This window comes from uncultured Flavobacterium sp. (assembly GCF_951805225.1).
In the GTDB taxonomy this organism is placed as follows: Bacteria; Bacteroidota; Bacteroidia; order Flavobacteriales; family Flavobacteriaceae; genus Flavobacterium.
Map to the genome: position 1 here is coordinate 2,133,843 of NZ_OX638201.1, position 57,671 is coordinate 2,191,513.

53 protein-coding genes, 1 tRNA gene and 1 pseudogene (1 of these 55 only partly in view) are annotated in these 57,671 nt (G+C 33.7%); 24 read left to right on the plus strand and 31 right to left on the minus strand.

Annotation, left to right across the window (positions count from 1 at the left end):
- The first annotated feature begins 28 nt into the window (after positions 1-28).
- The 7 genes from WN975_RS08780 to WN975_RS08810 all read left to right on the plus strand — a co-directional run bounded on the left by WN975_RS08780 (position 29) and on the right by WN975_RS08810 (position 3,814).
- On the plus strand, positions 29-634 hold the full coding sequence (locus tag WN975_RS08780; RefSeq protein WP_337966207.1) for a Crp/Fnr family transcriptional regulator: 606 nt from the start codon (positions 29-31) through the stop codon (positions 632-634).
- 72 nt (positions 635-706) lie between these two features.
- Entirely contained in the window at positions 707-1,438 is a 732-nt protein-coding gene (locus WN975_RS08785; protein WP_337966208.1) for a GNAT family N-acetyltransferase, read from the plus strand.
- Positions 1,439-1,733: 295 nt separating this feature from the next.
- Positions 1,734-2,114, plus strand: coding sequence for a DoxX family protein (locus WN975_RS08790; protein WP_337966209.1), 381 nt, complete (start codon positions 1,734-1,736; stop codon positions 2,112-2,114).
- A gap of 12 nt (positions 2,115-2,126) precedes the next feature.
- Positions 2,127-2,336 (plus strand): hypothetical protein, encoded by a 210-nt coding sequence (locus WN975_RS08795; protein WP_099708302.1) that lies wholly within the window; start codon positions 2,127-2,129, stop codon positions 2,334-2,336.
- A gap of 88 nt (positions 2,337-2,424) precedes the next feature.
- Entirely contained in the window at positions 2,425-2,802 is a 378-nt protein-coding gene (locus tag WN975_RS08800; RefSeq protein ID WP_337966210.1) for a VOC family protein, read from the plus strand.
- Positions 2,803-2,828: 26 nt separating this feature from the next.
- On the plus strand, positions 2,829-3,338 hold the full coding sequence (locus WN975_RS08805; RefSeq protein ID WP_337966211.1) for a DinB family protein: 510 nt from the start codon (positions 2,829-2,831) through the stop codon (positions 3,336-3,338).
- A gap of 8 nt (positions 3,339-3,346) precedes the next feature.
- Complete coding sequence (locus tag WN975_RS08810) at positions 3,347-3,814, plus strand: DUF1440 domain-containing protein (protein WP_337966212.1); 468 nt, start codon at positions 3,347-3,349, stop codon at positions 3,812-3,814.
- 122 nt (positions 3,815-3,936) lie between these two features.
- Here the strand turns inward: WN975_RS08810 and WN975_RS08815 are convergent, their stop codons facing one another.
- Positions 3,937-4,098, minus strand: a complete 162-nt coding sequence (locus WN975_RS08815) for a DUF1328 family protein (protein WP_099708306.1) — start codon at positions 4,096-4,098, stop codon at positions 3,937-3,939.
- 349 nt (positions 4,099-4,447) lie between these two features.
- Between WN975_RS08815 and WN975_RS08820 the strand changes: the two genes are divergently transcribed.
- The 7 genes from WN975_RS08820 to WN975_RS08850 all read left to right on the plus strand — a co-directional run bounded on the left by WN975_RS08820 (position 4,448) and on the right by WN975_RS08850 (position 14,100).
- Positions 4,448-6,724, plus strand: coding sequence for a glycosyltransferase (locus WN975_RS08820; protein ID WP_337966213.1), 2,277 nt, complete (start codon positions 4,448-4,450; stop codon positions 6,722-6,724).
- A 402-nt stretch (positions 6,725-7,126) separates the two neighbouring features.
- Positions 7,127-7,885: an ABC transporter permease gene (locus WN975_RS08825; RefSeq protein WP_337966214.1), complete on the plus strand. Its 759-nt coding sequence runs from the start codon at positions 7,127-7,129 to the stop codon at positions 7,883-7,885.
- Positions 7,886-7,887: 2 nt separating this feature from the next.
- Positions 7,888-8,667: an ATP-binding cassette domain-containing protein gene (locus WN975_RS08830; protein ID WP_337966215.1), complete on the plus strand. Its 780-nt coding sequence runs from the start codon at positions 7,888-7,890 to the stop codon at positions 8,665-8,667.
- A gap of 22 nt (positions 8,668-8,689) precedes the next feature.
- On the plus strand, positions 8,690-9,538 hold the full coding sequence (locus tag WN975_RS08835) for an MlaD family protein (RefSeq protein ID WP_337966216.1): 849 nt from the start codon (positions 8,690-8,692) through the stop codon (positions 9,536-9,538).
- 51 nt (positions 9,539-9,589) lie between these two features.
- Complete coding sequence (locus WN975_RS08840; protein WP_337966217.1) at positions 9,590-12,409, plus strand: AsmA family protein; 2,820 nt, start codon at positions 9,590-9,592, stop codon at positions 12,407-12,409.
- 6 nt (positions 12,410-12,415) lie between these two features.
- A complete protein-coding gene (locus WN975_RS08845) occupies positions 12,416-12,904 on the plus strand; it encodes a low affinity iron permease family protein (protein ID WP_337966218.1) in 489 nt (162 codons plus the stop codon).
- A complete protein-coding gene (locus WN975_RS08850; protein WP_337966219.1) occupies positions 12,901-14,100 on the plus strand; it encodes an FAD-dependent oxidoreductase in 1,200 nt (399 codons plus the stop codon). Before WN975_RS08845 ends, WN975_RS08850 begins: the two co-directional genes overlap by 4 nt.
- Before the next feature lie 75 nt (positions 14,101-14,175).
- Here the strand turns inward: WN975_RS08850 and WN975_RS08855 are convergent, their stop codons facing one another.
- Together WN975_RS08855 and WN975_RS08860 are read right to left on the minus strand one after the other, a co-directional pair.
- Positions 14,176-15,126, minus strand: a complete 951-nt coding sequence (locus tag WN975_RS08855) for a helix-turn-helix domain-containing GNAT family N-acetyltransferase (RefSeq protein ID WP_337966220.1) — start codon at positions 15,124-15,126, stop codon at positions 14,176-14,178.
- Positions 15,127-15,597: 471 nt separating this feature from the next.
- On the minus strand, positions 15,598-16,623 hold the full coding sequence (locus tag WN975_RS08860) for an AraC family transcriptional regulator (RefSeq protein WP_337966221.1): 1,026 nt from the start codon (positions 16,621-16,623) through the stop codon (positions 15,598-15,600).
- 193 nt (positions 16,624-16,816) lie between these two features.
- Here WN975_RS08860 and WN975_RS08865 point away from each other — a divergent pair, with 193 nt between their 5' ends.
- Both WN975_RS08865 and WN975_RS08870 read left to right on the plus strand, forming a co-directional pair.
- Entirely contained in the window at positions 16,817-17,299 is a 483-nt protein-coding gene (locus WN975_RS08865; protein WP_337966222.1) for a DNA-deoxyinosine glycosylase, read from the plus strand.
- A gap of 282 nt (positions 17,300-17,581) precedes the next feature.
- On the plus strand, positions 17,582-18,016 hold the full coding sequence (locus WN975_RS08870) for a DUF6526 family protein (protein ID WP_337966223.1): 435 nt from the start codon (positions 17,582-17,584) through the stop codon (positions 18,014-18,016).
- Between the two features lie 31 nt (positions 18,017-18,047).
- Here WN975_RS08870 and WN975_RS08875 read toward each other — a convergent pair whose 3' ends face one another.
- The 3 genes from WN975_RS08875 to WN975_RS08885 all read right to left on the minus strand — a co-directional run bounded on the left by WN975_RS08875 (position 18,048) and on the right by WN975_RS08885 (position 21,457).
- Complete coding sequence (locus tag WN975_RS08875) at positions 18,048-19,226, minus strand: hypothetical protein (RefSeq protein ID WP_337966224.1); 1,179 nt, start codon at positions 19,224-19,226, stop codon at positions 18,048-18,050.
- A gap of 160 nt (positions 19,227-19,386) precedes the next feature.
- Positions 19,387-20,805 carry an MATE family efflux transporter gene (locus WN975_RS08880; protein WP_337966225.1) on the minus strand — a complete coding sequence of 473 codons (1,419 nt, stop codon included), beginning with the start codon at positions 20,803-20,805 and terminating at the stop codon, positions 19,387-19,389.
- Positions 20,806-20,992: 187 nt separating this feature from the next.
- Entirely contained in the window at positions 20,993-21,457 is a 465-nt protein-coding gene (locus WN975_RS08885) for a MarR family transcriptional regulator (RefSeq protein ID WP_337966226.1), read from the minus strand.
- A gap of 173 nt (positions 21,458-21,630) precedes the next feature.
- Here WN975_RS08885 and WN975_RS08890 point away from each other — a divergent pair, with 173 nt between their 5' ends.
- Complete coding sequence (locus tag WN975_RS08890; protein ID WP_337966227.1) at positions 21,631-22,548, plus strand: hypothetical protein; 918 nt, start codon at positions 21,631-21,633, stop codon at positions 22,546-22,548.
- Positions 22,549-22,853: 305 nt separating this feature from the next.
- Here WN975_RS08890 and WN975_RS08895 read toward each other — a convergent pair whose 3' ends face one another.
- The 6 genes from WN975_RS08895 to WN975_RS08920 all read right to left on the minus strand — a co-directional run bounded on the left by WN975_RS08895 (position 22,854) and on the right by WN975_RS08920 (position 32,684).
- A complete protein-coding gene (locus tag WN975_RS08895; RefSeq protein WP_337966228.1) occupies positions 22,854-24,878 on the minus strand; it encodes a glycoside hydrolase family 97 protein in 2,025 nt (674 codons plus the stop codon).
- A gap of 25 nt (positions 24,879-24,903) precedes the next feature.
- Positions 24,904-26,148 carry a glycoside hydrolase family 71/99-like protein gene (locus WN975_RS08900; RefSeq protein WP_337966229.1) on the minus strand — a complete coding sequence of 415 codons (1,245 nt, stop codon included), beginning with the start codon at positions 26,146-26,148 and terminating at the stop codon, positions 24,904-24,906.
- A 348-nt stretch (positions 26,149-26,496) separates the two neighbouring features.
- Positions 26,497-28,011, minus strand: coding sequence for a RagB/SusD family nutrient uptake outer membrane protein (locus WN975_RS08905; RefSeq protein WP_337966230.1), 1,515 nt, complete (start codon positions 28,009-28,011; stop codon positions 26,497-26,499).
- A gap of 25 nt (positions 28,012-28,036) precedes the next feature.
- Positions 28,037-31,039 (minus strand): TonB-dependent receptor, encoded by a 3,003-nt coding sequence (locus WN975_RS08910; RefSeq protein ID WP_337966231.1) that lies wholly within the window; start codon positions 31,037-31,039, stop codon positions 28,037-28,039.
- Positions 31,040-31,068: 29 nt separating this feature from the next.
- A complete protein-coding gene (locus WN975_RS08915) occupies positions 31,069-32,151 on the minus strand; it encodes a hypothetical protein (protein ID WP_337966232.1) in 1,083 nt (360 codons plus the stop codon).
- Positions 32,152-32,159: 8 nt separating this feature from the next.
- On the minus strand, positions 32,160-32,684 hold the full coding sequence (locus tag WN975_RS08920) for a DUF5004 domain-containing protein (RefSeq protein WP_099708327.1): 525 nt from the start codon (positions 32,682-32,684) through the stop codon (positions 32,160-32,162).
- Positions 32,685-33,155: 471 nt separating this feature from the next.
- Here WN975_RS08920 and WN975_RS08925 point away from each other — a divergent pair, with 471 nt between their 5' ends.
- Entirely contained in the window at positions 33,156-34,754 is a 1,599-nt protein-coding gene (locus WN975_RS08925; protein WP_099708328.1) for a DUF6377 domain-containing protein, read from the plus strand.
- Between the two features lie 230 nt (positions 34,755-34,984).
- On the opposite strand, the gene WN975_RS08930 is transcribed toward WN975_RS08925, so the two are convergent.
- The 12 genes from WN975_RS08930 to WN975_RS08985 all read right to left on the minus strand — a co-directional run bounded on the left by WN975_RS08930 (position 34,985) and on the right by WN975_RS08985 (position 46,659).
- Complete coding sequence (locus WN975_RS08930) at positions 34,985-36,208, minus strand: sterol desaturase family protein (RefSeq protein WP_337966233.1); 1,224 nt, start codon at positions 36,206-36,208, stop codon at positions 34,985-34,987.
- Positions 36,209-36,540: 332 nt separating this feature from the next.
- Positions 36,541-37,827, minus strand: a complete 1,287-nt coding sequence (locus WN975_RS08935) for a Glu/Leu/Phe/Val dehydrogenase (protein WP_233209633.1) — start codon at positions 37,825-37,827, stop codon at positions 36,541-36,543.
- A 466-nt stretch (positions 37,828-38,293) separates the two neighbouring features.
- Positions 38,294-39,148 (minus strand): EamA family transporter, encoded by an 855-nt coding sequence (locus WN975_RS08940; RefSeq protein ID WP_337966234.1) that lies wholly within the window; start codon positions 39,146-39,148, stop codon positions 38,294-38,296.
- A 30-nt stretch (positions 39,149-39,178) separates the two neighbouring features.
- A complete protein-coding gene (locus tag WN975_RS08945) occupies positions 39,179-40,498 on the minus strand; it encodes a serine hydrolase (protein WP_337966235.1) in 1,320 nt (439 codons plus the stop codon).
- 5 nt (positions 40,499-40,503) lie between these two features.
- Positions 40,504-40,941 (minus strand): MarR family transcriptional regulator, encoded by a 438-nt coding sequence (locus WN975_RS08950; protein WP_337966236.1) that lies wholly within the window; start codon positions 40,939-40,941, stop codon positions 40,504-40,506.
- A gap of 286 nt (positions 40,942-41,227) precedes the next feature.
- Positions 41,228-41,821, minus strand: a complete 594-nt coding sequence (locus tag WN975_RS08955; protein WP_337966237.1) for a 2OG-Fe(II) oxygenase family protein — start codon at positions 41,819-41,821, stop codon at positions 41,228-41,230.
- Positions 41,822-42,062: 241 nt separating this feature from the next.
- Positions 42,063-43,526, minus strand: a complete 1,464-nt coding sequence (locus tag WN975_RS08960; RefSeq protein WP_337966238.1) for an AAA family ATPase — start codon at positions 43,524-43,526, stop codon at positions 42,063-42,065.
- 370 nt (positions 43,527-43,896) lie between these two features.
- Positions 43,897-45,015, minus strand: coding sequence for a VWA domain-containing protein (locus tag WN975_RS08965; protein WP_099708334.1), 1,119 nt, complete (start codon positions 45,013-45,015; stop codon positions 43,897-43,899).
- Positions 45,016-45,121: 106 nt separating this feature from the next.
- The gene (locus WN975_RS08970; protein ID WP_337966239.1) at positions 45,122-45,502 is read right to left on the minus strand and encodes a YchJ family metal-binding protein; all 381 of its coding nucleotides are present in this window, start codon (positions 45,500-45,502) and stop codon (positions 45,122-45,124) included.
- Positions 45,492-45,719 (minus strand): hypothetical protein, encoded by a 228-nt coding sequence (locus WN975_RS08975; RefSeq protein ID WP_055091558.1) that lies wholly within the window; start codon positions 45,717-45,719, stop codon positions 45,492-45,494. The genes WN975_RS08970 and WN975_RS08975 overlap by 11 nt, the downstream gene beginning before the upstream one ends.
- A gap of 248 nt (positions 45,720-45,967) precedes the next feature.
- Positions 45,968-46,117 carry a hypothetical protein gene (locus WN975_RS08980; protein ID WP_099708336.1) on the minus strand — a complete coding sequence of 50 codons (150 nt, stop codon included), beginning with the start codon at positions 46,115-46,117 and terminating at the stop codon, positions 45,968-45,970.
- Positions 46,117-46,659: a hypothetical protein gene (locus tag WN975_RS08985; protein ID WP_337966240.1), complete on the minus strand. Its 543-nt coding sequence runs from the start codon at positions 46,657-46,659 to the stop codon at positions 46,117-46,119. The genes WN975_RS08980 and WN975_RS08985 overlap by 1 nt, the downstream gene beginning before the upstream one ends.
- Positions 46,660-46,746: 87 nt before the next feature.
- Between WN975_RS08985 and WN975_RS08990 the strand changes: the two genes are divergently transcribed.
- The 6 genes and pseudogenes from WN975_RS08990 (at position 46,747) to WN975_RS09015 (ending at position 51,511) form a co-directional block, all read left to right on the plus strand.
- The gene (locus WN975_RS08990) at positions 46,747-46,998 is read left to right on the plus strand and encodes a hypothetical protein (RefSeq protein ID WP_337966241.1); all 252 of its coding nucleotides are present in this window, start codon (positions 46,747-46,749) and stop codon (positions 46,996-46,998) included.
- 398 nt (positions 46,999-47,396) lie between these two features.
- Positions 47,397-47,837, plus strand: coding sequence for a KTSC domain-containing protein (locus WN975_RS08995; RefSeq protein ID WP_099708339.1), 441 nt, complete (start codon positions 47,397-47,399; stop codon positions 47,835-47,837).
- Between the two features lie 258 nt (positions 47,838-48,095).
- Entirely contained in the window at positions 48,096-48,857 is a 762-nt protein-coding gene (locus tag WN975_RS09000; RefSeq protein WP_337966242.1) for a DUF4369 domain-containing protein, read from the plus strand.
- Between the two features lie 18 nt (positions 48,858-48,875).
- Positions 48,876-49,262 (plus strand): annotated as a pseudogene (locus WN975_RS09005) (TlpA disulfide reductase family protein); the annotation flags it as partial.
- 569 nt (positions 49,263-49,831) lie between these two features.
- Positions 49,832-49,912, plus strand: a tRNA-Tyr gene (locus WN975_RS09010).
- Positions 49,913-50,203: 291 nt separating this feature from the next.
- Complete coding sequence (locus WN975_RS09015; RefSeq protein ID WP_337966243.1) at positions 50,204-51,511, plus strand: site-specific integrase; 1,308 nt, start codon at positions 50,204-50,206, stop codon at positions 51,509-51,511.
- A gap of 348 nt (positions 51,512-51,859) precedes the next feature.
- On the opposite strand, the gene WN975_RS09020 is transcribed toward WN975_RS09015, so the two are convergent.
- The 7 genes from WN975_RS09020 to traJ form a co-directional block, all read right to left on the minus strand.
- The gene (locus WN975_RS09020) at positions 51,860-52,135 is read right to left on the minus strand and encodes a DNA-binding protein (protein ID WP_337966244.1); all 276 of its coding nucleotides are present in this window, start codon (positions 52,133-52,135) and stop codon (positions 51,860-51,862) included.
- A 36-nt stretch (positions 52,136-52,171) separates the two neighbouring features.
- The gene (locus WN975_RS09025; protein WP_337966245.1) at positions 52,172-52,474 is read right to left on the minus strand and encodes a hypothetical protein; all 303 of its coding nucleotides are present in this window, start codon (positions 52,472-52,474) and stop codon (positions 52,172-52,174) included.
- A 5-nt stretch (positions 52,475-52,479) separates the two neighbouring features.
- The gene (locus WN975_RS09030) at positions 52,480-53,634 is read right to left on the minus strand and encodes a hypothetical protein (protein WP_337966246.1); all 1,155 of its coding nucleotides are present in this window, start codon (positions 53,632-53,634) and stop codon (positions 52,480-52,482) included.
- A 15-nt stretch (positions 53,635-53,649) separates the two neighbouring features.
- Positions 53,650-54,513 carry a conjugative transposon protein TraN gene (gene traN, locus WN975_RS09035; RefSeq protein ID WP_337966247.1) on the minus strand — a complete coding sequence of 288 codons (864 nt, stop codon included), beginning with the start codon at positions 54,511-54,513 and terminating at the stop codon, positions 53,650-53,652.
- Between the two features lie 12 nt (positions 54,514-54,525).
- Entirely contained in the window at positions 54,526-55,815 is a 1,290-nt protein-coding gene (gene traM, locus WN975_RS09040; RefSeq protein ID WP_337966248.1) for a conjugative transposon protein TraM, read from the minus strand.
- Between the two features lie 262 nt (positions 55,816-56,077).
- Positions 56,078-56,686, minus strand: coding sequence for a conjugative transposon protein TraK (gene traK, locus WN975_RS09045; protein WP_337966249.1), 609 nt, complete (start codon positions 56,684-56,686; stop codon positions 56,078-56,080).
- A 24-nt stretch (positions 56,687-56,710) separates the two neighbouring features.
- Positions 56,711-57,671 carry the 3' portion of a conjugative transposon protein TraJ gene (gene traJ / locus WN975_RS09050; protein ID WP_337966250.1) on the minus strand. It continues 251 nt past the right edge of the window, so only the last 961 of its 1,212 coding nucleotides appear in the window; its start codon lies off the right edge, out of view; the stop codon is at positions 56,711-56,713.

Consider the following 57,671-nt stretch of genomic DNA (forward strand, 5'->3'; position numbering starts at 1 on the left):
TACTTTAGATAAGCCAAACTTCAATAAAATGAAACTCAATCAAGATAAGTATCTCCACGATTTAAAACTAAAATTCGAAAGCTACGCTCCTATTTCTGAACAATCCTGGCAATTGATTGAAAATATTATTGAATTTCAGTCAATAAAAAAAGGAGAAATACTTTTGAGAAACGGACAAATTGCAAAAGAAATTCATTTTATAGCCAAAGGTGCTTTGCGAGCCTTTATCACCGATTCTGCCGGAAATATTTATAACAAAAACATTTTTCTCGAAGGCGATTTTGCAGGTTCAAAAGCTTCTTTATTACAACAAACTCCATCTGAATTTACTATCGAAGCACTTGAAGATTCCACTTTGATAAACCTTAATTACAAAAAATACAGAACATTAATTGACCAAAACGAAGATCTGAAAAACTACTATATCGCCTATTTAGAAAAAAACTGGGTGATTGAAAAAGAACAACGCGAAATTTCGTTAGTAATGGAAAACGCAACCGAAAGATATTTGCATCTTTTATCTAAACATCCGGATATTTCAGAGCGAATTCCGTTGTTGCATATTGCATCACATTTAGGAATTACACCAACACAATTAAGCCGAATTAGAAAAAGTCTCGAAAAAGATATGTAAATCAACATATGTAAAGGTTTCGCCCGAAATCACAACTTATCTTTGTCTTATATTTTTATAATTAGTATCAAAATGAAAGATCTAAACTTAATCGAAGACAACATAAACAATCTTACCGGATTATGGAAAACCGTTGGCGCTCCTTTCCTATCCTATCATAAAAATGAAACTTTCGAATATTGCAAAATCGAAAATTCAGGCTGGCCAAATAAACTATGGTTTCGAAAAGATATTTCAAAAAAAGACCTTCCGCAAATTATCAAAACTATGCAAACAAATTCAGGTTTAGTTTTACCATATTGGAATATTTTCGGAACAAAATCTTATGAAATATTGGAATCGAATGGTTTTGAAATAAAAACCGAACAAGTAGCAATGGCGCTGAAATTAGATCAAAAATTTGCACTAGAAAACAAGCTAAGTTTTAAAAGAGTTTCTACTGAAAAAGATGCTAAAATTTGGGCAGATTTATATCCAAATGCTTTTGGTTATGTAATCAGTAAAGAAATCCTGATTCACAATCATAATGATGTTCATTTTTATTTGGTTTCTTTAGAAAATCAGCCAATTGGTACTTTCATGCTTTTTCAAACCGAAAATAATATCGGAATTCATGGCGTTGGCGTAATCCCAAAAATGCGTAGAAAAGGTTTTGCCGAAGAAATCATGAAATTCGCTCTTAATCTTTCTATAGATTTAAATGCGGATAATGCTTTGTTACAAGCTTCTGCAATGGGAAAAGATATTTATACAAGATTAGGTTTTGAGGATTTGTTTGTGATTAAGAATTATGTTATTGCTTAATGGTTTGCGTTTATTAGCACGCGGATGACGCGGATTCGCTATCGCGAAAACACGGATAAAAACGGATTTTTCTTTTTTTCTCCTATCATTCCGATGAACAAGAAATGATAAACTATCTGATAAACTCAATCCAGAAAATCTTTCCTCTTTATTCTTTCCTCTTTCCTCTAAAATCTAAAATTCCCCAACTTGTCCAAAATGCCCCTAAAATAGTCGTAAATAAGTATTCTATCAGAAAAATAAGATTTGTAAGTTTGTAATACATTAACTGATAACCATTTAAAAATAACAAATTATGAAGAAAGCAAAAATTATTTTTTGGATTACAACTATTATTATTTTCTTATTTGAAGGCGTTATGCCAGCATTAACTTCGCAAACTGAATTGGCAAAAGAAGGAATCAAACACTTAGGATATCCTGAATATTTTGGAAATGCATTAGTCGTTTTTAAAATATTAGGAGTTTTAGTATTGGTAATTCCATCAATTCCTAAAAACATAAAAGAATGGGCTTACGCTGGATTTGGTTTCGATTTCATATTCGCGTCAATAAGTCATTTTGCCGTTGACGGAGTTAATTTTCAATCGTTTTTTCCATTAATATTTTTAGTGATTCTGGCGATTTCATACCATTATTATCATAGAATTGAGCGATACAAGAATATTGCTCTGTAAACTTTTAAAGTGATGATAGAAGTTTTCAAAACAAATGTTCAGGAAGTGGAGCAATCTATTATGATTGTGGGGAAACTTCTTGAACATCTCCCAAATAGCGCGATCAATTTTGATTTAGAAGATTGCGACAAAATTCTGCGAATCAATGCTGCTTCTATCTCCAATCAAAAAATTATAGAACTTCTTGGTTCTTACGGTTACCATTGTGAGGTACTTTTATAATTCATAAAAAAACACAATATACTGATTATCAAAATTTTAATTTTTTTATTGTACTTTTGAAATACTATCAATCTTCAAATTTCAAAAAATGAATTTACCAATCAATCATCAAACAATAATGCCTTATCTAATCTTAGATGGCGCTTCTGAATTTATTGATTTTACTCAAAAAGTTTTCGATTCAGAAAAATCCAGTACAAACGTTTTACGCAATGACGGAACTATTATGCACGCCGAAATTATCCTTCACGGAAGTACAATAATGGTTGCTGATCAAACGAAAGACTGGACAAAACATAACTCTAACTTGTTTGTTTATGTTCCTAATGCAGACGAAACTTACCAAAAAGCATTAGATCACGGTGCTACAAATTTAATGGGTTTAAGCAATCAGGATTATGGCAGAACATGTGGCGTAACAGATCCTTTTGGAAATGTTTGGTGGATAACATCCGTTATCGAATAAAAAACACAATCTCTAAATCAAGAAAAATGGAAGCAGCAATTCAAAAAGATACAGTTGAAACATTTAAAAACCTAAATGCGATACTTTCTTCATTTTCGCAAGAAGAATTTAATATTGTTCCTGCCAAAGATAGTTGGACTGCCGGACAAACAGCTCAGCATCTTGTACTTGCCTGCTCCGGTTATCCTCAATTATTTCTGGGAAAAACCGAAGAAACCGAAAGACCTTATCATGAAAAAGTCAAGGATATTGAAGCATTATTTTTGAACTTCGATATAAAAATGGATGCACCTGAATTTTTAAAGCCGGAACTTATTGATTACGACAAAGATTCAATAACATCAATCTTTCTTAATACAGAAGCAGATTTATTACTTGCAACAGAAACTTTAGATTTATCACAAACATGTCTTGATTTTGAACTTCCCGGTTTTGGAAAATTTACTATTTTTGAATGGATTAGTTTTGCTTTGACTCATATTCAAAGACATACAAAACAGTTGAATGACATTTATAAACAAGTTTCCAAATCTTAAATCATTGTATGAAGTCTAAATCAGGAAGTATATTTTTAGCGGGATTAATTGCAGGAACATTGGATATTCTTGCCGCAATTTTTTTCTACGCAATTCTATTTCAAAAAACAACGCCAATAAAAATTCTGCAATCTATAGCAAGTGGAATTTTCAAAAAAGAAGCTTATAGCGGCGGTTCACAAATGGCGTTATACGGATTGTTATTGCACTATTTTATAGCTTTTGTTTTTGCCTGGTTTTACTTTACGATATATCCGTATTTCACATTCTTAAAAAAGAACACACTTTTATCCGGAATCATTTATGGAATCTTCGTTTGGATTGCAATGAACTTAGTTGTTTTGCCGGTTGTATTTCCGGTTTTGCCAGAGAAACATTTAGATTTCCCATTAATATTATCAATCCTGATTCTGATTTTCTGTATCGGAATACCGATTGCCTTTCTAAACAAAAAATATTATTCTTTACAAAAATAGTTTTCAAACTTAAGTTTAAGTCACAATCAAAAACTTGAAACTTTAAACCTGAAACAAAACAAAAAAAAGCGAAACCAAGATTATTTGGTTTCGCTTTTTTTTTAGCTGATTAAAACTTATTGCTAAACTTTTGTTCTTCCTGTTACTAATGAAATAACAAATAATACTAAAAATATAAAGAATAAAACTTTTGCAATACTAGCGGCTCCGGCGGCAATTCCACCAAAACCAAAAATTCCGGCTACTATAGCCAAAATTATAAATGTGACTGTCCAACGTAACATAATCTTGAATTTTAAATTTATAATAAAGACTTTTTAAAGTCCGATTTGTTTGTTACTCAAAGTTCCTTCATTCGATAGAAAACCTTTAACTCAAAACGTTAATTTTTTATCGCAATCAACTATAAATCAAATTTTTGAGTTAATTTTATAATTCCACCTTTTCGTTTCAAAATTCCCACATAAATGCTTTTGAGTTAACTTTTTGATCGATTGGATTAATCGCCACTTTATTGATAAAGTAATTTTAGATAAAAATTTTAGCAGTATAGAATTAGCCATAATAGAGACATAAATTAGAATGTCTTACTGAAACTAAACGACTTATTAAACGAACTAAAACAACATCCCCATGAAAGCGATATCAAATAAATCTAAAATAGTTTTTCTTTCTACATTTCCTCCAACACAATGTGGAATAGCAACTTATACACAAGACACAATAAAAGGAATTAATGATGTATTTGGTAAATCCGTTACTTGTCAAATTTGTGAATTGGTCGATAAACCAAAAGCAAATCCAACGCAAGCCTACACTTTAAACACAAGAAATAAAGAAGAATATACTAAAGTTGCACATGAAATCAACAAAGACAAATCAGTAAAATTGGTTCATATTCAGCATGAATTTGGTTTATTTGGAGGTAATTATGGAGACTATTTATTAGATTTTTTAAATGAAGTCAAAAAGCCACTTACTTATACTTTTCACAGCGTAATCCCAAACCCGAATGACGAATTAAAAACTTTCGTGAAATTGCTGCTTTCTTATAGCAATTCGGTTTTTGTGATGACCAATCAATCCAAAGAAATTTTGATGAGAGATTATGGTATAAAAGAAGATATTATTACTTGCGTACCACACGGAACTCATATTGTAATTTATGAAACTCCGCTACAAGCAAAAGAAAAATTCGATATTCAGGATAGAAAAGTATTATCAACTTTTGGACTTTTAGGAGAAGGAAAAAACATTGAGACCGGTTTACAAGCATTACCAAAAATTGTCGAAAATACTCCAAATGTTCTTTATTTAATTATCGGAAAAACACATCCTAATTTAATAAAAGATGGCGTTGATGCTTATCGCGATAAATTGGAAGGAATTGTTAAAGAATTAAAACTGGAAAATAATGTTCGTTTTATAAATGAATATCTCGATACAGACGAACTTTTAGATTATCTAAAAGCTACAGATATTTATCTGTTTACATCAAAAGATCCAAATCAGGCTGTAAGCGGAACATTCTCTTATGCAATGAGTTGTGCTTGTCCAATTGTAGCATCAAAAATTCCGCATACATTAGAAGTTCTAACTCCGGATTCTGGAATTCTGGTTGATATTGGAAACGTAGATCAATTTTCTGAAGCAGCTATTAAATTACTTTCAGATGAAAATCTAAGAGAAGAAATGGGGAAAAATGCTTTTAGAAAAACGCGCGCTTCTTCTTGGGAAAATGCGGCAATTACACATATGAATACTTATAAAGAGCTTTTTGAAAGTCCAACTGACATAAAATATACCTATCCTTCAATTCAATTGAAGCATATCAAAAAAATGACAACCGATTTAGGTATCATTCAATTTTGCAAAATCTCAATTCCGGATCTTGATTCAGGTTATACATTAGACGATAATGCGCGCGCTTTGATTGCTCTTTGCATGCATTATAAATTGACGCAAGACAAAGACGATTTAGCTTATATCTTGATTTATTTAGATTTTATTGAACGTTGTCAGCAACCAAAAGGCGATTTTATCAATTATGTAGATCAGGAAAACCGCGAACATGTAGAGCAAAATGCCGAAGTAAATTTAGAAGATTCTAATGCAAGAGCTATTTGGGCTTTAGGAACAGTGGTTTCAAACGCTGCTATTTTGCCGGAAGCAATCACTAAAAAGGCAACCAAATGTTTATTGAATTCTTTAAAATGGGCCGAAAATATTCAGTCGCCGCGTTCTATTGGTTTTGCAACAAAAGGTTTGTATTTGTATCACACAGCAGTTCCTAACTTATATGTTGCCGCGATTATTAATAAATTGAACGCCAAATTACTTTCTAATTATGAAATTCACGCTTCAAGTGATTGGAAATGGTTCGAAAATTATTTGACTTACGGAAACGGAATTTTACCGGAATCAATGCTTTATGCTTTTCTAACAACGAATAAACCAATCTATAAAAAAGTAGCTTTAGATTCTCTTGACTTTTTAATGTCGAAAATGTTTAAAGACAAAAACTTTAAAGTAATTTCTAACAACGGATGGTTACACAGAGATTCGGAAGCAGATGTAAACGAATATGGAGAACAGCCAATTGATGTTGCTTACACAATTCAAACCTTAAATTCGTTCTATAATGCATTTGGTACAGCCGAATATAAAAACAAAATGAAAATCGCATTTAACTGGTTTTTAGGCAAAAATCATCTTAACCAAATTATGTACAATCCTATAAGTGGCGGTGGTTATGATGGACTGGAAAAAGAAAATGTCAACCTAAATCAAGGTGCAGAATCTACAGTTTGTTATCTTACTGCCAGATTAATCATGGAAAACCTTAAATTAGCAGAAATAAAAGTAATTCCGTTAATGAAAAACAGAAGCGGCGTTGCTATAAATTCATAAAGAATCAAACGATAATAGACTGACCAAAATTGCTATTAAACCCAGAAAATCCCTTTTAACGAAGGGATTTTTTGTTTTTTACATCTATCCTATTTCAATAATAATAATAATAAAATCCTCTTTTTGTTATTCCCAGAAATAGAAAAAAAAATCAGTACAAATCTGTTTAAATCCGTGTCATCTGCGTGCCATTCAACAACATTCCTAATTTTAACATTTTCCGCCAAACGACACAATAATCCCTTTATTGTGTACGACTATGTTAATTATATAAACTTCCTAAAAAGTTGTGTAAGATTTCTTCTGTATTAACAGAGTAATTTTATACTTAACAATCAGAAGATGTAAAGCTATTTAAAGAACTGGTTTTCAATCATTAGATTTAACTTAAAACATAGTATTTTGATTTTCACTATAAAAAATACATTCACAGAAATTGGAAATGCAACCTTGTTTGCAAAGCAGTTTTTTAAGGAAGTTTTTGTACCTCCTTATGAAGCAAAAGAATTCTTGAAACAATGTTATGTGATAGGTTATAAATCGCTGCCATTGGTAGCTATAACCGGTTTTATAATGGGTTTGGTACTTACGCTTCAATCGCGACCAACGCTTGTAAAATTTGGTGCCGAATCATGGTTACCGGGAATGGTTGCTCTTTCTTTAATTAGAGAAATTGCGCCGGTAATTACCGCTTTGATCTGCGCCGGAAAAATTTCGTCAGGAATTGGTGCCGAATTAGGTTCTATGAAAGTAACGGAACAAATTGATGCAATGGAAGTTTCGGCTATAAATCCTTATAACTATTTGGTCGTAACGCGAATTTTAGCCTGTACATTAATGGTTCCTATTTTAGTGTTTTTTGCAGACGCTGTTGGAATTATTGGCGGATATGTTGGTATCAATATTCATGGCGATGTTAACTTTTATCGCTATCTGACTCAGATTTTGCAATCGTTGGAATTTCTGGATTTGATTCCGGCGACAATTAAAACATTTTTCTTCGGATTTTTTATCGGAATGATTGGATGTTTTAAAGGATTTAATGCTTCAAATGGAACCGAAAGTGTGGGTAAAGCAGCAAACTCAGCAGTTGTAACAGCTTCTTTAACCATCTTTATTCTGGATATGGTCGCAGTTCAAATAACCGATTTATTCTTTTAAAAATGATTAAAGAGAAAGAAAATACAGAACCTAAAACAAAAGAAAAAAGCAAAACTCCGATTATTGAGATCAAAGATTTGCACAAAACTTTTGGTGCCAATAATCAAATCTTAAAAGGTGTAAATCTTACCGTAAACAAAGGCGAAGATTTAGTGATTTTAGGACGTTCAGGCTCGGGAAAATCAGTTACAATAAAATGTATTGTAGGTTTAATTGAACCGGACAAAGGCGAAATAAAAGTTTTTGACGAAAATGTCCTGAATCTAACTAAACCTGAACTGAACGAAATCAGAGTTCGAATTGGATTTTTATTCCAAAGTGGCGCTTTGTACGATTCAATGTCAGTTAGAGAAAATTTGGCATTTACTTTAAAAAAACATAAAAAAGAATTAACCGCCGAAGAAGTTGAAAGTGAAGTCATCGAAGCTCTAGATAATGTAGGATTGGGTGATGCAATTGATAAAATGCCTTCTGAATTATCGGGCGGAATGCAGAAAAGAATTGGCTTAGCCAGAACTTTAATCCTTAAGCCGGAAATCATTTTATACGATGAACCAACTACAGGATTGGACACGATTACCTCAAGAGAAATAAGCGAATTGATTCTCGATATCAAACACAAACGCAAAACAACTTCGATCATTATTACGCACGATATGGCTTGCGCCAAATTAACTGCCGACCGAATCATGGTTTTGAAAGATGGAGTGATACACGCTGAAGGAACATATGAAGAATTAGAAAAAGACGAAGACGAATGGGTTCGCTCATTCTTTGAATAAAGCAAAATAAAAACTAGAAATCATGGAGAAGCAATCTGGATATACTTGGAAATTAGGAATGTTTGTAACAATAGGTTTACTGCTTTTTATTATGGCAGTTTACTTTATTGGGAAACAAAAAAATCTATTTGGGTCAACATTTCACATTTCATCCCAATTTAAAACCGTTAGTGGTTTAGAAGTTGGAAATAATGTTCGGTTTTCAGGAATCAACATCGGAACGGTCGAAGAAATCAGATTAATTAATGATTCTTCTGTCGTTGTGTCGATGGTCGTAAAAGATGAAGTCCGCAAATTTATAAAAACAGATGCGCGCGCCAGCATTGGTTCTGACGGATTAATGGGCGACAAAGTTTTGACTATTACGCCTGGAATAAAATCTACAAAAGTTATCGAAAACAATGGTGCAATTGCTTCTATTGACGGAATCGAAATGAATGATATTATGAAAAGCGTCAAAAAAAGTGTTGATAATGTTGGTGTTATTTCTGATGAGCTTGCCATTTTCAGTCATTCTATGAATAACGGAAACGGTGCTTTGGCAAGATTAGTTCGCGATGATAAAATGGCAAACAGCGTTTCGAATACTTTATCAAATTTAGAATCCGGAACCAAAGGTTTTAGCGATAATATGGAAGCTGCCAAAAGTAACTTTTTGTTGAGAGGATATTTCAAGAAAAAAGAGAAACAAAAAGAAAAAGCGAAAGAGGAAATGAAGGAGAAAAAAGAGGAAAAGGAAAAAGAGAAACAAAAAGCTAAAGAAGAAAAAGCAAAAGAGGAAAAAGAAGCAAAAGCTAAGGAAGACAAAGCCAAAGAAGATGCTAAAAAACAAAAAGAAGAAGACGCTAAAAAAGAAGCTGAAAAAAAATAAGTCGTGAATTGTGAATTGTGTGATTCGTGAAATGGTTTAAAATATCTCTATATGCCTGTATCTTATAAAAATATAGCCCTAAAAACTCTAAAAATAACCGGAATTACAATTGCGAGTATCTTGCTTTTAATGTTTTTGATTCCGTTGTTATTTCCTGGAACAGTTGCGTCTGAAGTAAAGAAAATTGCCAATGAACGTTTAGATACTAAAATGGATTTTACGAAATCAAGGTTGTCATTTTTCACTCATTTTCCGTCGCTTACAGTTTCGCTTGACGATTTATCACTTACAGGTTCAGCGCCATTTCGCAACGATACTTTGTTAAAAGCTGAACAAGTTGCTTTTGGGATTAACCTGAAAAGATTGCTTTTTGACAATGAAGTAAAAATCAATAAACTTTATGTTTCTAAAGCTTTAATAAATATAATGGTGAACCAAAAAGGAGAAGCCAATTATAATATTTATGTTGCTCCGGAAGATCGTGACAAAAAGCCAAACGATCCAAATGAACCTGAAGAAGGAACTGCAATTCGCTTAGAACGAATAGATTTGAAAGATTGTCACGTAAAATATAATGATCGATCTGCAAAAATTTTGGTTGACGCAAAAGGCTTTAATTATATTGGAAAAGGAAATTTAAGCGAAGATATTTTTGACTTAAATACAGATGCCAGAATCGATAATGTCGATTTCTATTATGACAGAACCGCTTACCTTCGAAAAAAAGCCGTTCGCGCCGATTTGATTACAAGAATTAATACGCACGCGCTTTCGTTTATTCTTCAAAAAAATGAGTTACGAATCAATAAATTACCTCTGAAATTTACTGGTTTATTTACCATTTTAAGAGACGGATATAAAATCAATATCAAAGCAGCTTCAGAAAACACAACCGTAAAAGATTTATTATCAGTAATGCCACCGGAATATTTAAAATGGATGGATGAAACTGAAATCTCAGGAAATAGTGATTTGCTTTTTACTTTTAAAGGAGATTATAATGTCGCCAAAAAGCTAAAACCGGATTTAGCCTTTGATCTTAAAATTGACAAAGGCGCTATAAATTATCAAAATGCCCCTGCTCCATTAACCGGTTTTCAGATGGATTTAAATGCGGTTTTACCTTCGCTTGACGTAGAAAAACTTTTAATTAATCTAAAGACTTTTAAATTTAAAGTTGGAGAAAAAGATTATTTCACCGCTTATTTACACAGTAAAGGTTTCAATGAAATGAACGTCAATGCAAGCGTAAAAGGCGCGTTAGATCTTGCTACAGTTGATGCCGCGATAGGTTTGAATACTATAGAATTAAAAGGAATTCTGAAAACAAATATTCAGGCAAAAGGTATTTTTAGCACTTCAAAAAAACTATTTCCTAAAACTATTGGCGGAATTGCGTTGCGTAATGGCTGGTTAAAAACCGACTCCTATCCTAACCCAATTACAGATATAACTTTTATCGCCAATGTATTGAATAAAGCAGGAACATTTCAGGATTTGATTGTTGCTGTTGCTCCGGCTTCTTTTGTTTTTGAAGGAAATCCGATGTATGTAAACGCCGCTTTATCTGACTTTAATGATTTGGCTTATAATGCAAAAATAAAAGGTGAATTGAATGTTGGACGCATTTATCAGGTTTTTTCCCGTAAAGGACTTGACGTAACCGGTTATGCAAAAGCAGATCTTTCGCTTAAAGGAAAACAAAGTTATGCGACAAAAGGAGAATACAATAAACTCGATAATAAAGGCACAATTATATTAAAAAATATCAAAGCAACTTCTGAACTTTTTCCGAAATCCTTTTTTATCAAACAAGGAAATTTCCGTTTTCAGAATGAGAAAATGTGGTTCGAAAAATTCGATGCTACTTATGGAAAATCTGATTTTGCGATTAACGGATATTTACTCAACACAATCAATTACTTTCTGGAATCGCACGGAACTTTGAGCGGAAACTTTAATATGCATTCTAAACTTATCAATGTCGATGAATTTATGGCGCTTAAAAAAGGTGAAAATACCGATCGGAATCTTGAAGTGGAATATGCAAAAGAAGATCATCCAAAAATGAGCGGCGTTGTAATTGTGCCGAAAAACTTGAATGTCGCACTTACTGCAAATGCTGATAAAGTCGAATATAATGGTTTGGTTTTAAACAAACTCAACGGAAAAGTTGGTATCACAAAAGAAGGTTTTTATTTAGATAATGCCACTTTCAGCATTATCGATTGTCTCTTGGGAATAAACGCAACTTATAAAGATGAATCGCCAACAGCAGCACATTTTGATGCTCATTTTACAGCCAAAGATTTCAGCGTACAAAGAGCTTACAAAGAAATTCCGATGTTTCATGATATGGTTACGGTCGCTGAAAAAGCACAAGGAATTATCTCTGTAGATTATAAAATAAAAGGAGATCTGAACGGAAATATGGGACCAATTTATGAATCTCTTGAAGGCGGAGGAACTCTGAATTTACGTGATGTAAAAGTAAAAGGTTTAAAATTATTTGACGGAATTAGTTCTAAAACCGGACAAAAAGGTCTTGACGATCCTGGTTTGAAAGGAATCGAAATCAAATCGTCTATTGATAATAATTTGATTCACATAGAACCTTTCACATTTAGTGTTGCAAGTTTTAAACCAACAATAAAAGGAACTACGAGTTTTGACGGACTTCTTGATTTAAGAATGCGATTAGGATTGCCTCCATTTGGAATCATTGGTTTCCCGATTGTTATTACCGGAACTCACGAAGATCCAAAAATTAAAATCTTTAGTAAAACAGGACAAAAAATTGATGATGCCGTTTATGATGAAAAACACAATAAAGTCATAAAAGAAGAAAAAGTAAGCAAACGAAAAAGTTAAATTCAAATGAAAACTAAAAAAACAAAACAAAGCAGTGCTTTCGAAAAATTTGCTACCAATGTTTCAAAAGCTGCCGGAAGCACACCAGCTTTTATAGGCGCTTTTTTGATTGTTGTAGCGTGGGCAGTTTCCGGTCCAATTTTCGATTATTCAGAAACCTGGCAATTGGTCATCAATACAGGAACTACGATTATTACTTTTCTGATGGTTTTTTTGATTCAGAAAGCGCAAAACAAAGATTCTCTAGCGATTCAACTTAAGCTAAATGAGTTGGTTGCTTCAAACGAATATTCGAGTAATAGTCTTGTCGATATCGAAAGTATGACGGAGGAAGAAATGATTATTGTTCAGAAATACTATCACAGACTTAGTGAACTTGCCAAAAAAGACGAAAGCATCAGAAACTCGCATTCTATTGCAGAAGCGCATGAACAACATGAACGCAAGGACAAAAACAGAACGAAATCACGTACCAGAAATATTACCAAAAAATGAAACTACGCTCAACCGAAACTTTCTGGCCTTTAAAAAACGCCATGCTAAACAGTTATCCATCAATAACCAAAGATATTGACACGGAAATTTTAATCATTGGCGGAGGAATAACGGGAGCTTTAATCGCCTATAAATTAATTAAAGCAGGAAAAAAAATAGTTCTCGTTGATCGTCGTGATGTCTGTAACGGAAGCACGGCGGCAAGTACGGCTTTACTTCAATATGAAATTGATGTTCCGCTACATAAACTAATAGAATTAAGAGGTTTAGAATGCGCCGTTGACAGTTATAAGAATGGAAAAAAAGCTATTTTTGATTTAAGAAATATCATTGATGACATAAAAAGTGACTGTCATTTTGAGTTCAAAAAAAGCATTTATTTTACTTCCGTGAAAAAAGATATTCCGTTTTTGAAACGAGAATTTGATACCCGAAAAAACTCCGGATTTGATGTAACCTGGTTAAGCAAATTTAATTTGAAAGAAATGGGCTTAAATGCGCTCGCAGCAATCGAATCAAAAACTGCCGCAGTTATGGATCCGTATAAACTGGCTCAGGATTTATTGGTTTATTGCCAGGAAAACGGAATGCAAATTTTTGACCGAACAAATATTACGGGTATTCAAAACCTAAAAGAAAAATCTATTGCTCGTACTGAAAACAAATTTACCATTACGGCAGATCACGTTATACATTGCAGCGGTTACGAAAGTGTCGAAACATTAAAAGAGAAAGTAGTAGATCTAAAAAGTACTTATGTAATTACTTCAGAAAATTTACCTGATTTACCAGTGGCTTTCAAAAATGCAATATTCTGGAATACAGCAGATCCATATCTATATTTCAGAGCAACGGCAGATAATCGGATTATTATTGGCGGCGGCGATGAAGACTTTAAAGACGCTCAAAAACGCGATAAATTATTGCCGAAAAAAGAAGCGTATTTACAAAAACAATTCCAAAGAAAATTTCCGCTTATCGATTTCAAAATTGATTATTCGTGGGCAGGAACTTTTGGAGAAACAAAAGATGGTTTACCTTATTTTGGAAAACCTGATCCCAAAAAAAATGAACATTACGTCCTCGGATTTGGAGGAAACGGAATCACTTTTAGCGTTCTCGGTATGAATTCTATTCTCGATTCTATTGATGATAAAGAAAATCAGGATTTGGTTTATTATAAGTTTGGGCGTTAGAGAAGGTACTGAGGTTCTGAGTTACTAAGGTTCTAAGAAAAAACTTAGAACCTCTGAACCTTTGTAACTTTGAGCCTAAACTTTAAGCTCCATCTGAATATTACAACGTTTATAAGGCGTTGCTAATCCATATACTTTTTGGAAACCGAGCTTGTAATACAAATTAATTGCAGGTTTCAAGATGGTGTTACTTTCCAGATATATCTTTTTTGCACCGGATTCTTTAGCACTTTTTACAATTTCCTGACCAAGTAAAAAGCCAATATTCTTGCCTTGTGCTTTTGGTGAAACCGCCATTTTTGCCATTTCGAAATCATAATCAGAATCTTTCATTTTTATTAAAGCGCAAACACCAAGAGGTTCATTATGGTATAAAGCCACGAAAATTTTGCCTCCTTTATCCAAGATATATTCCTGCGGATTATCCAAAGCTTTATAATCTGCTTCTTCCATTTCGAAGTAAGCCGAAATCCATTCTACGTTTAATTGTTTGAAGGCATCGAGGTATTGAGGTTCGAATGCTACAATTTTTACATCCTGGCTTTCACGCAGTTTCTTTTGCTCGTTTACTCTTTTAAACAAACTCTTTTGGTCTAATAAAAATTCCCATTCTTCAAGCGCAGCCCAAAGGTTATGACTTGATTCGGCAATTAAACCATCAACCGCAGCTTCGACATCTTTGAGTTGTTGTTTTAATTCTTTCGAAAATTCTTTGCCTTTTTCTGTTAAGCCAACTATATTTCGGCGTTTGTCATTGCTTTTTAAACTTTCTTCTACCAAACCTACCGCAATCATTTCCTGAACAATCTTGCTCACTGATGGTTGCGAATGCCCTATTTCGTTGGCGATTTCTGTAATGGTTATTTCGCGTTCTTCTATAAGTGTATAAAAAACGGGAAACCATTTTGGCATAAAATTCATACCATAAGACTCATATATTTTTGCAGCATCATCGGTTATCATTGCTGTCATCAAACGTAATCGGCTTCCTAAAGCCACCTTACCAACTTTATTAAAAAATTCCATATATAATTAATTACATAACTAGTTATGCAAATGTAGCTAAAAATTATTTGTGACCAAATATTTTTTTTAGGTTCAGAGGGACAAAGTTGCAAAGGGACAAAGGTTTGCTTTGCGGAAAAGGCAATTATGTAAATGATTTTATATGGATGGAACTAGAATCCTAGCCCTGATGGGAGGGAAAATCCTTTTGTGCCGGGGTTCGGCACAAAAGATTGGAAGGAACAGCAGGAAATAGCTCCTTATAAAAATTCTGAGACACAAAAAAAGACGTATTTTTTGTACGTCCAATCTTTGTCAAGACGCACTGCTATGCGCCTCTACGTTAAAAACTTTGTCCTTTTGAACCTTTATAAATTGACAAGACGCACTGCTGTGCGCCTCTACGTTAAAACCTATTTACCTTTAATTCTAAAAAACCTTAGCAACTCAGAACCTTAGATACTTAGAACCTTAGATACTTAGAACCTTCTTCTATGCTGTAATAGCTAAAGGATTTAAATTAAATTTATATTCTTTTGGGCTGCAATTGAATTTTTGTTTGAAGATTTTTGAGAAGTAACTTCTGCTTGTGAAACCAATGCAATACACGATTTCGGAGATATTTAAGTCTGAAGTTCTGATTAGAATTTCGGCTTTTAAAACTCGCATATGTGTGATATAATCGTTTACGGTTCTGTTGTGAATCATTTTAAAACCTTCCTGCAATTTATTTGGCGATAAGCCTGATTTTTTGCTTAGTGATTTGATTGTAAAAGCTTCTTCGGGATTGGCTTTTATGATTTCTGAAAGCTCTTTTATTTCTTCCATTTCTTTGAGAGTCAAACAATTTGTATCTTTTGACAAAGCATTTAAATCGTCTGTATGTTGCTGAATTTCCATTGCCAGAATAATTCTCAAAATTCCTTCTTTTAGTAAATTTCTAACGATTCCGGTTTGTGTAACGGCGTTTAATTGTTCTATTTTTTCAGAAATTTTCAAGTTATACGAACCTATATAAAAGAAATCCTGAACTGCATTATTCTCAAAGAAAGTTTCTTTAACTTTTTGATTCAAAGAATACATTTCGTTTTGTTCCTCATTTTCAGTTCCAACAATGATTAAAGTAAATTTTGTTTTCTTGTCTTTTTCGAAAAATAAAACATTATCCTGACTTTCCTTTGAGGTTACAATTGCGGTTTGAAAAGTCTTAAATTTTCTTTCTTCGCCCGAAAAACCAAAACTATGCGAAAGACTTCCTTTTGAACAATATGCAAAATAAACCGGCGACGATTTAACGTTTAAAATATCCATGCGAACATTTGTCGAAAAGGTCATATCAAATTGTACATATGAAATATTATCATTGAAAGACGCGCCAATAATCGATCCTTTTGCAAAACTATTATCCACTTCAAGTGTATATTCATCTAAATCATAAGTCACTTTTCCGTCAAAGTTTTTATTTAATGCTTCAAATATATTTTGAATTTTCTCTGTATTTATAGTAACTGTTTTCATTTTGTTCCGATTTAAAATTCTATAATGTCTTGTGTGGATTTGTGCTCAAGAAATAGTATTCTTGTGTGGTAAAATCATATTTCAAAGTTCGTCTTTACCTGTGCGAATAATGTTATATAATTTTCTGCTTTTGTTTTATAATTACTTACAAATGATTATTTTAACTCAAAAAAAATATTTCTTAATTCAAAACATGAAAAGTTTCTCCTTTCAACCTATAAGTAATAATGACGCTAACATTTTGATTCTAGGCACAATGCCTGGAACAAAATCATTAGAAATCAATCAATATTATGGACACAATCAAAATAATTTCTGGAAATTTATGTTCACGATTCTAAAGGAGGATTTCTCTACGGATTATGAAACCAGAAAGGCGCTTTTGCAGAAAAATAAAATTGCGCTTTGGGATGTTCTTCAATATTGTGATCGCATTGGAAGTCTGGACAGCGCAATCAAAAACGAAATTGCTAATGATTTTGAGACGTTTTTAAAACAACATCCCAACATAAAAACGATTTTCTTTAACGGACAAAAAGCGGCGGCATTTTTTAAGAAGTATGTTCATTTAGAAAAACCGTATCAACTTATTACACTTCCTTCAACAAGTCCGGCAAATGCAAGTCAATCTTTTCAGTCTAAACTTGACCAATGGAAAATTATTGAGACTTTTTAATTTCATTTTAAAAAGTCAATATTGAAATCATGTAACATTTCTCATTTAAAATATAACAATAAACTTCTCCTTCTGTAATAATTTTACAATAACGAAATAAAGCCATAGAATGGATCACAGCAAAAGAAAATGAGGCTTTTCGAATTATTGATATTACTAAGAAAACTGTAAAAAGTTTAATTATAGAGGAAACATTGGTTATGTTAGTTTATTTTTGGGAAAAGCTATTCTATTTTAGGGTAGCTTTGTTTTTTTTAAGTACAAACCAAAAACAAAATATTTATGAAAATCCAAACCTATTACAATCACATACGGTTTTATCCCCCACACCATTTTGTTTATTATCCTGTGCTGACGTTGTTTTTAATCGCCAGTATTTATTTTGCATTCACTACAAACGACACTCTTATTTGGTCGTTTATTAGCGTTGGCTTTGTATTTTTATTCTGCTTAGCGTTTATGCTGCGCCAACATTATGCACTTATTCTACAAAATCGAATCGTAAGATTAGAAATCCGTTATCGTTATTTTACTTTAACCGGAAAACGATTTGAAGAAATCGAATATAAATTAACCGACGATCAAATATTTGCTTTGAGATTTGCTCCAGACGAAGAGTTTTTACCTCTTCTTGAAGATGCCATAAAAAATAATCTTACCGGAGATTCCATAAAAAAAGCAATCGTACACTGGAAAGCCGATTATAATAGAGTTTAGTTTTTTTTTAAGGTTCTTAGGTTCTGAGATACTAAGGTTCTAAGACTCTTCTTTTTAGATTGAACAAAATATAAATCAAGAAAAGAATCAACCAAACGGTTATAATAACACCGAAAAAAATCGCAATAATCGACGGATGAAGGTAATTTGGTTCATAAAATAATCTTTCTAAAGTGTCGAATTTTTCCGCTAATACTTTTCGATCAAAATTGTTTCTGATTGCATTTAGTGGTTCATCATTATGATTTTTATAATACTCAACATCTTTTACAAGATTGTTGGGAACGATCTGACTTTCGACCTTATATTTTTTAAACAAAGTATCTAACTTTTGGAAATTAGATTGCAACGAATCTTTCTTGTATTTATAAATTAGCTTATATCTTTTGACAGCGGCATCAAATTGCTGTTGCTCAATCGGGATTCCGTTTACTGGTTTATAAAGTGATTTATTTTCGATAAAAATACAAATATCTTCATCATACTTTGGGTTTACTTCTCTGCCTTTGTAGATAATTTCAGTGCTGTCTTTGATACTTTTTTTCGTTATAATTCTTTTCGAAATTTCGTCTTTATCAAAACCTATTTTATCCAAAATTGTATTCGTTGCTGCCGAAACTTTATCAAAATCTGATGTAAGTACTTTCAGCGTGTCGATACTGTAATATGTGCTTTGTGTATTATAATATTGATCTGAGATTAAAGTGCTGTCAACGACTTCAATAACCGGATAAGGTTTTGGATATAAAATATTAACCGGATTAAATAATTTCTCAGAACTATACGATGTATAATTATATAAAAACGGATTCAATACATTCAGTAAATCTTTGTCTTTATTAAAATTGGTTTCAGACAATTCAGTTTTCAATTTTGCATTGAGTCCAAAACTATAACTCACAAAAAATGAAAAACTCAAAAAGGAAACCAACAGCAATAAAAAGCCAATTTGAAGTAGTTTAGCAAAAGGATAACGCTGTTGCGAATGATTTTTAATTAAGAAAATCAGAAAGAAAAGCAAGAATAAACCACTTATAAAAAAGTGCGAAATAGAGACATCATCATAAAACTTAAACCTATAAAACTCAAAGTAAATATTGATATCTCCAATACCGGCAAACTTAAAATAACCGTATAAAAAATACGCCAAATGTATCAGTAATAATACTCCAAAAGACTTTATAAAGAATTGTTTTAATTTTTTGTCCATATTTTTTTTCAGATTATACTTTCAAATATAGAGAATCAAATTTAAATATCACTTATAAAGTTACAGACACAATATCATTAAAAACGACAAAAAAAAGACGCACTGCTGTGCGCCTCTACGGAAAACCTTTGTCCCTTTGCTACTATGAACCTTTGAACCTCTATTTAACTTCAAATCCTTCTTTCGTTATCTCCTTTTCAACTTTATCAATCAATTTATTAGTTTTTCCGGTAAGTCTTTCTTTTTTCCAATCGCCTTTAGAATAAATTGAAACTGTAATTATAGCCGTTACAACTGTTGAAATAGGAAAAGCCCACCAAATTCCAATTTTCCCAAGTGAAGTATTATGTGATAAAATATAGGCAAGCGGAAATTGTAAAACCCATTGCGAAACCAATGTCAAAATCATTGGAAGTGTCGTGTTACCAACCGCTCTAAAAACACCAAGCAAACACATTTGAAGTCCCAGAAATCCCCATGAAAGACATGTGATTCTTAAAAAAGTTGTTCCTCCTTCAATAACTGCTGGTTCGTTTGGCACGAAAAAAGCAATAAAATGTGGAGCGAAAGCATAAGCAATCAAACCAATTCCGGTTAATAATCCGAAACCTAAATAAGCGCCTAATTTGGCAATTTTACCTGCGCGAAGCATATTTCCTGCACCAATATTTTGTCCTACCAAAGTTGCGATTGCCATCGAAAGTCCTAATGCCGGAATCATAATCAGTTGAATCAAATTTGATCCCGCTCCATATGAAGCCACAGTCGTGGTTCCAAAATGGACAATTAAAAAAGTGATTGCTGTTAAACCAATCGCACGCATAGATTGTTCAATCGAAGATGGAAAACCAATTTTAAACGCTTTCTTAATATGTTTATAATCAGGTTTAAAATCTTTTAATTGTAGATGAATACCGTGTTTTCCTCTGAACAAAATAGCAAAACCTATAATAATCGCCAGACTTTGAGTTGATAATGTTGCCAAAGCTGCTCCTTTTACGCCCATTGCTGGAATAAAATTCCACCCGAAAATAAACAACGGATCTAGAGCAAAATTTAGAATAACGGTTCCTAACACGATATAAACCGGCAAAGTAACACGTCCAACGCCTCGCATTACAGATTGAAATATCATAAAACTGAAACTAAAAACCAGTCCGATAAAGGCAATTTGCATAAAACCCAAAGCGTCTTTATAAACTTCTGGTGTGACTTTTAAAAGCGTTAGAAAATAAGGACTCAAAAAATAGCCAATAATTGATAAACCAATCGAAACTGTGACTACCATTAATAAGGTTTGAGCTGCGACATGATTTACCATTTCTTGTTGTCCGGCGCCAAAATATTGCGCAATTAAAATTGATCCTGCAATTGCCAAACCTGTTCCTAAAGCAATTGTCAAAAAGATTACGGGCGTACTTACAGAAACTGCTGCAACGGCATCTCCGCCCAAACGTCCAACCCAGAAAGCATCAACTAATTGATAAGCGGCTTGTAATAAATTGGCAATCATAATAGGAACTGCCAATTTTAATAATGAAGAAAGTATAGGTCCTTCTAATAATTCGTTTTTATTCATTTTTTATTTTATAATGTTTGTTTGTTTTTTGCCCGCGGATTTTACGGATTAAACGGGTTTTCGTGGATTTTTTTGCTTTAAAAATTGAAAATTACTTGTTTACCAATTTTAAAAATTCGTGGCAATATTTTCCTTAATAATAAACCAGTGAAAATCCGTTTAATCCGTAAAATCTGTGGGCTATTTTTTAAAGTACATCTAGTTTATCTGCATAACCTTTAATCGTTTCCAGGGCTTCTATTCTTTCTTTGGCAGAAAAAACAGAAAGAACTTCATCTTCGGATTTTTTCATTAAAGTGCGAATGTTTTTTGCCAATTTGATTCCTTCTTCGGTGAGACTTACAACGTTCTTTCGTTTGTCGTCTTCGTCTTTTTGAACCTCAACCAAATTCTTTTTTTCTAAAGCATTGATACTTCTTAAAATTGATGATTTATCCCGCATTGTCATATCTGAAAGTTCTCTTTGCGAAAGATTCTTTCGCTGCAAAATCATAATTAAAGGAAGTTGTTCGAGTTGCAAAGTAATTCCCGCCTCATTCATAAGTGCATTTGTACGACGAAAAATAGTTCGTTTCATTCGATGAATCTGAAAGAAGAAACTATCTGATATTTCATCTTTAAAAGTATCAAAATCTGTTGTTGATTTTTCCATTAGACAAAATTACAAAAAAGAGTGACATGTCAACTAATTTTAACTAAAAATACATATCTAATTGACTATCAGATTAATTATAGAAATAATAAATCCAAAAAAATGAAATGAATGATTTTTTTCGCTAACTTTAAGTGTTAAAAATCTTATTAACTAAATCTAAAAATAATCCAATGAAAAAATTACTTTATTTTTTGATAGTTTTTGCTTTTTGGTTTTCTGTTAAGGCACAAAACACAGCTGAAATCCCCGTGGAAAACGCTTTACAAACGATACAAAACGATAATTCTGATAAATTCCAGAACTATGATGACGAAGATCTTCCTTGGCACGCAAGACGTTTTAAAGTTACAGCCGGAGCATTTTTTCCGATTAACAATACCGAAGTTGAAGTAGGAAGCAACAATGGAAATTTTGGAAATCTAATTGATTTTGAAAAAGATTTAGGCTTTAATAAAAGTAGTCAATCTTTTACAGCAACATTTGAATGGAGAATTTCAAGAAGATCCAGACTTGGTTCTGAATATTTTTATTTGAACAGATCTTCGACAAAAGTCCTTCAAAAAGATATCGAATTTGGCGATCATACTTATCCAGTAGATGCAAGGGTTTCTGCTTTTATGGACAATCAGATTATCCGAATTTATTACGGTTATGCTTTTATATCTAAACCAAAGTATGAAATAGGCGCATTAATAGGTGCACACGTCATGTTAATAGATGTAGGTTTAAGGCTGGAAGGTCAAACACAACAGCTCGAATATCGTGATAATTTTAGTGTAACCGCACCTCTACCGGATATTGGAGTTTGGGGAGAGTTTGTACTGGGAAAAAAATGGGGTTTATATGCTAATTTCAATTATCTCGCTGTTAAAATCAATGATATCGATGGCCGTCTTTTGAGTTACAACTTATCTGTTTTATATAATGTTTACAAAAACTTCAGTTTAACAGCAGGATACACAGGTTTAAACATTAGAGTTGATGCTCAAAAAGAAAGACTTAACGGATTCTTTAAATGGGGTTATAACGGACCTACTATTGCTGCAACGTACTCTTTTGGTAATCATGTTAAGCTTTATAAACACTGAAATTAATTGTTAATTATTAATTATGAATTATGAATTGTGAGTTATGAATTAATGATTGTAAACTAAATAAACAATTGTCTACAATATTGCGCACAAAGATTTATCAACACAAAGCTTTGCGAACTTCGCGTTTTCTAACACATAACCAATAAAAAATCTTAGCGTGCTTTGCGGTAAAATTGACACAGTTTTAAATGAACTTAAATAACTTACATGGTTAATACAAAATAACAAACCCGATACCTTTCTCAAGATATCGGGTTCATTGCTCAAACCAAACTTAACTCAAAATAAAATTTACTAACTTATTTCTCGATTGGAGAGAATTTTATCGCTGTTCCTCCGCCAGCTGCCAATTTAATATTCAGTATTGTTTTACTATTTACTTTTTGTTTTGAAATTGCAACCGGATAAGGATTTGTTTTATAATTTGCTCCTGCTCCATCAGCATAAATTTCGGCTTCGTAATCTTTTCCTGCATCTAGAAATGGCAAGGCTACTTTAAGATCTCTGGCGTCTCTATTTGTGATAGATCCCAAATACCAATTTTTTCCATCCCAGTCTTTACGCACAATTGTGGTATATTCTCCAATTTTAGAATCCAAAACTTTAGTGTCTGACCAATTGCACGGAACTTCTTTTACAAATTCAAACTCAGGTTTTCCTTCGTAGTTTTCCGGTAAATCAGACGCCATTTGCAACGGACTATAAATGATTACATACAATGCCAATTGGTTTGCCAAAGTCGTTTGAACTCGCGCTCCAGATGGTGTTTTATAATCAAAATTGAAATTCCCCGGCGTATAATCAAATGGACCTGAAAGCATTCTTGTAAACGGTAAAGTCGTTAAATGTTCTGGAGTATTTCCGCCATCAACAGACCAAGCGTTGTATTCCTGTCCGCGTCCGCCTTCTTGTGACATGAAGTTTGGATATGTACGTTGTAATCCTGTTCCTTTTATAGGCTCGTGATTATCAATCATGATATGATATTTGGCTGCCGTTTCCATTACTTTTCTGTAATGACGTGCTCCGTATTGGCTGTCATGCCATTCTTTTTTATCCAAATATTTATTTACATAACCTGTTTTTACGGTATTCACGCCCATTTTCTGATACAGTTTAAAAGCATCTTCCAATTGGCTTTCGTAATGTTTTGTGGCTCCCGCCGTTTCGTGATGTCCTATTAAACGAACATTTTTAATAGCAGCATATTTTGTAATTTCTTCCAAATTAAAATCGGGATATGCTTTAGTAAAACTAAATGCAGATCCATCGGCAGTCCAGTCGCCGTCCCAGCCCTCGTTCCAGCCTTCTACCAGAACGCCGTCAAAATTGTTTTTCGCAGCAAAATCAATGTATTCTTTTGTATTCTTAGTTGTCGCCCCATGTTTTGGTCCTTGTCCCCAAGTATATTTTTCTAAGTGCATTCCCCACCAGATTCCAATATATTTTGAAGGTGTAATCCAGGAAAGATCTTCAATTTTCGAAGGATCGTTCAGATTTAGCATTATAGTCGAAGTAGCAACTTCTCCAGCCGTTTTGCCTACAACAATGGTTCTCCAAGGTGTATTAAAAGGTGTTTCGGCATATACTTTTACTCCGTCTGCCCAAGGCACCAATTCGCTTTTATATTGTTTGTCACTTGTTTTTAAAAGTGTCATTGAAGCGAAATCAGTCAAATTTGCTTCGTGAATTGCAACGTACAACTTCTCTTTTGTTTCAAAAGTTGCCGGTGTATTTATGGTATCAGTTTTACTAATTGGTGTTTTGCGATATGTACTTTCGTAATAACTGTTTTCGCGGTGCACCGGAATCCACCAAACATCATTGTCTGATTTGAATGTGAATTGTGTGATTTCATTCGCAATTTTTACTTTACCTAAATGTGGTTGTTTTGGAAAAAAATATCTAAAACCAACTCCATCATCAAAAACTCTGAAAATGATATCTACTAAACGTTCTTCGCCTTTTGCTTCTTTCAGGTGAACAATTAGTTCATTGTGGTGATCTCTCACTTTTCTGAATTCTCCCCAAGGTTGTTCCCAGGTTTCATCAGCAGCTTTTTCTTCGGTGGAAACCACTTCAAAACCTTCTGTCATTTTTTGGATTCCCTGAAATTCAAATCCCATTAAAGAAGGTTCTATAACTGATTTTCCGCCTGACGTAAAACTATATTCGGGCTGACCTGAAGCGGTTAATTCAAAAACTAATTCAACGTTTTTTCCCGGAGAACTTATTCTGTATGTTTTTTTAGTACCAGCACTGCAGGCGTAAATTAATATTGACGCTAAAGCAATTAGACAGTATCTATATCTTATGTTTTTCATTATTTAATTGTATTAATTACAACTCTTATTTAATTTCATTTATTAACTGTTTTGCTTTTGCGGGCTGCATTGAAACAAAGTAATTAAAGGCCTGATCTAATTTTTTCTGGGCATCGGCGTTACCCTTTTTTTCTACTCTCAGATTATAAAGTTTACTGATATCGGGAAAAACCGTTTCGGTATTTTTTACACCGGCAAATGCTTTTACTTTTTCGATGTAACTATAACCAAATTCCGTTGTAGGTTCGAACATTGTTCCTTCGCCAAAGTCATTCCAGGTGATCAATTGCAGGTAGTTTAAATTTGCATTTTTAGCCAAAGAAAGTGTTTCATCAAGTGTGGCTCCATTGTTTGGTTCTATTGTCCAGCCAATTGCTGCTCCACCACCACCTTCGGCATAAAAATCTTTAAAACCGGGATAAGCACTTCCCATTGCAAAAGAAAGTTTTGGTTTTGTATTGGTATAAAAATTGGTCAGATAAGTGTTGTTTTTATAAACCCAGGCATATTCACCCGAAGCATTAGCTCCAGCTTCTACAGATTGATCCCAAAGGGTTAAAAAAGTAGGTTTTGTAGTTAACGTATTAAAAACGTTTGTCCACTCTGCAGGTGTTTGCAATATTATTGGACCAAAATTTAGCAACAAAGGTTTTCCGTTTATTTTGATATAACTTGCATCGTCAAAATAATTGTTTTGCAGGTATGCCAAATCTGTTTTTGCAGCTGCGGTTACAGAAATTGCTTTTCCGGCATCAACGGCATTTTTTGTGGTTCTGTCTTCATACACAATCGCATATTGAAGTCCTACTTTGTCTAACATTGCAATTAATTGCTCTGTATTTTCTTTTACCATTCGGTAATCGTTGACGTCGTAAGTTCCGTACCAATCGATTAAAAGTCCATCAATTCCAGAATATTTCATCAATAATAAATGATTTTCAATCACATTTTTATCGCCAGAATGGTATGGACCAATTAGTGGATAATAATAGGACGCTATTTCTCTGCGGCCGTTTGCTCCTACATTGTTTGGATTCTTGTTTGCCATTGTCCAGTGATATCCCCATTTTTTATCGGCACTACTTTCATTGGTTTCAAACCAAGGCATATAATGAACGTAAATCTTGGTGCTATTTGTTTTTTCGATTGCAACTGGCGCAAATGTTTCTGGTTCTGTAGGTTTGTCTGAACCTTTATCATCACTGCTGCAACCGGCGACAACCAAAATATTCAGGACTCCAAAAAACAATAATGTGATATATCTTTTCATATTGATTTTATTTTTGATTTTATTTTTGCCACAGATTAAAAGGATTAAAATGATCTTTATCTGCGTTGAATTAATTTGCTTTTAATCTTTATGAATCTTTTATTCCGATTGCTATTTGCAATGGTTAAAATTTTCTCTCGCAGATTTTGCAGATTGAGCAGATTTTTTCTCTATTAAAGCATTTCTTTAGAAGTGAATTTTATTTCGTCTTGATCTATGACAAAATAAAATCTGCTCAATCTGCCAAATCTGCGAGAAACAAAAATCTTTCAATCTGTGGTAAAAATTATTATTAAAATATGTCAGCCTTCCACGACTAACCAACATGGAAGACTGACACTCTAGAACCTAATTTACAGGATAACCAGGATTCTGTACCAGATTTTTATTTGTTGTCATAACTGTACTTGGAATTGGGAATATTGCTCTGTACTTTTCAGTTGGACCTTTTTCCCACCATGAATCGAAGAATGTTCCAAAACGGATATTATCTGTTCTTCTTCTTCCTTCAAATGTGAATTCTTTTAGCAATTCCTGATCGATAAAATGAAGATCTATCGTTGCTGGCATTTCTTCTCCGGCACGTGCTGTTACTTGTTGTAAAAATGGTTTTGCTAAATCCGGAGATCCTAAACGAACGTAACATTCGGCTTGCATCATTAAGATTTCAGCATAGCGAATTAAAACAAAATCATGATCGCGTTCCCATTGTTCTCCGGCTTTCATTTCGTATTTTCCTAAACGAACTCCTTGATTTTCTTTAGCATCAGCTACACTTGTAACTTCTTCTGTATAAGTCAATGGTTCTCCGTTATCCATCATAATAACTTGTCCAGTTGCTACGCTAATCTGATCACCGGCAACCATACATTTCTTTCTTTTGTCTGTATCTGCAAATGCTGAATAAACTCCCGGTTGTGCACACATTCCGTTTGCGCTCCATGGATAATCATTTCCAGAAGCCGAGATTGTCAATTTATGTAAGTAATGACAAGACATTGAGTTCATATAATTACCTACTGTTCCTGCTTTTGAATCGTAAGGAATAGCAAAAATAATTTCTGGTGATTTTTGATTTTCTGTAGCAAAATTGGCGAAGAAATCCGGTGTCAAAGTATAACCTGTAATCTTCTGGCACATATTAATACAATCTTGCCAACGTGCTGTTCCAATAAAAGCTTCAGAATTTAAATACAATCTCGCCAATATAGAATACGCCACATTTTTTGTCATTTTAGAATAAACCACGTTTCCTGTCAAATGCGGAATTGCGTCTGTTAATTCTTTTTCAACAAAATCATAGACTTGTTTTCTTGTAGAATTTGATGGTAAAGAAGTATCCTCAAAATTGGTTACAATTGGCACATTACCAAATAAATCCAAAAGATTATAGTAGTAATAAGCTCTTAATGCTTTCAATTCCGCAAAAATTGGTGCTTTTGCTGCTTCTGTCAATGCTGATTTATTTACTTGATAAATAATCGCATTGATTTTAGCGATTCCGGTATAATTGTAACGCCAAGCCGAAAGAATCAAACGGTTGTCCGGTTTCCAGGTATGTTTTTGAGCTTCCTGATATTGTCCGCCATCGTACCAGTTTGTACCTCTTGTTGGGATTGTAGCTTCGTCAGAAACAGTTTCCTCAAGAAAGAATACGTACTCAGAAGTTGGATAATTATTAGAAATTCCATCGGCAAATCCTCTTAATGAAGAATATGCTCCACCAACTAATGCATCGACCTCTTTTGGAGTATTTCCAAAATTTCCATCTTCTACCTTATCATATAAATCCTCGTTTAAATTGGTACATGATATCGTAAAAAGCATGCTAATTAATAGTGCTGCTGTTATTTTGATTTTCATTTTTTATATTTTTGAGTTAATTCGCTTAATTATTAAACGTGAAATTTAATCCAACAGAAATTGTCGTTGGTCTAGGATAATTGTTATACTTGTCAATTCCCGGAGCTGCCAAACCTGTTTGATCTGCACCGTCTTGTGCATTTAAACCAATCTCAGGATCTACACCTTTATAACTTGTAATTACAAATAGATTTTCTCCCATAAGGTAAACTCTCAATTTTGAAGATTTTGATCTTAATGGCATTGTATAACCTACTGAAAGTGTTTGAAGTCTAAAGAATGAAGCATCTTCGATCCAGTAATCTGAATACTTTGGAGCTGATTTAATTCCGCTGTTTAGGAAGTCATCCGGCACATTGAAACTTGGTAATCTGTTAGGATCGTTCAACATCATGTTTGTAGCATTTAATGCTTTTTGACCAAACATTCCGTATCCAGAAACTCCAAGATCAAAATTTCCATAAGTAAAATTCATTCCAATACCCATAGTCAAATCCGGCTGAATATTTCCTAAATCTGTTTTGTCAGCATCTACTAAAGCACTTTCAGCAACTACACTTCCTGCTGCATTATAGTATTGAATTTTACCATTTGCATCAAGTCCCGCATTTTTGAATCCCCAGAATGTTCCAACAGGATATCCTTCGGCAATAATTTGAGAATATTGTCCAGACATACCTGCTAATCCGTGTAAAGATCCGCTGTAGATAACATCAGTTTTATAAGTTGGATTTGAAAGTTTTTCGATTTTTTGAACGTTATGTCCTAGAGTCAAATTAGCATTCCAAGTAAATTTATCTCCTTTTATAATGTCTGCATTCAACGTAAGTTCAACTCCTTTATTCGACATTTCTCCAACGTTTGCCAACATTGTTCCTACTAAATAAGGAGGTTGCGGCACTTCGTAAGTATATAATAAATCGTCTGTGTTTTTAGAATAATATTCGAATGAACCCGTAATTCTATTAAATAAACTAAAGTCTACACCAATATTTAATTGTCTTGTTGATTCCCATTTCAAATCAGGATTTGGGTTTTGTTTTGGCGAATAAGCCAAACTCCATGTTCCAGTTTTTGGATCATAATAACTATCGTTTCCAACTCCTAAAATCGAAAGTGATTTATACTCACCAATTCCGTCCTGATTACCTGTAACTCCGTAACCAACTCTTAATTTTAAGTTGTCTAACCAGCCTTTTGTTCCGCTCATAAATTCTTCACTAGAAACTTTCCATGCCGCAGATGCAGATGGGAATGTTCCCCATTTATTGTTTGCTCCAAAACGGCTTGAACCATCACGTCTTACTGTTGCAGTCAACAAATATTTACTGTCATAAGAATAATTTGCACGTGCATAAAACGAAACTAAATCTGATTTTCCTTTATAAGAATAAACATCTCCTAAACGATAATTGTAACCTGCACCTAAGTTGTTATAACTAAAAGCGTCTGTAACAAAACCACTACGTTGCGCTCCAAAACCTTCATAAATATTCTCTAAATACGAATATCCTGCAAGAGCTCCAATTGTGTGTTTGTCAATTACTTTATTATAATTTACATAAAGTTCGCCTTGTGCATTTGCATATTCTGCGTATGTTTTTTGAGCATAACCATTTTCAGTTATACCTTCCATAACTGCGTAACTTGGTTTGTAAGTACTTCCTTTTACCGCATTATGTTCGTATGAAACATTCCCTACAGCAGTAAAATCATGCAAGAATTTAACTTCAGTTTTAAAATATCCTAATAATCTGTGTCTTTCATTATCAACCGTTCTATTTGTTAAAATCTCAACTGGATTTTCATAAATAGTTCCCGCTACAGATGTAAATTTTCCATTAGAATCATATACCGGAATCGTTGGATTTAGATTATAAGTACGTTCAAAAATTCTGTAATCTAATGGATGCCATTTGTCAACATTGGCAAATAAACCCATATCAAATTTCACATCTTTATTGTCTCCAAGATATTGATAAGCACTTACGTTTCCGCTTAATCTCTCTAAACCTGTAGATTTAATAACTCCTTCGTTATTTAAATACGAAAGTGAAGTTCTGAAACCACTATCTGCTTTACCAGAATTAATACTCAAAGTATGTGATTGCGAAATTGCTGTTTGCTCAATTGCTTTCTGCCAGTTTGTATTTCCGCCATAATCAATTGCATCTTTGTTTCCGCTGCTGCGAACATATCCTCTCCATTGATTTGCTGATAAAAGATCTAAATTGTCAGCCACATAACCTATGCTTGATAAACCACTATAAACTACAGAAACACCTTTTGTTCCTGATTTTGTAGTAATGATAATAACTCCATTTGCTCCTCTTGATCCGTAAATGGCTGTCGCCGAAGCATCTTTTAATACGTCAATAGATTTAATATCTGATGGTTGAACCACATTGATATCAACTCCTGCAATACCGTCAACTACGATTAACGGACTGTTGCTTGCTGTTAATGAAGTTCCTCCACGTAAACGGATTGTAGAACCCGCAGCCGGATCTCCCGAAGGACGAATTATATTTAATCCCGCAACTTTTCCTTGCAAAACCTGTTCTGTCGAAGAGATTGTTCCTTTTACTAAATCATCCGCTTTAAGCGAAGAAATAGCACCCGTTAAATCTGCTTTCTTTTGCGTTCCATATCCCACAGAAACTACCTGAACTTCTGCAAGCTGATATCCGTCATTTTGTAAACGAATATCTATATTTGGTTTTGTAGCTTCAGTAATTTGAACTTTTTGAGTTGTTGATCCAATAAAAGAAACTTCAATAGAACCTCCTACGGCTACATCCAGCACAAATTTTCCGTCAAAATCTGTTGTAGTGGCATTTCTGGTTCCAGTTTCCAGAACTGAAGCTCCAGGCAATACATTGCCTGTATTGTCATAAACGGTTCCTGACACATGTTTTTTTCCCTGAGCAAATATTCCTGCCGAAAGAAAAAGCATGAAAATCATGAATACCAGCGATTTGGTAGTCCACATTTGCTGTAGGACTATTTTTTTATTTTTACTATTCATTATATCTGATGTTTTAATTTGATAGTGAATTATTTGTCTAGAGTTTTAAGGGGCATCGTTGTATCCGAAATCGTTTTGTCTTTGTTGTCTTTTACCAAAACATGAATTTCAGTTAAATTTGGAATACCATTTAGTTCTGAAACCAAATTGACAAATCCTTTTATCTCAGCCGTTCCTCCAGCAAATTCTCCAGTAATTACTTTACTTCCCGCAGTAATCGTATAGATTAATTTGTTCACGCCGGACTCATTGTTTTTTCTTGACATTCCAAGAAAATCTTTTTGACTGATTTGTAAAGGAAAAAATCCAAAAACCGGTGCTGGCGGCGGTACATAAGCTCCTGCATATAAAACCTGATCCGGAGTTGTAGCTGCCCAATCATCTTTTACCATCAGGAAAACTAAATTTTTCATCTCGTAACCAGCCGGAGCATTGTAATAATCCTTTGGAACTAAATCCATTTTGTAAAAACCATTCCCTAAATCTTTCAATTTTGTTTTGGCTACAATTTCCGGTAACCATGATTGGTATTCTTGTTTAATATCCCAATCGTTCAATCCGCTATGCATGTGTACGCTTGTAGCGCCTGCAAATCCAGGAACCAAGTTGGCGTTAAACAAGATACTTACACCTTTATCAATAGTTGGTTTTGTCGGATAAGCTCTGATCAGCTCATTCGCCGTGTAAAATGATGAAAAATCAGTATATGGCACATTTGCCACTTCGCTTTGTTTAGATCCGTTTTTGTTTTTTAAACGAAACCAAAATCCTGCGCTTGCTGCAATTTCATCTGGGGTTTTAGAAAAATATTCAGTTGGAGTCAAAGTAAAACTCCAAATTTTATCACCTTCATAATGTAATTTTGCAAAGTCTGAAGAGTTTTCCCAATGTCCTGCATCTGGTTCAGATGGTGACCAAATCCAGATATAGAGATCTTCGGTTTCTGCAAATGTGGTTCCTGAAAGATCAAAATACCAGGTAACTTTTTCATCATATTTGTATACCACCGGAAATGATGATATTGGACCTACAGATCCCGCAGCTTCTTGCGCCTTCATAAAATTTGGGGCCATCAAAAGGGCAAGTAAGATTGTATATAGAAATTTTTTCATATTACTTTTTAATTAATAGCATTAAATTTGAATACATAAGACACGAACGGCGATCCTCCTGAAGAGTGCACCAATTGAAACTCCATTTCCCCACTTTTGCCTGGTGTAGAAGTCAATACAAGTTCATCTGTTTTTTGAGTTTTTTGAGCGTCGCTATACAAATAGATTTTTGTAGGCCCGCCTCCAGTTGTTGGTTGGAAAGCTGTACTTAATTGCCAGTATCCTTTTGGAGCAAATAATGGTGGAACATCTCCTGTAACCTCATAACTCGTTGGATTGTTTTTTTCGTCTACACTAAATTTAATTTTAAAATCTTCGTAGTTAAACCAGGTGTTCAAGGTTTGTTCGCTTGGCTCGATCTTATTTGCTTTCGCAAATTCATCGACCATTTTCAAATTTGTTAATCCCCAGTTTCCATTTACTTTCTCATAAATGGTAATTGGAGCAACGTAGCTTCCGTCATCTGTATTGTCGCAGCCAATGGCAAATAGACACATAATAACAGCTAACCAATAAATACTTTTACATCTCATAAAATTGTGGTTTTTGTTAGTTTTTATCCCTTTAAAAGGACAGTACGAAACTAGATGTTAAATAAATCTAAAAAAAAGAATCTGCGAAAAATCAAGATGTATTTCAAGTAAAAATAAATTCAAATAATTGACAATCAATATTTTACAAAATTTCAATATTAGCAAAAATCAAGGTGCTGTTTAGATAAAAAAAGCAAATAATTAATGGTAAAAATGACAATATGAAAATTAAATGAGATATTTTTTTCACTATACATATATTTATTAGCTTTTTATTGTATAATTGCAAGTTATTAAACCACTTTTAACATTTCAAAACCATTTTCACGAACCTAACTCCCTTTTTAGAAGCATTTTAAAAAGAAGTTACCTGTTTTAAAAGTTGCTAATCATCAACTCTTAGACTAAATTTGACTTATAAACGAATTAACTCAAAAAATAACCACCAACTATCTTAAACCAAACCAAACCATGCAAAGAATATTAATTCTATATTTTTTCATTGCGGGTTTTTCTCTAACTGCGAAAGAGACAAATCCTGTTCTAGAAGAATTAGATAAAGTACTACTCAAAAAAGATGTGTACTTAAAACAGAAGTATCATAAAATTGAAGCATTAAAAAGAAATGTTTCAAAATTTACGGTAAGTCAAAACAACGAACAGTTGTACAATACCTATATGGCATTATTTGAAGAATATAAATCCTTTAAATATGATTCTGCCTATTATTATCTGGAAGAAGCCAAAATCAAAGCAATCGTTTTAAAAGATCCTAAATATTTAGCTAAAAGCCGAATTAAAGAAGGTTTCGTTTTACTCTCGTCCGGATTATTTAAAGAAGCTATCGATACTTTGAATGTTATTGATGACAAAAAACTCGATCAGAAACACAAATTCGAATATTATTCTATCAAAGCCCGCGCCTATTATGATCTAGCCGATTATAATAAAGATCAGCGTTTTAACATTCATTATGTACAACAAGGAAATCACTTTCTGAAAAAAGCACTGGAATTAATTGGCACAAATACAAACGAATATTGGGCCGCCGAAAGTTTAAAACGCCTTAAACAACAAGATTGGCGTGGTGCCGAATTTGCTTTTAGTTACTGGATTAATAATTATGATTTACCACCTGATTATTACGGAATTGCGACTTCAAGTTTAGGTTATATATATTCGGAACGCGGATACACCAAAAAAGCCATTCAATATCTCGCGCTCGCCGCAATAGCCGATGTTAAAAATGCGACTAAAGAAACCGTTGCGCTTAGAAATCTTGCCAACGAACTCTTCAAAATGGGTTATCTTGACAAGGCAAATGAGTATATTAACATTGCTATGGATGATGCAACATTCTATAATGCAAGACATCGCAAAATTGAGATTTCGTCGATATTACCAATTATCGAAAAAGCACAACTAAACAATGTAAAAGAAAAAAACGATAAACTTGAACGCATCATTATTCTGTTAACGATACTTACCATAATTATAGTTTTGTTCTCGATTATCATTTTCAAACAATTAAAAGAAAGAAATAAAGCCCGAAAAATAATGGCTTCGTCTTACGCGCAACTTCAGGAAATGAACATAAGTCTAAGTGAAGCAAATGCTATTAAAGAAGAATATATAACGTATTTTATCAAGGCAACTTCCGCTTTCATCAATAAAATAGATCATATTCAGAAAAGTACGCTGCATAAAATCATTACCAAAAAAACCGATGAAGTTATTGCGAGTTTAAAACGTTATAATGTAAAAGAAGAACGAGAAAATCTCTTTCATCAATTTGATGAAATCTTTCTGAAGTTATTCCCAACATTTGTCACTGATTTCAATCATTTATTCCCAAATGATCATAAATGTATTGTCAAAAAAGGAGAACTTTTAAACACAGAACTTCGCATTTTTGCTTTGTACCGATTAGGAATTCAGGACAGCAGCCAAATGGCAGAATTTCTCGAACTTTCTGTGGCTACAATTTATACGTATAAAACCAGAATCAAAAGCAAATCAGATTTCAAAGATACTTTTGAAGAGAAGATTATGGCGATAAAAACTATCTAATTTTTTGCCCGCGGATTTAACGGATAAAACGGATTATCGCAGATTTTTATTGTATTATTTTTTGTAATCTGAAAGTAAAATATCTTTAAAAAAATCGCCACGAATTCACGAATTTTATACATGCAGATGTAAAAATAATTCGTGAATTCGTGGCGATTTTTTTTGACACAGATTAAAAAAAAAAATCTGCGACAATCCGTTAAACCAGCACAATCCGCGGGCAAAAAAACTTATTCCGAGGTTTCTAATTGAAGAATCACATTTTGATATCTTTTTCCAAGGGAGAATAATTGCTCTAAAAAAATCATAATCGCCAGCGGAACAAAGAAAAACGAGAACATATTTTCTTGATATAAAAAGTAAGTTGTAATCATAAAAATACGTCCATATTCAAGATAATACATCCATTTTCGTTGTTCTAATAAAGCGCCGCAATTAACAAGTGTTATCAAAATAACCGAAAGCACAAAAACCTTATCAAGAACATTTAGCAAGTCAAAATAATAAGTAAAAACGGTTAAAACCAAAGTAGACAAACCTAATTGTATATAAAGATAATTTCGGAATCGAAGCCTTTGATGCGGATTTGCTTTATCCTGCAAAAAGCGTTTTTCCAAAGTTGGACGAATATCCTGATCCATATGTGCGGGACTTCCAAAAACGGCTTTCCATCTGGCTTTAAAACCTTTGGAACGTTTCCATAATTCAAAAATTTCAAAGTAATAATGAAAATGCTGCCATAAGAAACTGTAACTCTTCAGCGGATGCGTTAATCCATATTTTGGTTTTTCTTCTTCTGCCTGGAAAGTTCCAAAAATGCGATCCCAAAAAGTGAACATATCTCCGTAGTTTTTGTCTAAATATTTCTCATCAGAAGCGTGATGAATTCCATGAACGGAAGGCGTTACAAAAACATATTCCAGCCATTTTATTCTTCCAATAAGCTGTGTATGCGTAAAAAAGGAATATGCTCCGTGCACAATCAGCATTGTGATTACCATCGAAGGATGAAAACCAACAAAGGGCAAAACACACCAAAAACCAGTTCTCACAATCGCCTGAAAAGTAGTAATTCTGGCTGCTGCCGTAAAATTAAATTCTTCGCTATGATGATGGACAATATGTGCTGCCCAGAAAAAATTGACTTCGTGCCCCAATCTGTGGTACCAATACCAAACAAAATCTGTTGCGAGAATTAAGGCAATCCAAACAAAAATATTACTTGGAATGTCAAAAATTCGATAATTGTTATAGATAAAATAATACAATTGATAAAAACTGGCAGCGATAAATAAATTGATCAATCTTTCAGCAATACCAATGCTAATATTTGAAACAGAACTTTCATAATTGAAAATTTCAGGTCTTTCTTTTCGTTGTGCCAATTTATATTCCAGAAATAAAAACAGGAAAAAAGCAGGCATTGCAAAGGCAAGAAAATTAATATGTTCCATTTTTAAAAATTACTTTTTTTGATTCATAAAAAATTTAAATAAACTTTATTTAACCCCGTTACGTACACTTATTTTAACACATAGAAACATAGTGTTTTCTTAAAAAAAGGCGTTTCACTTGTTTAAATACACATAGCTATCTATGTGAAGAAATGTATTTCTTTTAGCACCCTTTTTTACACATCAAAATCTATGTTTCTATGTGTTTAATAAAATTTGGCGTCATGCACCGGGTTATTATAAACTTAAAACAAAGACATTTCCATTGACTACGATTCTTCTTTCAGAATAACAACCAATGAAAATTATCTTTATATTTTAAAAACTTAATTTTAATTCTGTCTGTATTTTGGGGCTTCCAATGCCACTTCTTTCACAGCTTGTGTATCGGCAACTTTTTTCAAAGCAATAACATAAGCCGCAATACGAGGCGTAACATTATGTTTTAGCGCGATTCTAAAAACGGTTTCGAAACCTTTTTCAAGAATATCTTCCAGACGTGTATTGATTTGATGAATTCTCCACGACTCTAAAAGTGAATTTTGCAGCCACTCAAAATAAGAAACTGTAACTCCTCCGGCATTTGCCAGAATATCTGGAATTACCAACACATTATTATCATGTAATATCTTATCAGCATCAGATGAAACTGGACCGTTTGCACCTTCAACTATAATTTTTGCACGAATATCATTGGCGTTCTTTTGCGTAATTACATCTTCTTTTGCAGCAGGAATTAAGACATCAACATCCAAAAGCAATAAATCTTCGTGTTTTATCGCAACCGAATTTGGATATCCTTTTATGCTTTTATTATTTAGATTATAATACAAAATTAGCTCTGGAATATTCAATCCTTCAGGATTATAAAAAGCTTCAGAAACATCACTAACAGCGACCACTTTTAGTCCTTTTTCGAATAAAAATAAAGCCGAATGTAAACCAACATTTCCAAATCCCTGAATCGCAACTGTAGATCTTGCGGGTCTTAGTTTTAATTTTTGAAGTGCTAATAACGTAATAATACTCACACCTCTTCCGGTTGCTTCTACTCGACCTAAAGATCCTCCAGAATGCAAATGTTTTCCGGTAACTACGGCATGAATTGTTTTACCGTGAAGTATCGAAAATTCATCCATAAGCCAACCCATTTCGTCAGGTCCGGTTCCCATATCCGGTGCAGGAACATCTTTTTCCGGTCCAAAAATATCTGCTAAAGCTTTTGTATAAGCTCTTGTAATTTTTTCTAATTCGGTTTTAGAAAGCGTTCTTGGATCACAAATGATTCCGCCTTTTGCACCTCCAAACGGAATTCCTGTTACCGCAGATTTCCATGTCATCCAAGCTGCAAGCGCTTTTACTTCATCCAGATTTACGGCCGTATCGTAACGGATTCCTCCTTTTGATGGTCCTAATGCCGTATTGTGAATAACGCGATATCCTTCAAAGTTTTGGATTGTTCCATTATCTAATGTAATCGAAAAATTAACTACGATTTGTTTTTCCGGGCGTTGCAACTTTTGCCTGATTGATTCATCAAGATTAAGAATATTCGCCGCGATATTAAAGCGATCAATCATCGATTGAAAGGGATTCTGTTTTATAATTTCTGCACTCATGATATATATCTTTTAATTTGGGTTCGTGTGATTTAGATCTTTTTTCATTAAAAACACTTTCTAATTATTTTCAAAAGCATTTATTTTTTCCATAATTATTGCATTCGCCAACATGGAATTTTCATCAGACAGCATTGCATCATAATATTGGTATTTCTATTCGATCTCATATCCTTAATTTTTTAATAATTCTAAAAAAAGCCTTTCATGGTGCATGAAAGGCTAAAAAAAAAAAATAACTAACAAGTACTTTCTCTATTAACGCCATTTCATCGCATCGTTTGTCATGCAGCACATCTCTGAGCAGCACATAAACGGGATGATATATTGACTATAGTTCTTCATTGTTATTGCAAATTTATAAATATATTTATAAATTCTATAGAATTAGTCGAGTTTATTTTTCAAATAATCAAAACATAACCTAAAATAGATTGTAAATTAAGGCTTTAGCCGAATTTAAAAATTAATTAAATTGCGAAATAACAATCAAAATAATAGAAATCAAGGCCAAAAAGAGACCTAAAAAGTTGATTTTGGACAATTTTTCTTTGAAAAAGAACAAGCCAATTAAACTTCCAAGGATAATAACACCCATGTTCATTCCGGCAAAAACAGTTGAAGGATTTTCGGCGAAAGCCTTATGCGCTTTTAAGTAAAATAGAATATTTCCGAAATTAAAGATTCCGACTAAACCTCCAAAAAGAATATTTTTTGGTTCTAATTTGACATTTTTAATTCCAATTTCATAAACGCTAATTATAAGTGCAAATCCTAATGCGATACAAAAAACCACAAACAAAGACGAAGTATAAGGCAATGTCGTATATAACGCGATTTGCTTAAAAAGAATGTCGATAACTCCAAAACCCAATAAAACTACAGCAGGATAAATCCATTTGTTTTCTGCATTATCAGATTGTTTTCTTAAAATGAATAAAAGCGCCAGAAAACCAACAATAAGCCCGATAACTTTATAAGAATTGAAATCTTCTTTAAAAATAAACCAAGCCGCCAAAATTGGAATAAATAATGATAATCGTTGCGCTGCGTCTGTTTTTACGATTCCCATATGTTTTATGGAAGCTATTAAAAACAGGAAAACTACAGGCAATAAGATACCAATTGCAATGTAAATATTCCACGGTGCATTATTATCAACTTCGGTTAAATCTGGCGTAAAAGTAAAATAACAAAGTGCCAGTGCAAACACATAATTGAAGGCGACAATTTGAGTTGGATTGCCATTGTATTTTCGAGTCATTTTGAAAATTACACCAACAATTACGCTACAAAGAATGCTTAAAACAAGAAATAACATAGGATTAAAATTTGGGTACAAAAATAGTACTTAAACTCCTTTGGTTTTATTTTTTACCTCTTTTATTCCTGCCTTTTTTATTTCTAATTGTGTAATTTTTCCTTTTTTATTTTTGATAAATTCTATTGTAGTATTGTTATTGTCGGAACGGAAAAATTTCGTTTGAGATTCCGGCAACAATTCAATATCAAAATCATTATAATACAATTTGTTATCCTTTTTCAAGATTTTAATATTTTCGTAATTACCAATATATTGATCGTAAACTTTAGTGTCTATTGCCATTTGAACATGTTTGTACGGAAGTTCTACGTCTTTCCCAAAACAAATTCCGGCAAGTCCATAAGCGATATAATAAGACTTCGATTGATTGTTGGACAAAACGGTAATAAAAACTTTATCGTCAGGAAATTTATTAAACGAAGTCATCGCGCCCAGAAAACCTCCGTCATGCGCAATAAGTTGATGATTTTGATTGTAAAAAGGATTGATAATTAATCCAAAACCAAAATTTTGCTCATTATACGAGGTAAACATCTTTTTCTTCGATTCTTCTGATAATAATGTTTGGCTTTCGAAAAGTGCTTTATTCCATAAATTTAAATCTTCTACAGTTGAATAAACTCCGTCATGTCCAAAATTAAAATTCCAGTTGATGTAGGGATTTTTAACTAGTTTGTTATTATCAAAATAATACGATTGAGCCATTTTATCTATTATTGCATCATTTGTCGTAACTCCGGAATTGTACATTTTTGCTTTATCAAATAAATTTTTCTGCAAATACGCCGAATAAGATTCACCGGAAACTTTCTCGATAATACTCGCCAATAAATAATAACCAATATTACTGTAAGCTGTACTGGTTGCTGGCTCAAACAACAAAGGCTTTTTTGCCAAATATGTATAAACGGAATCTTTATCGAGATCTGTTTTTGTCAAATATAATTCGTCAAAATCCATAGCAAAACCCGAATTATGAGTTAACATCATCTTCAACGTTATCTTATCTCCTTTTGGAAAACCTGCGAAATATTTACTAAGATTATCGTCAACCGAAAGTTTTTTATCTTCGGCTAATTGCAAAATAGCAACTGCTGTAAATTGCTTTGAAACAGAAGCTAAACTAAATTTTGAGTCTATTACATTTTTCACTTTCCACTCGTAATCAGCAAAACCATACGCTTTTTTAAACACTACTGAATCATCTTTAGAAATCAATACAGTACCGCTAAAATCATTAATAGCAAACTGTGCGTCCATGTATTGTTCTAATTTCGTACTCAGTTCTTTTTGTGAATATCCAAAAGTAAATACCAACAATGCAATTAGAGTTAAGCTTGATTTCATGCTATTTATTTTGAACAATTAGTGATTATTTTATTGAGTGTTTTATCAAGCAATGCAATTTCTTCGAGTGATAATCCTTCGAGCGCCGTTTGTCTGTTATTTTTAATAACGGGTTGTATTAATTCGAGCGTTTTTAATCCTTTTTCTGTGATTTCAAGATTGAATTTTCTACGATCTTCGGGATGAATCGTTCTGGTTATATATTCTTTTTTCACCATTAATTCGATCATTCTTGTAATAGATGCATTATCTTTAAAGACAAGATTAGCCAATTCGTTTTGAGCAATATTCTGATTATCGTTTAGTATAATTAATACTAAACCCTGATCTACCGTAATATCTTTTACAACTTTGCTGATGTTTTTCTGTGCAAGTTTTCGATATTCCTTTATCGCTTTTTCGATTGAATACAAAGCAGTTCTGGTTGGGTTTTCAAGTTTCATATCTTTTTTATTTGATACAAATATAATTGATATATCAATATAAAATCAAATAATTACTTAAAAAAAACTCATTCATATTTGAAACTGCGTAATTAAAATGAGATTTTTACCGCAAAGTTCGCAAAGTTTTTTTTTAAATTAAGCAGTTTTATAAAAATACAAAGTTCGCAAAGCTTTGTGTTGAAGCAGCTTTGCGAACTTTGTGTTTACTAAGCGCAAACCAGGACAAAAAAACTTTGCGCGCTTTGCGGTAAAATTTTTTGCAGTAAAACTTTTTTCGATAAAATTAATCACTTTTAAGCCAGCCTGTAATGCTCATTCTGGTATTTTGTGTAACCAAAACCTCATGAACTAATTCATTACTTTTAAAGAAAACTGTTTTTCCCTGAGTCGGAGCAATTTTCTGATTGTTATTTTCCTGATGAATCATCAATTCTCCTCCATCACTTTCCTGCCAATTACTATTAAGATAACTGATCATAGAATATTTTCGGCTTGGATTATTTTTAAACTGATCTAAATGTTTCAGATAAAAATCTCCGATTTCGTATAACGAATAATGGAATTCGTAACCGGTAATTCCGGCGTAACAGCTTTCGTTTAGATAGATAATAAAAGCATCGATCTGATCAAAGAATTCATTTTCGAATGCATTGTTATTTTTTTTATCCAGCCAATAAATAGAATCGCTTCTAATCGCTCCGTCGTAAGAAACTTTCTCCGAATTGCCAATTCCAGCTTCTTTCAGCAAACTTTTTTGATTTAAATCAACTAAGTTTTGCTTTAAATGATTTGCTAATTCAGCGCTTAAAAAATGCTCTGATATTCCAACTTTGTTCTCAATATAACTCGCAATCAAATCTTCGAAACCATTTTCCATTTTTGTTTTGGGAAAACTGCAAATACAGCCAACGGAGCAAGGTAGACGAAATAAAACTGGTAATGGATTTATTTTTAATAAATAAAAAAATGAGAATAATTAATCTTTGTCAAAGTTTAAAACTTTGACAAAGATAGTCACGCATAAAACAATAAACCCGACAGGTTTTAAAAAACCTGTCGGGTTGAATACCTACAACGCAAGCCTAATTAATAATTAATAATTCACAATTAATAATTACTTAAAGTTTACTAATATAACTTCCGTACATATCTTTAAATTGATGTCCTTGCGCGAAACGATCTTTGCTTAATTTTTTATACTCAACCAATCCCCAAAGAATAAATTCTTTCATGAAATATTGGTCTTTTTTATCTAATTGAGGCTGATATTTTTTCAGTAAAACATCTAATGGCGTTACTTCGTCTAAAATTGCCTGATATTCTTTATCAGTAGCATCATCTAACAATTCGAAACCACTTTCGGCAAAGAACCATTCGATTAAATCAGAATAAGCAGTTTTTTCACCTTGCTTTTCTAATTTTTCGATCTTAGGTAAAAGCGTTGGGAATAATGTTCTAATTGCCGAACCAATTAAGTTTTGTGCAACTGCTGCGGCTCCCTCCTGCTCTCCTTCGTAAACCAATTCTACTTTTCCCGTAATGGCAGGAATAATTCCGATAAAATCAGACAAACGCAAAGTCGTTTTATCAACTCCAGCTTTTAAAGCTCTACGTTCAGCTGTGCTCATTAAATTCTCAAAAGCAGTAATACTCATTCTCGCACTTACACCACTTTTATTATCGATGTATTCGCTATCACGAGCTTCAAAACTTATTTGTTCCAAGATATCTTTGGCTAAACTTGGCACATAAACCAACTTGTGTTGCGTTTCGTCCAGTTTTGCTTCTTGTTCTGTAATCGTTCTCGCAACTGCAATACTTTCTGGATAATGCGTTAAAATTTGAGAACCAATTCTATCTTTTAATGGCGTTACAATACTTCCTCTATTGGTATAATCTTCCGGATTTGCAGTAAAAATAAATTGCATATCAAGCGGCATTCTCAATTTGAAACCTCTAATTTGAATATCTCCTTCCTGCAAAATATTAAAAAGTGCAACCTGAATTCTGGCTTGTAAATCCGGCAATTCGTTAATTACAAAAATACAACGGTTCGCTCTCGGAATCATCCCGAAGTGAATTACACGATCATCAGCATAAGATAATTTTAGATTTGCTGCTTTAATTGGATCAACATCTCCAATTAAATCAGCAACTGTTACATCTGGAGTTGCTAATTTCTCAAAGAAACGCTCATTTCTATGCAACCACGAAATCGGAGTTTCATCTCCTTTTTCTGCAATTATATCTCTGGCAAAACGCGAAATTGGATTCAGCGGATCGTCATTAATCTCCGAATCCGCCACAAACGGAATATATTCGTCTAATAATTCAACCATTTTACGCGCCAAACGGGTTTTTGCCTGACCACGAAGTCCTAATAAATTGATGTTATGACGAGATAAAATAGCACGTTCTAACTCTGGAATTACTGTATTCTCGAAACCATGAACGCCTTCGAAAACAGGCTTTCCCGATTTGATTTTCTCACGCAGATTATTTCGCAATTCATCCTTGATACTGATGCTTTTATATCCCGAGGCTTTTAATTGTCCTAATGTCTTTATAGTATTTATTTCCATTTTTATTGAAATATCTGTTTTGTTATTTTTATTATTTTTCTGTCGAGACGCATAACTGTGTGTCTAATTTGGGCGTGCCAGCATTTAAAAAAGTGCCTAATATACTTTGCGCTCACGAGGCCCTTTCTTAAATACTGTCGGGCTATCCATGCTACTTCGGTAGCCTACTCCTATCCCTCACGCAACCGTATTATTCAATAGAACTCTATTTTTAAATTTTATCTTTATTAGTTTTAATTAAACCTAACAGCTTTTTTGCCAATCTTTGTGTTAGTCGCACTGCTGTGCGTCTCTACGATATGCGTTGTGTGTATACGTTGTCTAAAAAAACCTTAGCAACTTAGATGCTTAGTCCCTTAGAACCTTAAAATTAACGTACACGTTTTTTCCTATTTGTTTCATAATCTTCAAAAATCATTTCGCCCAAACCTTTTAATCCGGTATAAAATGCTTTTCCTTGATTTGCTTCAGTAAAATGATTCACAAAACGCTGTAAATACGGATCGTTTGCAATCATAAAAGTCGTAATCGGAATGTGTAATTTTCTGGCTTGTTGTGCCTGCGTGTAGCATTTATCTACGATATATTCGTCGAGTCCGTTACTATTCATATAATAGGAACCGTCACGTTCGCGAACGCAACTTGGTTTTCCGTCGGTAATCATGAAAATTTGCTTGTTGGTATTTCTTTTTCTTCGCAAAATATCCATTGCCAACTGAAGTCCCGCAACTGTATTTGTATGATACGGACCAACTTGTAAATACGGCAAATCCTTGATTGGAATCGTCCAGGCATCGTTTCCGAAAACCAAAATATCAAGCGTGTCTTTTGGATAACGCGTCGTAATCAATTCTGCCAAAGCCATTGCAACTTTTTTGGCCGGAGTAATTCTGTCTTCGCCATACAAAATCATACTATGGCTAATGTCAATCATCAATACAGTACTCATTTGAGCTTTGTATTGCGTTTCTTCGACAACCAAATCATTTTCGGTCAGCATGAAACTTTCTACTCCATTATTGATTTGTGCATTTCGTAGACTTTCCGTTAGCGAAATTCGTTCTAAACCGTCTCCAAAATTAAATTCGCGAAATTCTCCGGTATGTTCATCGCCATTTCCGGCATGTTTGGTTTTGTGATTTCCGTTTCCGGAACGCTTCAAATTACCAAAAATCTGATCTAAGGCTTGTTGTCTGATTGCACGTTCTGTTTTGGCAGTAATACCAAAACCATCTGTTCCATCTTCTTTAACCTCGTCTTTTATGTAACCTTTCTTTTTTAAATCTTCGATAAAATCATCGATTGTGTAGTTCTCGTCCGTAAGTTTATATTCTTTATCTAACTCCCGAAGCCAGTCTATAGCTTCATCAAAATCCCCCGAAGTATGGGTGATTAACTCTTTAAAAATGCCAAAAAGTTTTTCAAACGGAGACTGAAATGGGGCTTCGTACGACTTAAAATAAAAACCCTTTTTAAATTCGTTTTTCATAATTCTAAAATTACGTTATTTTAGAATTACGAAAAAAGAAACGTTTATTAATTTTTAGTTAAAATATTGAAACAAAACACGTTGAAATTCCTTATAAATTTAGCAATTATTCAAACTTTCCATCGACATAATACCACGCATTATTTTCGAATTTAAAAGTAGAAAATTCGTAATGCGTCTGTGGTTTTTGATTTGAATCTAAAAAATAGGCTTTAAATTCTACTGTGTTTTCAGTAAAACTCAATATTTCGAGTTTTTGCCATTTATTGCTTGTCGCCCATTTTTGAATTTCTGCTTTCGAGTAATATTGTCTTTCAGAAACATGAGAGGTTTCTAAAAGATAATCGGCATTATGAGTTGCATATCCAGAATATCTTGAGCGCATTAAGGCCAATGCTGTTGGTGCTTTTTGATTGTTTTGAAGATACAATCCGCAGCAATTCTCAAACAACAAACCGGTGTCACAAAAGCATTTTTTATTCTCCATCAACTTGCTCTTCGCCGTTAATTTTTACATGCAGCTGATTCAATAAAACCTGATATCTGCTTATTTCTCTTAAATCTTCATCTTCTTCTGCATGGTCCAACATTTCGTCTAATGTTTCATTTACTTCAAGTAACTTATTATTAGCTTCTCTATCGTTTTTTGCAGCAATTAAATCAATAATTTCCTGTACACTTACTTTTAAATCTTCGAATTTCATATTTTTTGTTTTTTTTGTTTCAGGTTTCACGTTTCACGTTTCAGGTTTCAAGTTGAAATGAGAATTTTACCGCAAAGTTCGCAAAGTTTTTTTTTAAATATCTAAGGCTAAAAAAAGTTCGCAAAGCTTTGCGAACTTTGCGTAATTCTTAGCGTTCTTTGCGGTAAAATTCACGTTCCAGCTTTCAAGTTTCAAGTTACTCGTTGCAAAAACCTGAAACTTGAAACAAATAAAACCTGAAACTTTTTTTATTTCTCTTCCTTCTTGTCTTCGTTGAACTTTTTAATAATTTCTTTTAGCTTTTCTTTTCTTGCAATTTCGGCCTGTTTTACTTTATTTTGGGCTTTATGCAATTTGTCATTGTGCTTTTTAATATTCCTTTCGTTGTTGCGTCCCATTATATTTCTCTTTTAATTTCGTCTAAAGTTTTCTCGGTAAAAATCAATTCTGTTATAATTTGTTTTCTCAAATCATCTATATCATCATAATCAAAATGTTTTGCCCAAGACGTTAATTGTTGAAGATTCCTGACTTGTTTGATTCTTTTTGTGGTTTCAAAACTTGTTCTTAAAACAGGTTTTCCATCATATTTCGGATTCTTTTTATGCTGATATGTTACCATATTTTTATCGAAATCAGCTTCTATATAATAGAGCTTTTCTTCGGCATCATCCGGATAAAATTCATTCCATGCTGCAAAACCTATTTTAGTTTTAGTTGGAGTTTCCGGTTCCATTGCTACTAAACGCCATTTGCTGTTTGCCAATCTTCCCCAATGATTCGAAACGCGATACATTCCGGCTTCTGTATAATAATAGGTACTTCCGGCTTTGCTTTCAAACTGTTTTTTTAAACCTTCGATTTCATTTGAAAGTACTTCATGAAACACGCAAAAGGTATTTTTGAACGAATTAGGATGTGGCTTGAAGTTTTTTTGCATGTGCAAATATACTGAGATTGTCCAAGACTCCCTAAAACAAAGATAAATTGATTAACTTTGTACCTTCAAATTTTAAATAAAGAAGTCATGTCTAAAGGTTCAGAAGAAAAAATGATGCAAAAAGGAATTTATACCGGTATCATGGAGAAAGATGAAAACAACAATTATTTTTGTGGTGAATATCTTTTAGATTATAAAATGGCTCACGCAAATCATACTGTTGGTGAATTAATTACAATCAAATCGGTAATTGAAAACCCAAGCGATATTAGTTATGATAAATATCCAAAGAAGTCAAAAAACTTTCATAAAGCAAATCAGAAACTTGAGGATAAATAAAATTTTGTTTCAGGTTTTCTTTGTTTGCTTCGCCTGTTCGGCTTTCAGCCTCGAGTCAGGTTTCAGGTTGAAATGAGGATTTTACCGCAAAGTTTACAAAGGTATTCGCAAAGTTCGCAAAGCTAATTTAATATAAAGCTTTGCGAACTTTGTGTTTTATAAAAATCACGAATGCATAAAAAACTTTGCGCGCTTTGCGGTTAAACTTAAGTATCTAAAGTATTCAGTCTCAAATTCTAATCTTTTAACTTCTAACTCTCAATATTTTACATTTTTTTGGAATATTTTTTCGATCAAAAGTAAAAAGTTAAAAAAAAGTGTACCTTTGCAAAAAATTTGTCGTTTTGAAGTAAAAAACACTCATTTCAAACTAATAGACAAGAAGTTACCTTTTATTTATGAAAAAAATAGTTGAATACCGCAAGTTACTAAACGTAGACAAAACTGCTGAATTAAAAGATTTGAAAACAATCTATCGTAATGCGATGAAAGAATCTCATCCTGATAAATTTCAAGGTGATGATGCTGGTTTAAAAGCTGCAGAAGAAAAAAGTAAGGCTATTATTGAGGCTTATCACTTTTTGGTAAGTATTAATCCTGAAACGATTAAAGCAAATTTACCTGAATATACTGAGACTATCGCAACTTCATCAATTACTGATTATAAATTTGTTGAAGGTCGTTTAATCATCGATTTCTCTAACGGAAGTGTTTACGAATACATCAGTGTTCCTAAAGCTACTTACGTGAAAATGGTAAATGCTGATTCTCCTGGAAGATTCGCAAAAAGACACATTTTGAACTCTTTTACTTGGAGAAAGAAAACAAATCAAGAATAGTTTTTATACTATAATATACTTACAAGCATTCTGGCAACAGAGTGCTTTTTTTATGTCTAAAAATTAAAAAAATGATAATTTAGATTCATAATAATAATGTAAACGAGAGTTTTAAATCAAATAAAGCCAGCAAACAAGCTGATTACAGGAGGATTAGATTCAAAAAAACTATAACAAAATTTTAGGTTCCAAAATTCTTTAAGTTTTAGATTTTTAGATACTTTTGTTGCACAAATCAATTAACTAATTATTTTATAAATGAAAAAAATACTTTTTTTACTTACCGCTTCTGTAGCGATTATGTCATGCAGCAAAGTTAAAGACGGAGAATATCTAATTACCGGAACAGCTAAAGGAATCGAAAACGGAAAAACTATCATTCTTCAAGGTCAGGACCCAACAACAAAAATGACAGTTGCTCTTGATACAGTAAAAGTTGAAAATGGAAAATTCGAAATAAAAGGAAAAGTAACTGAACCAGCATTTCACGCATTAATTGTTCAAGGTTCTAATGCTCCTCTTCCTTTCATCTTAGAAACAGGAGAAATTACTGTTGCAATTGATAAAGATAGTATCCATAAATCTAAAATTTCTGGAACTTATAACAATGACGAGTATGTGAAATTCAACGAAGATCTTAACAAAACTCAAAAAAGTTTAGTTGATTTTCAGAAAAAAAATACTCAGAAAATGCAAGCTGCTCAACAAGCTCAAGATACTGCAGTTATCAATGGTTTGATGAAACAATACATGGAACTTCAAACAGAAGTACAAGCAAATTCTAAAAAGAAATATACTTCTTACGCTGAAGGGCACCCAAAATCATACATTACTGCTTTGATTCTTCAAAGTATGCTTGCTGATCCAGCTGCTGATGTTAAAAAGATCGAAACTCTCTATAATGGATTAGACGAGTCTGTAAAAAACACTACTCCTGGAAAAGATATTAAAACTAAAATAGGTCAAGCAAAAATGCCTGCAGTTGGTGCGTCAGCAGCTCCTGTTGGTAGCGCTAAATGAAGATCAGATTTTTCAGCTCCTAATCCGGCAGGAAAAGTAGTCTCGCTTAAAGAAAGTTTAGGTAAAGTGACTATTGTAGACTTCTGGGCTTCATGGTGTGGACCATGTAGAAAGGAAAACCCTAATGTTGTAGCTATTTATAAAGAACTACACGCAAAAGGTTTAAATATTGTTGGTGTTTCTCTTGATAAAGAAGCAGCGGCTTGGAAAGAAGCTATTGCAAAAGATGGTCTAACTTGGACTCACGTTTCTAACTTGAAGTTTTGGGAAGAACCAATTGCAAAACAATACGGAGTTGAATCTATTCCGGCAACTTTTATTCTTGATGCTACTGGAAAAGTAGTTGCGCAAGACTTAAGAGGTCCTGAATTAAGAGCAAAAATATTAGAGCTTTTAGCTAAATAATACCAATTTCAGAATAAAACAAAAAAATCTCCCTAGTGGAGATTTTTTTGTTTTTGTTCTATATCAAATAAATATTTTAAAAATTAATCTAAAATCAAGTGCTATTTGAATTTTAAGCAGTAAACGTGTTTAAATTCATTATAAGAAACGAAATCACTATTTACTTGTCTTTATATTAAAACAATATAATATCAGCCTTAAAAATAGCTTAGAAAAGAATTTATATCGAACACTTGTTTCTTTTTTTTCTTCTAAATCTAACTTTTTACGGAAAACAGAATTTATTTAATCTTTTTTTCTCTTGCTTTATGAGTAAAAACGGCAATTCCGAATTAAAATTCTCAGAATAAAAAGTCAAGAATAAGCGACAAACACTTAAGAATAATCCTATATTTTTAAATAAATAAAAAAAAGTCATAATTTAATATTTTTTATTTTATTCAATTCCAATGGATTAAAAGATAACTTTAAAATAACTTAAAATTAAGTTGATTTTTTGTTTGTAAACATGAAAAACGTTCCTATATTTGCAACCGCTTAGAACAACAAAGCGCACTAACGCTGAGATCGGGGAGATACTCAAGCGGCCAACGAGGGCAGACTGTAAATCTGCTGTGAAAACTTCGCAGGTTCGAATCCTGCTCTCCCCACGAAAAGGCCGAAAAGCACGAAAATTTAAATTTTTCAATCTTTTCAAAAAGCCTTAAAAAATGTCTTAAAGCCAGTAAATCCGATGATTTACTGGCTTTTTTGCTTTATTGCCTGTTTTCAATATTTATAAATGCTCACAAAATTAAAGGTGCAGAATCGGTGCACTTTCCGGCGCGCAGAAAAGTGCACCAGAAACAGCAAAAATCCCATATATTACAGGGGTTAACGAGATTAACGACTTGATTTGACAGTAATATTATTCTACATTTATTAATTTAAAAAGTAGGATTATGTTGGAAAGCAGTTTTGGTTTGGGATTCTTTTTAAAAAGACCCAAAATAGAAAGTAAAGAGTGGATCGTATATTTCAGAATAACTGTTGACGGTATCCGTAAGGAAAGCTCAACTAAGAGAAAATGGGATAATACACGATGGGATCAAAGGTTCGAAAGAGCGGTCGGCTCAAAGGAAGATGCAAAGTCGCTGAACTTCTTTTTGGATTCGCTGACTTTAAAAATCAATGAAATCAAAACCGAAATGATGTACAGCGGCAAAACCATAACCGCTGAGAAAATTATGGACGAGGTCTTGGGAAGGACAGCGCCAAAGATTAAGGTGCTCGAAGAATTTCAAAAGCATAATGATGAAATGGAGGCGCTTCTTGGAAAAGGCTACGCAAAAGGCACCCTTGACCGGTTTACCATTACTAAAAACCATTTGACAGCTTTTATAAAATTCAAGCTTAAAAAGCACGATCTTGAATTTGCGGATTTGAATCTCGAGTTTGTAAAGGACTTCGAGTTTTACCTTAGAACTGTACGCGACTGCAGCAACAACACTACCCTAAAGTATATTGCAAATTTCAAAAAGATTGTAATCCGCGCCATTGATAAGGAGTTAATCACCAAGGACCCATTTAAGAACTTTAAGGGACGTAAAACAAAACTGGTAAAAAAACCACTCACCGCACAGGAATTGTACGAACTTGAAAGTCATTATTTCACAACTGACAGGCTCAATGTCGTAAGGGATGTATTTGTCTTCCAATGCTACACTGGCCTGGCTTACATAGACGCTTATCAATTAAAGAAAACTGATATCAAAGAAGGCATTGATGGAAATCTATGGATTATGTCCGAAAGGCAGAAAACAAACTCATCATTTAATGTCCCTCTTCTTCCCCAAGCACTGAAAATAGTTGAAAAATATAAAGAGCACCCGCTGTGTATCCAGCGTGGAACCGTGCTTCCTGTTTCATCCAACCAGAAAATGAATGAGTATCTAAAAGAGGTGGCAGTCTTGTGCGGCTTTCCTTTCACATTAAACACGCATATGGCACGCCGTACTTTTGGAAGCACTGTGACATTAAATAACAACGTACCTATTAATGTAGTTAAGGAACTGCTGGGTCATGCATCGGTAAAACAGACTGAGGCATATGCTATAACTGAGCAGGCCACAATCGGACGTGAAATGTCCATTCTGAAGAAAAAACTCAATAAAACTGGGTCCAAAATGTCTAAGCCTGATTTGGCGGTTCTCAGCAGGCTCGAAAAGGAAATTCAGGCAATCAAAAAGAAATACAACATTTCTTCGTGATAAATAATTATAAAATATCTTTAAACTTAAAAGAGGCTATCTCAAATATTTTGAGATAGCCTCTTTTTACATAACTTAACTTCGCTTTTATATCCGGGATGATAAGATGGGGTGTACTTAATGTATCCTAAATCCTGAAGCTGCTTAAAATACTTATGATAAGTCGGTAACGTATTCACATGTGACAGCTCCATAATTTTACTGCGGCTGACTTTAATCCTTCTTCTTTGTCCCTGCCTATAGCCTAATCCCAGTATTGCTGTCAAAATTGATAGATGCCAGACATTTAGTTTAGGATCAGTACTATACATTGACAGATAACTCATTATATAGCTTTCTTTTAATCTTTTAGTGTTTATCATCATCAAATAGTTTTTGAAGATCTTCTTTATTGTAGTAATACGAGCCAAGCACTTTTTTGAAACGGACTTTTTGGCTTGTTCTAAGATTCTGAACTGAACCTGCTGAAATATCAAGCAGTTTTCTCACTGCCTTGCTTTTAAGCCATTCAGGTTCCAAAGTTTCTTTTCGTCCAGAATCCTTATCTTTAAATACAGCTTGTATTTTATCTACTAGAAGAAGACCAAACTGTCTCAGATCTTCCTTGGTTACAATTTCATTCATTGTACTATTTCATAAAATTTATTAATTGCAGAACATTTAGTTGTCCGCATCAGCTGAAAACAAAAAATATACTTCACTGCCACGATTTTTTTTAAAAGATGGTCTATACTTTATGTATCCATACTGATGAAGCTCTTGGACACATTTATGATACGTATTTGCTGAAGAAACTTTAGCAATAACAATAATCTCCGAGCTGAATACAAAAATTGGATTAATAAAGCCATTAACGGATCTAAATTGTAATAGAGCTGCATAAATGGCAATATGCATCGGACTAATCCGGTAATCATTCTCTATTGCAGTGAAAAAATCCGATAAAGGCTTTAATTTTTCCATAATTTTTAAAGTGAAGGAGTTTTTCTTTTCTTTACTTTATTATCCTTCCTTCCTGAATCACCTTCATCAGAATCTAGATTTTTTTTTTGATCTTTAGATACTGATTCTTTTTGAGATTCAGCTTTTTTTTCTTCCTTGCTCTCTCGATGATTAATTCTTTGTAAATTTTCATCATAAACATTAACAGTCTTAAACTGGGGATTTGCCTCCACATACATTTTACTTTCAGTACCGCCGACAACAAAAGTCGCCGACTGAAGGTTTCCTTTCTTTAGCGAATTCAAAAGGTCTTCTTTATACTTCGGAGTATTGAGTTCCTTGATTGAATGTTTTGCCAGACTTGCTTCCAGATCATACCCGTAGTTCTGATGGTATTGATTGAGTTTAAAATTTCCCTGAGAATCTGATTCTTTGAAGTTCATTTTTAACCAGCAATTGTAGCTCTCCCCTTCTTTATTTTTAAGATCTTTATTGACAGATCTGCCTTCCATCAAATTATAAGCCTCTTTCATTGTAATACTGGCGCTGTCTTTGTTGATGTAAAAGGTGTGTTCCAGACCAGGTTTGTTCTCTTCTTTCTGCAGATTGACGTGATAAGAATTAAAAAAATACATATCTGTCTGCTCAGACTTTTTGAAATTTAAATCTACAGTTAGGGTGTCTTTATTTGGAACACCATTGTTCATAATGCCGGTGTGCATGATTTTAAAATCCTGATCACCTTTCATCATTTTCTCTCTCAGCTCAGCATCAAACGTCTCTCCAAAGCCAGTGTATTTCAGCTGGTCTTTCAGGAATTCAAAATTTTTCTGATTCATAATATTTGTATTTAAATTGTTATCTAATATTTCTTTGCTCTCCCTAAATAGCTTAGCAAATCCAGTAAGTTCAAAAGCTTCATTATCGGATGTATTAATTCCGCTCTCTAAAACTGCTCGTAAGTCGTCAATAACTGATTCAACCGGCAGGCTCTGAAAATAATTCGCATCATTGGTCATAACCAGACAGTACTCCTTCGCATCCAATGGGTTTCTAAAAAACTCAATTGTGTAAGTATCAGTCACCTCCTCTGTATTAAAGGCAGCAAATCGATGGCCGTTATAAGCCATTTCCTCAGCAAACGACAGCATCATTTCAGTGTCAGCTAAATTGATTATCATAATTTATTTTAAAGCTTAAAAAGTGTCACTGCTTAATTCGGAAATCGGAAAAACCAGATCAGTCAGATTATTATTTATATCTACTTCCAAATGTCTTCCGCCGTTTTTTTCAATCATCTGAATCGTTAGATACTTATTCTCAGGTATAGTAAATTTCTCCAGCGCATAGACTTTTATTATTTCAGATTTATAAGGAATTACAGAAGACGATGAAGTTGCATACAAAGGCTCCAATTCAATTTCCTGTGAGGCAGTTCGTTTTGATTTTCTCTTATCCCTGATAAAAAAACGAAACTGATCAATATCGTAGTTAATCTTTGATTTGTTTTCAAAAACAACACGCAGATACAAAACATCCTGCTGGATAAAGATGCCGTTCACCTCCAGTCTGATCTGATACTTTGATTTTTTTAGACCACTGATTTTTTTCTTTTTGGAATATGCAGCCAAAGCACACTGTTCAATTCTTTTCTGATTTTCGTTTTCTAAAGAAAACAGCACATCCCTGCTTGCAGCCACTGCATTTTCAGCCTTAAAATTTAAGTCAGGGCAGGAATCGTCATAATTCAGTACAAAAACATACAATTTCCCGTCAGAAGTTACAACTGTCAGATTGGTCTGAAAAAAATGCTGTTTAGCAGCTTTTACAAGTAGTATATTCTCAACTCCTTTTGCTTTCTGTACAAGCACTTCTGCGCTTCCTTTATCTATGCTCTTGATTGAATAAGGAAAAATAATGCTTGTGGTTTTAGAAAAACCTACCTGTAGATTTTTATACTGGTCTTCGTAAAAGACAGTTTCCCTTGCGTTTGACTGTGGATGAACTGAAACACAAACCATCAGCAAGCTGATTAAAAACAAATAATTCGCTCTTTTCATATTTTCTCTCTTTTAAGGTTTTAAATTCTTTTGCTTTTCATCGTACAGTAGTACCCGATACCCTGCCTTTACAACCACTTTTATGAGTTTTACCTTTTTGCTCATAAGACTTTTAGCTGCCTCGATGCCCATACCTGCGGCCTGTGCTCCCCATGAATCCGAAATCCCGGTAAGACCTAGAGTCTGAATTGATCTGTCAGCTGATGCTTTTGCCACATCCCTGTTAATCGCTCCGGGTATATAGATGCCTTCAATCCCGTCCATATCATAGACTGCCATCTCGACGGGAAATATCGAATTATTGTACTGGATGTTTGTGATTTTTACCTCCAGCCTCTCTCCTTTTAAAGCCGCCATACCATACAGAAATGTATTTCTGGGTATCATTGTTCCTTGGAGAAAAATATCATTCGCAAGTCTTAATTTAACCACCGAACCATTGACAATAGTCTGCGTCTGATGCACAACTGCTTCAATAGAATTTTGTATTTCTTCAGCAGGCTGTGCTTCGTCCAGAGAATAAAATTCATTTGTTTTCAAAGAGGTCTGCAAATCGACATTCCGCTGAAGTGAGCTTATGTTATTCTCTGCTTCTTTTTTCTGCACTGAATATATTTTGCCTTTTTTGCTCTCAGATGTTTGTTTAAGCCGTTCCTGCACGCGCTGCGGATGCTGTATATCTAAAATATTTTCCAGCATACCGCCTAATTGCTGAAGTTCCGGATCAGGTTCCTGGGGCGTGCTCATCGTCGACATTAGCCCTTCAAGTTTTTTAATATCTTCCGATTCTCCACGAGAAGTGCCGTAATTCTCAAATTCCCTCATATCCTGGCCATAAGTCGGGACAGCAGGATGGCTGATTACGTTTTCAAGAGCCATCAGCTTCTCATAAACTTTCTGTTCATTGCGGTCCTGAAAAGACTGAGAATTAAAAGCCGATCTGTTTTTTGGAAGCATGCGGGATTCAAAATCATTTGTGGGAAAAGAATCTGCTTTATCTTCCGAGACTTTATTATCAATATAGTTCGGATCTTTTTTTATCTGCTCTCGCAGTTTTATCGAATCAACTGCCGCCTGATCGTAATAGCTCATCTTATCCAGTGCTGAATCCTCTTTAAATTTAGGCAGTGGCAGATTAAAATTGAATCCTTTCCTTTCATCGTTCCCTGCCATCTTGGATTCCATTCTTCCGCCGCCTAATGAATAAAATAAGAATGTCAGAAATGGAAATGTTATAAGAGGCAGCATTAAAAGCATCTTTCTCTTTTTAGATTCCTTTGGAGATAATGTTTTCTCTTGCATAATTTTAGTTTTTTAAATTGATTGTCTTATTTTTTGAAGCTGTTGAAACCTCAGCTTGTTTATAAAATGTCCTATACAGGTTATAAATTAAATAACCCGATGTCAAAACCGTAAAGAACAGAAGTCCCCAGATCAGTTTTGTTTTAGAGAGCCCATCTGTGACTCTCATCATTTTTTCTGCCCATCTTTTCTGCAATAGCAGATAATACTTGTGATACACAAAAGGCTCAGTCTGTCTTGTAAAAAAGGATTTCATAAATCTCTATTTTCTGGTTTCTGCAGAAAGATCTTTGTTTTCAATCGTATTAAACCGCTCGATAAGAAAGCCATGCGGATTATTATCGCTTCTTGATACATTGCGAAGCGCACCTTCTGTAAGCAGGCTTCTTTTCAAAATACTGGTTGTACGGATAATGTTCTGTCTGGCATAACATCTAAAACGGTAGGGATATTCACGGATATCAATACTCACACTGTCAATCTGGATGGTCTGGCTGATATTTCCTGATATAATACCCGAATAAAAATTGTTTTCCTTCAGGTCATCATAAATCCGTTTTGCACTGTCGTCTGCCAGATACAGCGCTTTTGTGATATTGGTTTTAATGACCTTATCATCAGGATCAAGGGTAAAGAAAAACTTGTGAAAGGTTTTCACATGATCCCTTGCTTCAACAGCGATATTATCTTTTCTTTCCGAAGCGTAAGCTTCCAGCGCTTTGCCGTTTGCCAGAATATATACTTTATCCTGCATAAGGCTCACTGTCTGGAAATTTTTATAGACAGCATAGCAGCTTATTATGATGCAGCCTGCAATTACAACCATCGTGAAACCTCTCACATATCTAAATGCCGTATCAATGTTTTTCATTCTGGTAAACATATGCTCCTGTTATTAAGTCTGTTTAGAATTTCCTTTAAGCCTGTCATTCATATAGTTTCCTTTATCAGTAAAATAAGGACTGCTTCCTGCTGTCGCAGCCATGCTGCTGTTCATTCTCCGATCCGCATCTCCCATAGCATCAGCAGCCATTCCAACCGCATTTGAAGAGGTTCTCACAACAGAATTAGCTGAATTGCCAAACATGCTTGTCACTTTATGACCCAGGGCTCCTCCTCCGCCTGCGTGAACAATATAATTGGCAACAGAAGGCACCGTAAAATAGCCTATGATTCCAATAATCATAAAGATTAAATATGCCATATCGGTCCTGCTGAAAAAAGTGTCACCTGTTGCCTGCACCTGAGAGAGGTCCAGCTTGAGCATGAGCTCCTGAATCTTTCCGATTATGCTTCCGAATATATTGGCCACGGGAAGCCACAGATAAATATTGATATATCGGGCAAGCCAGACAGTGAGCGTGTGCTGGAAACCGTCAAATACAGCTATTCCAAATACCAGTGGCCCTAAAATGGAAAGCACCACCAGCTGAAATGTCCGAAGGGTGTCAATGCATAAGGCAGCGGCTTCAAACAAAACCCTCAGCACCTCGCTCAGGAATTCCTTAACCGAATTTCGAAAACTGTAAGAAGCTTTTTCCATGGCAAATTTTACATCATTGCCTATGCCTGCGAGCATGCTCTCATCCGATGGATCAGCACCGTCATGCGTATACTTATACCATCTGTCGCGATCACCCGTTCCTGCAGTGCCGACATACATCTTCCATGGATCGGTTTCTTTAATTGCTTTTTCTTTCTCTTTAAGCAGAACAGCAACTGCACTGTTAGAGCCTGTTACCATAGCTGCAGTAGCTGTAACAGTTGGTTTCATAACTCCGTTAATAAGTGCCAGAACCGACGGAAAAATCATAATGCAGAATCCTATAACAAAGGGACGGAAGAGCGGATAAAAA

Excerpts from the sequence above, each read along its gene's own strand:
- WN975_RS08780 (WP_337966207.1), top strand. The coding sequence starts at position 29 with ATGAAACTCAATCAAGATAAGTATCTCCACGATTTAAAACTAAAATTC.
- WN975_RS08785 (WP_337966208.1), top strand. The coding sequence starts at position 707 with ATGAAAGATCTAAACTTAATCGAAGACAACATAAACAATCTTACCGGA.
- WN975_RS08790 (WP_337966209.1), top strand. The coding sequence starts at position 1,734 with ATGAAGAAAGCAAAAATTATTTTTTGGATTACAACTATTATTATTTTC.
- WN975_RS08795 (WP_099708302.1), top strand. The coding sequence starts at position 2,127 with ATGATAGAAGTTTTCAAAACAAATGTTCAGGAAGTGGAGCAATCTATT.
- WN975_RS08800 (WP_337966210.1), top strand. The coding sequence starts at position 2,425 with ATGAATTTACCAATCAATCATCAAACAATAATGCCTTATCTAATCTTA.
- WN975_RS08805 (WP_337966211.1), top strand. The coding sequence starts at position 2,829 with ATGGAAGCAGCAATTCAAAAAGATACAGTTGAAACATTTAAAAACCTA.
- WN975_RS08810 (WP_337966212.1), top strand. The coding sequence starts at position 3,347 with ATGAAGTCTAAATCAGGAAGTATATTTTTAGCGGGATTAATTGCAGGA.
- WN975_RS08815 (WP_099708306.1), bottom strand. The coding sequence starts at position 4,098 with ATGTTACGTTGGACAGTCACATTTATAATTTTGGCTATAGTAGCCGGA.
- WN975_RS08820 (WP_337966213.1), top strand. The coding sequence starts at position 4,448 with ATGAAAGCGATATCAAATAAATCTAAAATAGTTTTTCTTTCTACATTT.
- WN975_RS08830 (WP_337966215.1), top strand. The coding sequence starts at position 7,888 with ATGATTAAAGAGAAAGAAAATACAGAACCTAAAACAAAAGAAAAAAGC.
- WN975_RS08835 (WP_337966216.1), top strand. The coding sequence starts at position 8,690 with ATGGAGAAGCAATCTGGATATACTTGGAAATTAGGAATGTTTGTAACA.
- WN975_RS08840 (WP_337966217.1), top strand. The coding sequence starts at position 9,590 with ATGCCTGTATCTTATAAAAATATAGCCCTAAAAACTCTAAAAATAACC.
- WN975_RS08845 (WP_337966218.1), top strand. The coding sequence starts at position 12,416 with ATGAAAACTAAAAAAACAAAACAAAGCAGTGCTTTCGAAAAATTTGCT.
- WN975_RS08850 (WP_337966219.1), top strand. The coding sequence starts at position 12,901 with ATGAAACTACGCTCAACCGAAACTTTCTGGCCTTTAAAAAACGCCATG.
- WN975_RS08855 (WP_337966220.1), bottom strand. The coding sequence starts at position 15,126 with ATGGAATTTTTTAATAAAGTTGGTAAGGTGGCTTTAGGAAGCCGATTA.
- WN975_RS08860 (WP_337966221.1), bottom strand. The coding sequence starts at position 16,623 with ATGAAAACAGTTACTATAAATACAGAGAAAATTCAAAATATATTTGAA.
- WN975_RS08865 (WP_337966222.1), top strand. The coding sequence starts at position 16,817 with ATGAAAAGTTTCTCCTTTCAACCTATAAGTAATAATGACGCTAACATT.
- WN975_RS08870 (WP_337966223.1), top strand. The coding sequence starts at position 17,582 with ATGAAAATCCAAACCTATTACAATCACATACGGTTTTATCCCCCACAC.
- WN975_RS08875 (WP_337966224.1), bottom strand. The coding sequence starts at position 19,226 with ATGGACAAAAAATTAAAACAATTCTTTATAAAGTCTTTTGGAGTATTA.
- WN975_RS08880 (WP_337966225.1), bottom strand. The coding sequence starts at position 20,805 with ATGAATAAAAACGAATTATTAGAAGGACCTATACTTTCTTCATTATTA.
- WN975_RS08885 (WP_337966226.1), bottom strand. The coding sequence starts at position 21,457 with ATGGAAAAATCAACAACAGATTTTGATACTTTTAAAGATGAAATATCA.
- WN975_RS08890 (WP_337966227.1), top strand. The coding sequence starts at position 21,631 with ATGAAAAAATTACTTTATTTTTTGATAGTTTTTGCTTTTTGGTTTTCT.
- WN975_RS08895 (WP_337966228.1), bottom strand. The coding sequence starts at position 24,878 with ATGAAAAACATAAGATATAGATACTGTCTAATTGCTTTAGCGTCAATA.
- WN975_RS08900 (WP_337966229.1), bottom strand. The coding sequence starts at position 26,148 with ATGAAAAGATATATCACATTATTGTTTTTTGGAGTCCTGAATATTTTG.
- WN975_RS08905 (WP_337966230.1), bottom strand. The coding sequence starts at position 28,011 with ATGAAAATCAAAATAACAGCAGCACTATTAATTAGCATGCTTTTTACG.
- WN975_RS08910 (WP_337966231.1), bottom strand. The coding sequence starts at position 31,039 with ATGAATAGTAAAAATAAAAAAATAGTCCTACAGCAAATGTGGACTACC.
- WN975_RS08915 (WP_337966232.1), bottom strand. The coding sequence starts at position 32,151 with ATGAAAAAATTTCTATATACAATCTTACTTGCCCTTTTGATGGCCCCA.
- WN975_RS08920 (WP_099708327.1), bottom strand. The coding sequence starts at position 32,684 with ATGAGATGTAAAAGTATTTATTGGTTAGCTGTTATTATGTGTCTATTT.
- WN975_RS08925 (WP_099708328.1), top strand. The coding sequence starts at position 33,156 with ATGCAAAGAATATTAATTCTATATTTTTTCATTGCGGGTTTTTCTCTA.
- WN975_RS08930 (WP_337966233.1), bottom strand. The coding sequence starts at position 36,208 with ATGGAACATATTAATTTTCTTGCCTTTGCAATGCCTGCTTTTTTCCTG.
- WN975_RS08935 (WP_233209633.1), bottom strand. The coding sequence starts at position 37,827 with ATGAGTGCAGAAATTATAAAACAGAATCCCTTTCAATCGATGATTGAT.
- WN975_RS08940 (WP_337966234.1), bottom strand. The coding sequence starts at position 39,148 with ATGTTATTTCTTGTTTTAAGCATTCTTTGTAGCGTAATTGTTGGTGTA.
- WN975_RS08945 (WP_337966235.1), bottom strand. The coding sequence starts at position 40,498 with ATGAAATCAAGCTTAACTCTAATTGCATTGTTGGTATTTACTTTTGGA.
- WN975_RS08950 (WP_337966236.1), bottom strand. The coding sequence starts at position 40,941 with ATGAAACTTGAAAACCCAACCAGAACTGCTTTGTATTCAATCGAAAAA.
- WN975_RS08955 (WP_337966237.1), bottom strand. The coding sequence starts at position 41,821 with ATGGAAAATGGTTTCGAAGATTTGATTGCGAGTTATATTGAGAACAAA.
- WN975_RS08960 (WP_337966238.1), bottom strand. The coding sequence starts at position 43,526 with ATGGAAATAAATACTATAAAGACATTAGGACAATTAAAAGCCTCGGGA.
- WN975_RS08965 (WP_099708334.1), bottom strand. The coding sequence starts at position 45,015 with ATGAAAAACGAATTTAAAAAGGGTTTTTATTTTAAGTCGTACGAAGCC.
- WN975_RS08970 (WP_337966239.1), bottom strand. The coding sequence starts at position 45,502 with ATGGAGAATAAAAAATGCTTTTGTGACACCGGTTTGTTGTTTGAGAAT.
- WN975_RS08975 (WP_055091558.1), bottom strand. The coding sequence starts at position 45,719 with ATGAAATTCGAAGATTTAAAAGTAAGTGTACAGGAAATTATTGATTTA.
- WN975_RS08980 (WP_099708336.1), bottom strand. The coding sequence starts at position 46,117 with ATGGGACGCAACAACGAAAGGAATATTAAAAAGCACAATGACAAATTG.
- WN975_RS08985 (WP_337966240.1), bottom strand. The coding sequence starts at position 46,659 with ATGCAAAAAAACTTCAAGCCACATCCTAATTCGTTCAAAAATACCTTT.
- WN975_RS08990 (WP_337966241.1), top strand. The coding sequence starts at position 46,747 with ATGTCTAAAGGTTCAGAAGAAAAAATGATGCAAAAAGGAATTTATACC.
- WN975_RS08995 (WP_099708339.1), top strand. The coding sequence starts at position 47,397 with ATGAAAAAAATAGTTGAATACCGCAAGTTACTAAACGTAGACAAAACT.
- WN975_RS09000 (WP_337966242.1), top strand. The coding sequence starts at position 48,096 with ATGAAAAAAATACTTTTTTTACTTACCGCTTCTGTAGCGATTATGTCA.
- WN975_RS09015 (WP_337966243.1), top strand. The coding sequence starts at position 50,204 with ATGTTGGAAAGCAGTTTTGGTTTGGGATTCTTTTTAAAAAGACCCAAA.
- WN975_RS09020 (WP_337966244.1), bottom strand. The coding sequence starts at position 52,135 with ATGAATGAAATTGTAACCAAGGAAGATCTGAGACAGTTTGGTCTTCTT.
- WN975_RS09025 (WP_337966245.1), bottom strand. The coding sequence starts at position 52,474 with ATGGAAAAATTAAAGCCTTTATCGGATTTTTTCACTGCAATAGAGAAT.
- WN975_RS09030 (WP_337966246.1), bottom strand. The coding sequence starts at position 53,634 with ATGATAATCAATTTAGCTGACACTGAAATGATGCTGTCGTTTGCTGAG.
- traN (WP_337966247.1), bottom strand. The coding sequence starts at position 54,513 with ATGAAAAGAGCGAATTATTTGTTTTTAATCAGCTTGCTGATGGTTTGT.
- traM (WP_337966248.1), bottom strand. The coding sequence starts at position 55,815 with ATGCAAGAGAAAACATTATCTCCAAAGGAATCTAAAAAGAGAAAGATG.
- traK (WP_337966249.1), bottom strand. The coding sequence starts at position 56,686 with ATGAAAAACATTGATACGGCATTTAGATATGTGAGAGGTTTCACGATG.